The sequence below is a fragment of the Brachybacterium sp. GCM10030267 genome, assembly GCF_042666875.1.
In the GTDB taxonomy this organism is placed as follows: Bacteria; Actinomycetota; Actinomycetes; order Actinomycetales; family Dermabacteraceae; genus Brachybacterium.
Genome location: NZ_JBHTCX010000011.1, coordinates 1 through 56,416, shown reverse-complemented (window position 1 = coordinate 56,416; position 56,416 = coordinate 1). Strand labels below are relative to the sequence as shown.

Here is a 56,416-nt window from a genome sequence, read left to right as displayed (position 1 = left end):
GCCGACAGCGCGTCCGACCCTCTTCGAGGACAGATCGTGTCCTCTGCGCGACCTACCGTGAGGGCATGAGCATCGATCAGACACCGGGCACACCCGCAACTCTTGTCCTCGTCCCCGGGCACTGGCTCGGCGGCTGGGCCTGGGACGAGGTCGTCGACTCCCTCACTGACGAGCGGATCCCCGCAGAGTCCGTGACCCTGCCGGGCATGGACCCCGCCGCCCCGCGGCGGGCCTCCTCCGACCTCGAGGACCAGGCGTCCCACCTCGGCGAGGTGGTCTCCCGTCTCGCGGACTCGGCGGGCCCGGTGGTCCTCGTCGCGCACAGCGGGGCCAATCTGCCGGTGATGCGGCTGCTGGGGTGCCGGCCCGAGCTCGTGGACCACGTGGTCTGGGTGGACAGCGGCCCACAGCTCGACGGCGCGGTCGCCGCCCCCGGGCTGCCCGAGGAGGTCGCCGAGGTCCCGCTCCCACCATTCGAGGAGCTCGGGCAGCAGGCGAGCCTCGAGGGGCTCTCCTCTGCGCAGCTCGACCGGTTCCGCGAGCGCTCCGTCCCCCAGCCGGGTCCGGTGATGCGGGGCGTGCTGAGGGTGGAGGACGACCGGTGGCAGGGGATCCCGGCGACCATGATCTGCAGCTCCCTGACCTCCCAGGACGTCACGGCAATGGCGGAGTCGGGTCACCCGATGATGGCACCGGTGACCGCGGTCCAGCACCTGGACCTGGTCGATCTCCCCACCGGGCACTGGCCCTTCTGGAGCCGACCGGCCGACCTCGCCGCGCTGCTCGCCGAGCGCTCCCGCACGGTCGCGGAGGTGCGTACAGTGCGGCCATGAGCACTGATCCCGGCCCGGACTCCGAGGCTCGCCCCTGGCTGCTCGTCGTCGACGCGCAGCAGATCTTCGCCGATCCCGCCTCGGAGTGGGCCTCGCCGTTCTGGGGCGGGGCCTGGGAGCGGATCCGCGAGCTCGCTGTGGCCGTCGGGCCCGAGCGGACCGTGCTGACCCGGTGGCTGCCGACCGCCGATCGGCGCACCGCCTGGGGCGACTACTTCGCCGCCTGGCCGTTCGCCGACGTACCGGCGGAGGATCCGCTGTACGACCTGGTCGAGCAAGCACGCGGCCTCTCCGCCCACCCCACCGTCGACGAGCCGACCTTCGGGAAGTGGGGGCCGCAGCTCGCAGCGCGGATCGGCGCCGCACCCGGAACCGGCCCGCACCTGCTGGTCACCGGTGTCTCCACCGATTGCTGCGTGATCGCGACCGTGCTGGCGGCGGCCGATGCCGGCATGCGCGTCACCGTGGTCACCGATGCCGTCGCCCACTCCACCCGCGAGAACGGCGCGGCCGCCCTGCACACCATGGGCCTGTTCGAGCCGCAGGTCGATCTGCGCACCACCGGCGACGTGATCGCCGGCGCGAGGTCCTGAGCCCATGTCGTCGGTCCCGCCACCACTGCTCACCCTCGGGCACGGCCGCCTCGACCGTGCTGACCTCGCCGATCTGCTGCGCGGCGCCGGCATCGAGCGCCTGGTCGACGTACGCCGCTTCCCCGGCAGCCGCGCGAACGAGGCCGCCTCCCACGGCGCGATCGAGGAGATCTGCGAGAACATCGGCGTCGCCTACCGCTGGGACGAGCGTCTGGGCGGGCGACGTCGCCTCACCAAGGACGACGATGCCGCGTCCGCCGATCCCTGGTGGCGGGTCGCGCAGTTCCGCGCCTATGCGGCCTGGACCCGCAGCGACGAGTTCCGGGCCGGGATCGCCGAGCTCCTCGCCGACTGCGCCCGGCAGCGCACGGCGGTGATGTGCTCGGAGTCCGTGTGGTGGCGCTGCCATCGCCGCCTCATCGCCGACGTGATGCTCCTCGAGCACCAGGTGCCTGTCGAGCACCTGATGCCGTCCGGCCAGCTGCGCACCCATGAGTCGAGCGCAGGCGCCCGACTGGATGCCGACGGGCACGTGGTCTGGGACCGGATCGAGTCCGAGGACCGGGCCGAGGACAAGGACAGAACCGACCCGTAGGACCTCGGCGACTAGGCAGAAATCCGTTGCCGCCCTCCGCGCCCCCGGATAGCGTCCGGCACATGCACACACTCCCCCGCACCGCCCTGATCACCGGCGTCGGCCGCCGTCGCGGCATCGGTGCCGCCATCGCGCGGGGTCTCGCCGCCGACGGCTTCGACCTGGCCCTGAACTACTTCGAGGATTACGACCGCCGCATCTACGGCGAACCCGCCGACGTCGAACTCCTGGCCGACGAACTGCGCGCCGGCGGCCGACGGGTCGAGCTCGTACCCGGCGATCTGTCGGATCCGGAGATCCCCGAGACCCTGATCGCGTCGGCCCAGGAGTCGCTCGGCCCGATCGGCGCCCTGGTCACCTGCCACTGCGAGTCGGTCGATTCCTCGATCCTGGACACGACCGTGGAGAGCTTCGACCGCCACTATGCCGTGAACGTCCGCGCCAACTGGCTGCTGCTGAAAGCCTTCGCCGAACAGGTCGAGGCCGGCGCGGACACCCCGGGAGGCGCGATGATCGCGCTGACCAGCGACCACACCGTGCACAACCTCCCCTACGGCTCCACGAAGGCCGCATTGGACCGCCTGGTGCTGGCCGGGACCCATGAACTGGCCGACCGCGGCATCCGCACCAACCTCATCAACCCCGGCCCGATCGATACCGGCTGGATGAGCGATGAGGTGCGCGATTCGGCCGCTTCCGCGACGCCCGGCGGGCACCTCGGCGAGCCCGAGACCGTCGCGAACCTGGTGCGATTCCTGGTCTCCGAGCAGGGCGAGTGGATCCGGGGACAGCTGCTCTACTCCAATGGGGGCTTCGCCTCCCCGGCGCTCTGACTCGCGGCGCCCATTCCCCCGGAACGTGGCGATTCCGGCACGTCTCGGGGGAACGGTTGCGCGCGTCGCGGCGCGCGGGTCGCGCAGGCGCGCGGGTCGCGCAGGCGCGCGGGCGGACCGCTCAGATCCCGCGACGCAGCACGAACACGCCGCCGCGGTCGAGCACGGCCCAGGCCTTCTTGGTGCGCGGATCCACGCCGTAGGTTCCCAGCTCGTAGCCCTCGCGGTAGGGCCCCTTGACGAACTTCTTGGTCCCGGCGTGGTTCGCGTCCACGGCGTTGATCCAGGAGCCGTCCTCGCCGCGAGTGGCGAGCCCGTAGCTGCCATCGGCCCGGAACGCGCGGGCGCCGCCGCTGAGCTCGAGGACGAAGCGGTCGGCCTCATCGGTCTCGTCGGCCTCGGGCAGCTGACCGGTCAGGGACTCGTCGTTCAGCGTCAGGTTCTCGTGGATGCCCGTGAGGTGGAAGCGGGGCGAGGCGTCGCCGTCCCCGGCGTCCTGCCAGCCGGTGGCGATGTGCTTGGACAGGGCCCGCCCGGCGTAGTCGGACTTCTCGGCGGTGTTGACACCGTCGAGGATCCTCGCGGTGGTGCCCTCGAACTCGTCGCTGACCACGGTGTAGGACTCCCCCGGGCCGACGAGGAACTCCTGGCCGTTCAGGGAGCGGCCCCAGCGCTCGCGCCAGTACCAGCCGCTCTCCGGCGGGGTGACGTTCATGTACGTCGGCCCGTAGTCGGCGCCGGTGCTCATGGAGTAGAAGTCGACGTAGAGCATCGGGCCGTCGACGGTGATGAGGTAGTGGCTCAGCGTCCACAGCTCCTCGGCGAGCACAGTCTCGGACGGGCCGCCGTAGGTCTCGTCGATGGAGGGGACATCCGGCGTGTAGAACTTGGCGCTGTCCGAGCCGGCGATGAGCTGCTCGATGGAGTGCCGGCCGTCGGCGCTGGTGATCACCGAGCGCTTGTGGTGGTGATCGTGGCCGCCCCACAGGAACGCGACCCCGCCCTCGTCGCAGATCTGCAGGAACCGGTCCACCCCGTCGGGATTCTCGGAGGGATCGCTGCCGAAGAGGTTGTCGACGTGATTGCCGCCGATGAGGTTCTTGTGCGCGGCGATGATGCAGTGCATGTCCGCGCCGCGGCTCATCACGCGCTCCTCGATCCAGTCGAGCTGGTCGAGGATGTTGTCGCCGGTGGAGCCGGAGCCGTCCGGACGGGTGAACTGGTCGAGCATGATGAGGCGGACGTTCTCGACGTCGAAGGAGTAGGACAGCCCCTTCAGCAGCTCCGAGGGGGAGGAGAAGTTCGTCGCCCCGCCGAGCGGGTTCTCGCCCTCGCCCATGTGCTGGGGGAAGACCTGCGGCAGCTCCTGGCCGGCCGTCGCGGAGGACTCGTGGTTGCCCCGCAGGGTGTAGAAGCCGATGCCGGCGTCGTACAGCGGCTGGACCAGTTCGCCCTTGATCGGCAGCGTGCGCACATCGGGACGGCCGTTGTAGCTGTCCTCCTCCCGATCGACGTTGTCGCCGACCTGGACCAGGAAGGCGGCGCCCTCGTCGATCATGCGCTCATTGATCATGCGCTGGAGGCCGCCGGCGATGGAGCCGGGGTTCTCCCCGTCAGCGTCCGCGCCCCACTGGGTGTCGCTCATCAGGCCGAAGGTCCACGCGTTCTCGGACAGGGCAGAACGGGGAGCGGCCGAGGCGGCGGCGGTTCCGACTGCGCCGACGGCACCGAGGGCGCCGACGCCGATCGGGAGCTGCAGGAGGGTGCGACGGTCGATACGGCTGGGAGCGGGCATGGGCGGGTCTCCTCGGGTCAGGCGGCGGGGGCTGCTCGTGTCAGGCGGCGGGGCCTGATCGGGATCGAGCACCCGCGAGACTAGGGACCTCCTGCGACCAGGAGCTGACCTGCACACCAACGACGGATGACCGCGGGAGGTCCGGTCGGCGAAGTCGCCGCCGGCCCGGCGGCCCTCACCGCAGCGGCCCGGTCACCTCCGCGGCCGCGGCCAGCACGGACCCGTCCCGCAGCCGCGCCTCGGCCTCGGCGATGTCCGGGGCGAGGAAGCGGTCCGGGCCCGGACCCTCGACGGTGCGGCGCAGCACGTCGATCACGGCACGCGAGGCGGCCGAGGGCTCCAGCGGGGCGCGCAGGTCGATCGCGCGGGCCGCGGCGAGCAGTTCGATGGCCAGCACGCGGCGCAGGTTGTCCACGCTGGTGCGCAGCTTCCGGGCGGCGTGCCAGCCCATCGAGACGTGGTCCTCCTGCATCGCCGAGGACGGGATCGAGTCCGCACTCGCCGGTGCCGCCAGCCGTTTCATCTCCGAGACCAGACCCGCCTGGGTGTACTGGGCGATCATGAAGCCGGAGTCGACGCCCGGGTCGTCGGCCAGGAACGGCGGCAGCCCGTGGGAGCGCGACTTATCCAGCATCCGGTCGGTGCGGCGCTCCGTGATCGAGGCGAGGTCCGCGCTGACCACGGCGAGGAAGTCGAGCACGTAGGCGACCGGGGCGCCGTGGAAGTTGCCGTTGGAGGTGACGGTGCCGTCCTCGAGCACGACCGGGTTGTCGATGGCGGCCGCCAGCTCCCGGTCGGCAACGGTGCGGGCATGCTCGATGGTGTCGCGCACGCCGCCGGCGACCTGCGGGGCGCAGCGCAGGGAGTAGGCGTCCTGGACCCTGGAGCCCTCGGCGGCGACGTCGGCGATGATCGGCGAGTCCTGCAGCACGGCCAGGATGTTCGCGGCCGAGGCGGCCTGCCCGGGGTGCGGGCGCAGCGGCGTGTGCAGCTCGGGGTGGAAGACGGTGTCGCGGCCGCGCAGACCCTGCACGGTCAGGGCCGTGGTGAGGTCCGCGGCGCGCACCAGCTCGTCGAGATCGGCGAGGGCCATCAGCAGCATGCCGAGCATGCCGTCGGTGCCGTTGATCAGCGCCAGGCCCTCCTTCTCCTCGAGCAGCACGGGCTCGATGCCCGCCTCGGCGAGCAGCTCGGGGACTGGGCGCTCGACGCCGTCGCGGTCCCGGGCGCGCCCCTCCCCCATCAGCACGATCGCGCAGTGGGCCAGCGGGGCGAGGTCCCCGGAGCAGCCGAGGGAGCCGTACTCGTGGACGATCGGCGTGATCCCGGCGTTCAGCAGCGCCAGGATCGTCTCGACCACGACGGGGCGCACGCCGGTGCGGCCGGAGGCGAGGGTGCGGGCGCGCAGCAGCATCAGGGCGCGCACCACCTCGGGCTCGACCTCGCCGCCGGCGCCCGCGGCGTGGGAGCGGATCAGGGAGCGCTGCAGGGCGTGGCGCTGGCTGGGCGGGATGGAGGTGTCCGCGAGCGCCCCGAATCCGGTCGAGACGCCGTAGACGGGGGTCTCGCCGAGAGCGAGGTCCTCGATGTGGGTGCGCACGCGGGCGACTTCTTCGCGGGCGGCGGGGTCCAGACGCACCTCGGCGCCGCGGCGGGCGACGGCGAGCACGTCGGCCGCGGCCAGGCCCGACGTCGACAGGGTGATGGTGCGGTTCGCGGCGGCGGGATGCGGGGCGGTGGTCATCGGTGGTCGTCTCCTGAGGTGAGGGGGCGTCGTACTCTGTGGCGATGGGGGACGTGTGGCAGCAGGCGTGGCCGGAGCTGCTCGACGCCGGAGTGCTGGTCGTGGCGATGGCGGGCGTCGTGCTGCTGACGATCCACACGGTGCGGCGTCCGCACCGTCATCGCCGGCATCCCACGCGCCGTCGGGCCCCGCGGCTGATGGCGGTCATCGCCGTGGTGGTCTACCTGGTGGCCGCTCTGATCGCGGTGGTCGGCACGACCGAGGACGAGGACCCCGCCAACGCCAGGCAGATGCTGATCGCCGGGGCGCTGCTGTCGCTGCTGGCCCTGTTCCTGCTGTGGGTCTACGTGATCGTCTACGTCGAAGCGGGCCCGGAGGCGCTCATCCAGCGGGACATCGCCGGCCGCACGCACACCATCCGCTACGAGGACATCACCCGGATCTACGAGCGCACGGCCCGGCTGGGCTATTTCGTGGTGGTGGAGGGGCGCGACGGGACGAGGATCCAGGCGGGCCCGGGCCTGTTCGACTGGGGCCCGTACCAGCACTGGCGCCGGACACAGATGCCTCGCCGGCGCTAGCACCAGCGCTAGCGCGCGAGGGACCGCGGTGGCACGGCGAGTCTCGGTGGCACGGCGAGTCTCGGCGACACGGCGAGTCTCGGCGACGTTCAGCGCCGCGGTCGCGGGAGGAGCCGTGAGGGGCCGGCGGACCGCGGTCACAGCAGCAGGTGCGCCAGCGGCGCGGTGATCAGCATCGTGAGCATCACGCGCTGGATCCAGATGATCACCAGCCGGCCCACGCTGATCGGGATCGAGGTGGCCAGGATCGAGGGCACCAGGGCGGAGAAGAAGATGATCTGCGAGACCGCGGTGACGCCGATGGTCAGGCGCAGAACGTCCGAGGGGTGACCGGCGACGGCTGTGGCCGGCAGGAACATCTCGGCGATGCCCATCGCGGCGGCCTTGCCCGCCAGTCCCGGATCCGGCAGGCCGACGAGGTAGGCAACGGGCACGAACAGCCAGCCCACGACGTCGAAGACGGGGGTGTAGGTCGCCAGCAGCAGGCCGGCGAGGCCGATCGAGAGGATCGAGGGGACGATCGCGGAGGACATCCGCACGCCGTCGCGGAACGTCGACCAGGTCCCCCGCCCCAGGCCAGGTGCGCTGGACAGGGCGCGCATCGCCTCGGCCCAGGCGGCGGCGAACCGATTGCCGCGCGCGACCGGCTCCGGGAGGTGCGTGACGCCCTCGAAGGTGTCGGGCGCGACGGTGCGCAGCGGCGGGATCCGCACGGTGATCGCTGTGACCGCGAAGGTCACGGCGAGGGTGAGCACGAAGTACAGCGTCCAGTGGTCCATGAGGTCCAGGGTGCTGGCGACGATGACCATGAACGTCGCCGAGACGGTCGAGAAGCCGGTGGCGATGATCGCGGCCTCCCGGCCGGTGTACCGGCCCTCGCGGTAGACCTTGTCGGTGATCAGCAGGGCGAGCGAGTAGGAGCCGACGAAGGAGGCGACCGCGTCGACCGCCGCGCGTCCCGGCACCTTCCACACCGGGCGCATGATCGGCTGGACCAGCACACCGATGAACTCCATCAGTCCGTAGCCGACCAGCAGCGCGAGGAACACGGCGCCGACGGGCACGATGAGGCCGACGGGGATGGCGAGCTTCTCCCACAGGAACGGGCCGATGTCGGGGTTGGCGAGCGGCCCCGGGTAGTAGCCGGCGGCCGCGCACACGGCGACGGCGAGGCCGACGACGTTCGCGAGCGCGAAGAAGGTCCGCAGCGCCCCGTTGCGCCAGGTGCCGGTGGCGAACGGGCGGATCGTGCCCAGAGCCACGAGGGCCACCACGACCCAGGGCACCACGGGGCCGAGCACCCATTGCACGAGGCTCAGCACGTGGTCGACGAGGATCGTGGAGCTGCCGGCGATCTCGACGGTCACGAAGAACATCGCCAGGCCGATGGCGCTGTAGACCACGAAGCGCCACCGGTGCGGCGGACGGGCGCCGCTCTCGCGGCCTGGCGCAGGACCACGCTGGGGATCAGGGGCGGGGACCGGCGCAGAGGCGCGATGGGGTTCGGGTGCAGGCACGGCATCGGGCGTCGTCATCGACGTCTTCCTCAGGGCAGGGGGATCCCAGCCCGCCAGACCCGGTGGGTCAGCGGCATGCCGGGGCGGTAGGCGAGATGGATGGCGGCGGGGCCGTCGAGCACGTGGAGGTCCGCGCGGGCGCCGACGGAGAGGTGGCCGACGTCCTCGCGGTGCAGGGCCTGGGCCCCGCCGCGGGTGGCGGCGCGGATCGCTTCGGCCAGCGTCAGGCGCATCTGCAGCACGGCGGTGGCCACGCAGAAGCTCATGGAGCTGGTGTAGCTGGTGCCGGGGTTGCAGTTCGAGGCGATCGCGACGCTCGCCCCCGCGTCCAGCAGCTCCCGGGCCGGGGCGAGGGGCGCCCGGGTGGAGAGGTCGCAGGCCGGCAGCACGGTGGCCACGGTGCTCTCGCGGGCCGCAGCGAGCGCGTCGATGTCGGCGGCGCTGAGATGGTTGACGTGGTCCACGCTGGCCGCTCCCAGCTCCACGGCGAGCGCGACCCCGCCGGAGGCACCGAGCTGGTTGCCGTGCACCCGCAGGCCCAGCCCCGCGTCCGCACCGGCGCGCAGGACGCGCTCGGACTGTTCGGGGGTGAAGGCGCCGCTCTCGCAGAACACGTCGATCCAGCCGACGTACGGGGCGACGGCCTTGAGCATCTCACCCGTGACCAGGTCGACGTACCCGTCGGCGTCTCCGTCGAACTCGGAGGGTACGAGGTGGGCGCCGAGGAAGGTGACCTCATCGAGCTCCCCGTCGGCCACGAGCTGCGAGGCGAGGCGGGCGGCGCGCAGCTCCTCGGCGACGGTGAGTCCGTACCCGGTCTTGGTCTCCAGGCACGTGGTGCCGCCCCGGGCGGCCTCGGCGATGCGGGCGCGCACCAGGTCCCGCAGGCGCTCGTCGGCCGCGGCGCGGGTCGCCGAGGTGGTCACGCCGATCCCGCCGGCGGCGTAGGCCTCCCCGGCCATGCGGGCCTCGAACTCTCCCGCGCGGTCGCCGTCGAAGACGAGGTGGGTGTGGGAGTCGACCCAGCCGGGCAGGACCGCCCTGCCACCGAGGTCCTCACGCGTATCGGCCGACGGGGCCTGGGCCGACGGGCCGGTCCAGGCGATGATCCCGTCCTCGATCACCACGGCCGCGTCGCGCACGACCTGCTCGTCGGTGACCGTGCCCGGGCGCGCGGGGTCATCGCGCGCGGGGTCCAGGGTCCACAGCTCGCTGATGCTGGTGAGCACGGTGCTGGTCACAGGAATACCTCCGGATGCGGATGAGCGGGGGCGGATGGGCAGGGGCGGATGCGCGAGGGCGGATACGCAGCTGCGGCTCGGGCCGGCTCGGCGCGGCACCGCGGCGGCCCGGGGCCTCAGTCGCGGCGGGTAGGAGTCATCGGGACCCGCACGCCGCGCTCGTGGGCGACCTCGTCGGCCCGGGAGTAGCCGGCGTCGACGTGGCGGAACACGCCGGTGGCGGGGTCGTTGGTCAGCAGGCGCTCGAGCTTGCGGGCGGCCAGCTCCGTGCCGTCGGCCACCCCGACCTGGCCGGCGTGGATCGAGCGGCCGATGCCGACGCCCCCGCCGTGGTGGATCGAGACCCAGGTCGCGCCGGAGGAGGTGGCGGTCAGGGCGTTCAGCAGCGGCCAGTCGGCGATCGCGTCGGACCCGTCGAGCATGGATTCGGTCTCGCGGTACGGGGAGGCGACGGAGCCGGAGTCGAGGTGGTCGCGGCCGATGACGATGGGGGCCTTGACCTTCCCGTCGCGCACCAGGTCGTTCAGGAGCATGCCGGCGAGGTGGCGTTCGCCGTAGCCGAGCCAGCAGATGCGGGCGGGCAGGCCCTCGAACTCGACGTACTCCCCGGCGGCGTCCAGCCAGCGGTGGAGGTGCTCGTTGTCGGGGAAGAGCTCCTTCATCGCGGCGTCGGTGACGGCGATGTCCTCCGGGTCACCGGACAGCGCCACCCACCGGAACGGGCCCATGCCCTCGCAGAACAGGGGGCGCACGTAGGCGGGGACGAAGCCGGGGAAGGCGAAGGCGCGGTCGTAGCCGGCGTGGCGGGCCTCGTCGCGGATGGAGTTGCCGTAGTCGAAGACCTCGGCGCCGGCGTCCTGGAACTCGACCATGGCCTGGACCTGGCGGGCCATCGCCTCGCGGGACTTCTTGGTGAAGCCCTCCGGGTCCGCCTCCGCCTCGCGCCGCCAGTCCTCGACGGTGACCTCGGCGGGCAGGTAGGACAGCGGGTCGTGGGCGCTGGTCTGGTCGGTGACCACGTCGATGTGCACCTCGCCGGCGCGGTGGCGCTCCAAGAGCGCGGGGAAGACGTCGGCGGCGTTGCCGACGATCCCGATCGAGACGGCGCGGCGCTCGGCGCGGGCGGCGCTGGCGCGGGCGACGGCGTCCTCGAGGTCCTCGGCGATCTCGTGGAGGTAGCGCTTGGCGACGCGGCGCTCCAGGCGGCTGCGGTCGACGTCGGCGATCAGGCACACCCCGTCGTTCAGGGTGACCGCGAGGGGCTGGGCCCCGCCCATGCCGCCGCAGCCGCCGGTCAGGGTGATGGTGCCGGCCAAGGTGCCGCCGAACCGCTTGGCGGCCACGGCCGCGAAGGTCTCGAACGTGCCCTGGAGGATGCCCTGGGTGGCGATGTAGATCCAGGAGCCCGCGGTCATCTGCCCGTACATGGTCAGGCCCTCGGCCTCGAGGCGGCGGAACTCGGGCCAGGTGGCCCAGTCGCCGACGAGGTGGGAGTTGGCCAGCAGCACGCGCGGTGCCCATTCGTGGGTGCGCAGCACGCCGACGGGCTTGCCGGACTGGACCAGCAGGGTCTCGTCGTCCTCGAGGTCGCGGAGGGTCTCGGCGATCGCGTCGAAGGCCTCCCAGGAGCGGGCGGCACGGCCGGTGCCGCCGTAGACGACGAGGTCATCGGGGCGTTCGGCGACCTCGGGGTCGAGGTTGTTCATGAGCATCCGCAGCGGGGCCTCGGTCTGCCAGGACTTCGCGCTGAGGGCGGTGCCGCGCGGGGCGCGGACGGGGCGGGCTCCGGGGAGGGTCATCGTCGGTTCCTTCCGTGGCGGGGGTTCGGTCCAGCTCACCACGCCCGGGCGTCCCGGGCGAGACCTACCGGCCCGGTTATGTCCGGAATACCGGACAACTGATCGCAGGCCAGTAGCCCGGTCAGGAGACGACGGAGGTCTGGGAGCTGCCGGAGTCCTCGGCGGCACGCTCCTTCTGGACCAGCTCCCAGGTGCGGATGAGGCGCGGGAAGGCGAGCATGAGCAGCCCGCCCAGCACATTCAGCGGGATCACCCAGGCGAACCAGATCAGCCAGTCCACGTACGAGATCGCCGCTCCGGCGTGCATCGCCCCGAAGATCACCACGGCGTTCAGGGCGCCGTGGAGCATGCCGAGCCCGACCACGAGGAAGCCGGCGATCAGCGAGTTCGCCAGCGTCACCATGCCCTCGCTGGAGCCCTGGTTCATGCGGGTGATCAGGGTGATCGTGAACCCGGCCAGCAGCGCCAGGGAGACCGTCTCGCTGGTCAGGCCTTTCTCCATGTAGCCGGTCGCGGTCTCCGTCAGCACGGACTCGAAGCGGGGGAAGGCGGCGACCACGAACCACATGAACAGCCACCCGCCGATCAGGTTCATCGCCAGGGTGACCACCCACAGCCGCACCAGCTGCCACCAGGTGCCGCGACGGGCCATCACGGCGTTGATGGGCAGCAGGAAGTCCTCGGTGAACAGCTCGGAGTGCGCGAGGCGGCAGGCGAACAGGCCGATGCCGAACGCGAGCCCGCCCAGCAGTTTGGAGTCGGTGGCCTCGAGCACGGCGAGCATCGCCATCAGGCCCAGGCCTACGTCGATGCCGCCGAACAGACCGGTGATGATCTGGGCGCGCCAGGTGCGATTGAGTTTGTTCGCGCCTTCGGCGACGGTGTTCTGGAACTCCTCGACGAGCTTGTCCTCGACGGGCTCGTCGGACTCACCGAGCCGGGCACGCTCGTCGGCTTCGGAGGGCTGCTGCTCAGGAGCCATGGGTCCGTCCTCACGCTCGCACGTCGGGTCGACGAAGGATACCAACAGCCCCGTGTCCACGGACGGGACGCCAGTCGCAGCTGCCCGGTCATATGCGCAGCACCGTCGACCGACGTCCCGTCGGCGGTCAGGTCCGGCTGGGCGAGCCCGAGCCGACCGGACCGTGCAGGCGGCGGGTCAGCTCACCGGCCGCCTCGCGCACCGCCACCGCCAGCCGGGCCCGGTCCTCCTCGCTCGTGTGGTCCTCGACGAAGGTCAGCGCGACCGCGGCGGCCGGCCACCCGGTGTGATCGCGCACCACGGCGGCGAGGGAGGAGAGCGTGTCGGTGACCTCCCCGGTCTCTTCGGCGACGCCCTCGCAGCGCACGTCGGCCAGCAGCGACCGCAGCTGCTGCGGCGTCGTGGGCCCGGGGGCGGATGTGCGGGCGGTGAAGTCGGCCTCGCGGCCGTAGAGGCTGCGCAGCTGCGCCGGCGGGAGCTCGGCCAGCAGCGCCCTCCCGCTCGCGGTCAGGTGGGAGGGGATCCGTACGCCCACGTCCGTGACCAGGCTGGGCCGGTTCCGGGCACGCTCCTCGACGATGTACAGCACGTCACGGCCGTGCAGCACGGCGAGATGGCCCGACTCCCCCACCTCGTCGACCAGGTTCTCGACAACCCGTCGGCCGACGCGTGCGAGGGGCTCCTGCCGGGCGTACCCGCCGGCCAGCTCGAACGCCGCGGGACCGATGCCGTACAGCCGCTCGGAGGCGAGGTGGAGGGCGAAGCCGCGTTCGACGAGCACGCTGAGCAGGTCGTACGTGGTCGAGCGGGGCAGGTCGAGGTCGCGGGCGATCTGGATCGCGGGCACGGGGGTGCGCTGCGCGGCGAGGTACGTCGTCAGCTGCAGTGCCGCATCGGCGGCGCGAACCTTCGGTGCCATGATGGAGCCAGCATGCCACCGCATCACAGGGAGGTCGCCATGGATGCCGCTGCTGCATCCGCACGCGCATGGACGGGCCGGTTGGACGGCCACGGCACCGAGCACGCCCGCTGGCACATGATCGTGGACACCGAGGAGCCGAGCATCGCCGATGTCGCGCTGCTGGGATTCCGGTCCGACGAAGGCGTGCGCCGCAACCGGGGCCGCCCCGGCGCGGCCGACGGGCCCGGGGCCCTGCGCCGCGCGCTGGGGCCGATGGCGCTGCACGGGGAGATCGGAGCCGGGCGCCGCCGCATCGTCGACCTCGGTGATGTGGCTGTGGACGGGCAGGACCTCGAGAGCGGGCAGGAGCAGCTGGCGACCCGGCTCGGGCAGGTGCTGCGGACGACGGGCGACCGCGGCGGTCTCTCTCTCGTGCTCGGCGGCGGGCACGAGACGGCGTGGGCCTCCTATCGCGGTCTCGCGGCCTCCGGCCGACTTGACGATGGCGCCCGCTGGGGTGTGCTGAACCTCGATGCCCACTTCGATCTGCGCCGCGAGGAGCGGCCGACGTCGGGCACGCCGTTCGCGCAGATGGCCGATGCCGAGGCGGCCGCCGGGCGGGAGCTGAACTACGCCGTGCTCGGCATCGCCGAGCCCTCGAACACGGGCGTGCTGTTCGAGGAGGCCCGACGGCTCGGCGTGCGCTGGCTGACCGACGAGCAGTGTGCCGACGGCGGAGCCGAGCAGGTCACCGCGTTCGTCCAGGATTTCACTGCGGATCTGGACCTGCTGTATCTGACGATCGATCTGGACGTGCTGCCGGCCGCCGTCGCGCCCGGCGTCTCCGCTCCGGCTGCCTACGGGGTCCCCCTGCCGGTGATCGCGGCGGCCGTCCGAGCTGCGGCCGGCAGCGGGAAGCTGGCCCTGCTGGACGTGGTGGAGCTGAATCCTGCGCTGGACGTGGACTCCCGCACCGCGCGCACCGCGGCCCGACTCATCGATGACGCCGTGCGGCACGCCGTCGGCGCCCGGTAGTGAGTCGTCGGCGCCCGGTAGTGAGTCGGGTCGGACCTGGCCAACGCTCCCTCGCCCGACGCCGATGACGGCCAACGGCTGACGACTGACGGCGAGCGGCAGGCGACAGGCGACAGGCGACAGGCGGCGGACGGCTGACGGCGGGCAGCGGACGGCTGACTCTTGCCGAGCCGGCTTCTCAGAGCGGCTGGTCGCTCTCGCGCAGCCAGTCCTCGAGCGTCATGTCGTCGACCTCGGCGTCGGCAGGGATCAGTCCGCCGGTGGCGAGGCCGCGCCCGAGGTAGGGCAGCTCCGTGACCAGGCGCGGTGACCTGCCGGCGAGGCTGCCGCGGGTGGCGAGGATGCGCCGGACGAGCTCGGCGCTGGTGAGTTCCTCGGGGCCGCGGATGGCGGCGGTCCTGGTGGCGGCATCGTTGCCCGACGCGTCGCCGTCGCCACGCTCGACCGGGACACCGCTGGTGACGAGCGGGTCGTCCTCGATCTCGCGCTCGATGAAACTCGCGACACGGGCCGCGGCGACCGGGGCCATCCGCATGGTCGGCAGCACCGCGACCGGGCCCAGGCTCGCCTGGGACAGGATCGATCCGGCCAGCTCGTACCACTGGGTGGAGTGGATGATGGTGGCCGGGATGCGAGCCTCCCGGTAGAGGCGCTCCTGGGCGGCCTTCCCGCGGTAGTAGCCCATCAGGCGGTTCACGGTGGGATCGGCGGCTCCGGCGATCGAGACGCAGACGAGGCGTCGGACCCCGCCGCGCTCGGCGGCCCGGGCGACCTTCTGCGCCGTGCGGGTGAAGTACGAGACCGCGCGGTCACCGCGGATGGTGGCGATGTTCAGGGCATCGACGGCGACGTCGGCCCCGGTCAGCGCCTCCTCCAGACCGGTGCCGCGGAATGCGTCGACGCCGCTCGCCCGGCTGAGGGGGCGCACGCTGTGGCCGGCGGCTTCGAGGCGGGTGACGAGGTGGCGGCCGATGGTGCCGGTCGCTCCGAGCACGGCGATATCCATGGCCTCACAGTAGGCGCGAAGGAAAGCGCCGGGAAGCCCCGGATCACCGGTCGCGTCGCCCATGGGGTCAGCGCAACTTCTTGGTCTGGTACGCAACCTGATCGCGCTCAGGCAGGGTGACTCGGCGCTGACCGCCATATAGCTGCATCCCCTCCGGCGCGCGAGCGTTGGCGGAGGGCTGCTGGGGCAATGCGACGAACCACCGCCCCGAGCGGTTATCGCCGGGCGTCAGTGGCCGGTAGAGCCGTCACCGGGCGGCCGCCAGCGTTCGTTGACCAGCTGGAACAGACGGCAGTCCGCCCACTGGCCTCCCAATCGCAGGAAGGAGCGGGCCAGGCCGAACTCTGCGAAGCCGCAGCGCTGGAGGACCCGCACCGAGGCGTCGTTGCCGACCTGCACCTCGGCCTGCAGCCGGTGCAGGCCGAGCCCACCGAAGGCGACGGCGATGGCGGCGTGGGTGGCGATGCCGCGGCCGGTGTCTGCGTGATCCACCCAGTATCCGAGCGAGGCGAACTCGGCAGCGCCGCGGACGATGCCGGTGAAGCTCAGGCGCCCCACCAGACGGCTGCTGCCGTTCTCCTCGAGCCAGATCGTCAGCGGCAGGCCGCGGCCGGCTTCGCGATCCTCGACAGCCTGAGCGATGGCGGCGCGCTGCCCGGCCTCGGTGAACCAGTTCGCCGTCCGTTCCGGAGCGCCAACCAGCAGGTGCTCGCGGTTGCGGGATTCGAGCTCGGCCAGCGCCGGGGCGTCGGAGGGAGCCAGCAGACGCAGGGTCACCTGCTCGGCGCCGACTGGGCGCGCGGTCTGCTCCCTCATGCGGCACATCGTGCCAGAGGGATCGGGTCAGTACCCGGTGCGCCCGTCGATCCGCTCGCGCAGCAGATCCAGGTGGCCGAGGTGGCGGGCGTACTCCTCGATGAGGTGGGTGAGGATCCAGCGCAGGTTCACCGGCTCACCCTTCCGCAGCCCGCGCACCGGGCCGTCCAGATCGCTCCAGCTCGCCTGGGCGGCCCGGGCGGCCTCGACCTCCTGGCGGTAGCGCTGGACGTCGGCTTCTGCAGTGGCCGGGTCCACGTCCTCGAAGTCGCCATCGGGGTTCTGCGGCGTGCTGTAGTAGTCCGGGACGGCCTCGCCGAGGGTGACCTCGCGCAGCCAGTGCGCCTCGACCTCGGTCAGATGGCGCACGATCCCGATCGGGCTCAGGGTCGACGGGGGCGCGGAGCGCCGGCACAGCTGCTCGGCGTCGAGGCCCTCGATCTTCAGCAGGAGGGTCTGGCGGTGGAAGTCCACCCAGTGGTCGAGGGTCTCGCGCTCGGTCGCGGTCATCGGGCCGAACCGGCGGGGGTCGGGAGTGCTCATGGAGAGCGATCCTGGCACGCCGTTTGCGGAGCAACCAGGGATTATCGCGCTGCGCCGAGTAAGATCGGGCATCCCCAGCACAGGAGTCGAGATGGCGTCGTCCAACCCCGCGGACCCCACGGCCCTGCTGGATCCTGCGTCCCCCGCGATGGGCGAGCGGCTCGTCGAGGCCTGGCGCACCGGTGTGCTGGTCCTGCCCCTGCGGGACGAGTCCTCTCCGGTGCGGCTGCCGGGGCTGCACAAGTCGGTGCTTCCACCCTCGCTGTCCGGGCAGGCGCGGGTCTCGCTCGCCGGCGTCGGTGAGCACTTCGCCGCCTGGCGGCTGGTCCCGCAGGAGAACGCGCCGCTGATCGTGCGGATCCCCCACGTGCCCCTCGCCGAGATGCCGCAGGATCTCGCTCACGAGATCGCCGCGCTGACTCTGGTCCCGCCCGACGTCGGCCCGCAGCCGATCGCGTTCCACGACGAGCCGGCCGACGAGGGGTCCCCGCCCGCCGGGGCAGGTGGCCCAGCGCCCGGCGGCGACCCCGGGGACCCGGCACCCAGCCCCATCGGCCATCCCTTCGTCGTCACCTCCGAGATGCCCGGCACCGCCGCCGTGCCGGAGGCCTGGACCGCGCAGAACCTCGCCGCGCACGCCGCCCACCTCGCGCACCTGCACTCGGTGCCCGCTCCCGGGCGGGGCCCGGTGACCCTGGGACGGAACCCCTGGGCGGCGATCCCGCGCGGCACGCCGTCGCTGTTGAGCGAGGTCGAGGCCGAGGTGGAGAGCTGGCGCTCCCGGCACGGCGCCCTGATCCGGGAGCTCGCGCTCGAACCGTTCCTGGACGCGGCCCTGTCTCGCGTGGCGACGGTCGAGAGCGACATCGCCCAGCTGGACGGCTTCGTCCTCGCCCACGGCGACCTCTGCGCCACCAACATCATGTGGGACCGGCCCGTGGAGGCCGCGGAGCCACCGGCCGTCGGCTACATCGACTTCGAGTGGGCCCAGGGCGATGATCCTGCCCGCGACCTGGCGATCATCGGCGGCGCCGTGCACGGCGGACCCTGGTACGTCCCGCTGGACGAGGACCAGGTCAGCGCCTTCGTCGACGCCTATGTGCGAGCGCGCGCCGAGCACGGGCCCGTGCCTGCCTCGGTGGCCGACGTCGGCGCGCTGCGCCGGCGGATGCGAGCCTGGACGGCGTACGAGCGCACCGCGATGCTGGTCCACGTGGCCTCCCGCGCCGCGACCCGGGCCGCCCACCGCCAGGTGCTGCCGGTCCTCCGCGGCACCCTGGCCGAGGAGCTCGGGCTCGACGACGCCCACCGCTGAACTCCCACGGGTGAGAGTGCCCACGCCTGGGCGCAAGTGGTGGCGCGCCGAGCGCATCGGCATACGGTGGGGGCATGAGTGACTTCGTGAAGAACAGTTCCGGTGCCCCCGCGGGATACTTCGCCGCCGAAGCCGCCGGGCTGCGCTGGCTGGCAGAGCCGCAGGCCGTCCCCGTCGTGCCCGTCCTCGAGGAGGGCAAGGACTTCCTGCGCCTGCAGCAGCTGACGACGACCGCTCCGAGCGCCGGGGCGGCCCGCGAGTTCGGCCGCGGCCTGGCTCGTCTGCACGACGCCGGCGCACCGGACTTCGGCTGGACCCCGGCCGAGGCGGCCTGGTTCGGCCCACTGGAGAACCCCTTCACCGTCTCCACCTCCACGCACGCTGACTTCCCCGACTACTACGCCGACGACCGCCTGCGGCCGCTGGCCGACAAGGTCACCCGGACGCTCGGGGCCGACGGCCACGACACCGTGGACGAGGCGATCGACATGATCGCCGACGGGGCCTACGACGGCATCAGCGGACAGGGCTCCGAGGAGCCCGCCCGTGTCCACGGCGACCTGTGGTCCGGCAACCTCATGTGGACCGAGGACGGGGTGACGCTGATCGACCCGGCCGCCCACGGTGGCCACCGCCTCGAGGACCTCGCGATGCTGTCCCTGTTCGGCGCACCCCACCTGGACGAGATCTTCGAGGGGTACGAGGCCGAGCACCCGATGCCGGGCGACTGGCAGCAGGACCTGCCCGCCCACCTGTTCTTCGGCCTGCTCGCCCACGTCCACCTGTTCGGCGAGGCCTACGCCGACCAGGCCGTGGCCACCGCCGAGGCGATCATCGCCCGGGCGGACCAGCTGGGCTACTGACCTCCTGATCCGGCCCGAACCACGCGCGCAGGGACGCGTGCAGCTCGACCGGATCCTCGCCGGCCCACGCCACGTAGCCGTCGGGGCGCAGCAGCACAGCCGGCGCCTCGAGCTCATCGCCGACCTCGACCATGTGGTCGACGCGGTCGGCCCACCCGGCCACGGAGAGACGACCGGTCCCGCCGAGCAATAGGCCCCGTCCCTCCCGCATCAACTCGTACAGACGCCCGGTGGGCAGCTCGAGGTCGCGCAGCCGACGGCCCACCAGCTCGTGGCCGGATCCCATGTCGTAACGGATTCCGGTGCCGATGACCTTCTCGAGCAGGAACCGGTTGACCTCGTCGAACTCCGCCAGCTCTTCCAGCAGCCGGCGCACCGCCTGGGGGCCGGGCTCCGGCGAGATCAGCTGCGACTGGGCACGCGTCGTGGTCAGCACGTCATCGGCCACCGGCCGGCGTTCGCTCTCGTACGTATCCAGCAGCGTCTGCGGTGCCCAGCCCTGGACGGTCGCGGCGAGCTTCCAGCCCAGATTGAACGCGTCCTGGATGCCGAGGTTCAGTCCCTGGCCTCCCATGGGCGGGTGGACGTGCGCGGCATCGCCGGCGAGGAGCACGCGGCCGACGCGGTAGTGCTCGGCCAGGCGGGTCGCATCCGTGAACCGCGACAGGGATCGCGGCGAATGGATGCCGAAGTCGGTCCCGGCGTAGGCGCGAAACTGTTCGCGGAACTCGTCGAGCGACGGCGGGACGGCGCGGTCCTCGGCCACCGTCGCGGCGGGCACGACGGCGCGATACACACCGTCCTCCCCCGCCGGGCCGATCCCGAAGCCGCGATGGCGCGTGCGGACGTCCTCCGTGATCGCGGCGATCTCGTCGGCCGGCGTCGTGGCCTCCATCTCCCCGAGCAGCCATTCGGTCGTGGCGGCCTGCCCCGGGAAGCCGACGCCGAGCGTCTTGCGCACCAGGCTCCGGCCGCCGTCGCAGCCGACCAGCCAGCGCGAGCGCAGCCGCTCGCCCCCGGCCAGCTCGACGGTGACCCCCTTCTCGTCCTGCTCGACGCCGCTGACTGCCTCACCGCGACGGACCTGCGCCCCGAGCTCGACGGCCCGCTCGGCCAGCAGCCGGTCGGTGATCGTCTGCGGAATGCCGAGGACGTACCCGTGCGCCGTATCCATATCGTCCGGCCAGGGCCGGGAAACACCCGCGAAATCCGCAGCGCGTGGATATTTCCGGCCGTGCTCGAGGAACCGATCCAGCAGGCCCCGTTGATCCATGATCTCGATGCTGCGCACGTGCAGGCCCAATGATCGCGCCAGCCGGCCCGGCACCGCATCCTTCTCCACCACCAGGACGTCCACTCCCTGGAGCCTCAGTTCGCTCGCCAGCATCATGCCGGTCGAGCCGCCCCCGCTGATGATCACGTCGTCCATGAATGCCCCCTCCTCAGAATCGACCGCGGCTTCCGGAATCGACCGCGGCCGCATATCCTGCCGCCCGATAGGGGCCTTGCGGCAAGCCCCGGGTCCGTCTATATTCTGAAAATGCAGGGTCCGGGGCGTTGCGTCCGGGACTCGTCCCCCGGAGACGTTCGGGGACTCTCCCCTCTCAGCCCTCGCCGCTGTCAGCCCGCGTCGACAGCGAGCCCCGCCGCGTCAGTGGTGATCCTGTCGCCACCGCCGTGCGAACTCCCCCGGGGTGAGCCGCGTCGAGAACCCCGCGGGCGGACGTGCCGCCCGCGGGGCGCCCGGAGCCTTCCACGCAGTGACGCGCAGACGGCCGGCGGGCGGTGAGCCACGGACTCAGTGGTCGTGGCCCTCCTCGTCCTCATGGTCATGGCCCTCGTGGTCATGGCCCTCGTGGTCGCCGCCGGCGTCGCTGGCCTCGCCCTCGTGGTCATGACCCTCGTGATCGTGACCCTCTTCGCCCTCCCCGCCGGAGACGTCGTACTCCCCGGAGGCGGTGCCGGTCGCCACCTGGATCTCGTGCGGGACCACCGGCAGGTCGAGCTCGCGGTAGACCTCGCCGCCGGCGATGTCGACCATGGAGAGCTTCTGGGCCTCGGGGTCGACGACGAAGGCCGTGCCGTCGGCGACGGCCATCATGGGGCCGGGCTGCTGCCACTCGTCGGGCTCGGTCCACTCGCCGGTGACGGGAACCTCGTGGAGCATCTCGCCGGTCTCAGGGTCGAGGATGTTCAGCTCGCCGTCGGCGGTCAGAACCAGTGCCTCACCCTCCGGGCCGCGGTCCAGGGAGCGGAACCAGTATTCGGAGCCGAGGTCGACGGTCTGCATGGAGTCGTCACGGGTGTCGATCAGGGCGATCTCGGTGGGGCGCTCGATGCCGCCCTCGGGCTCTGCCTCGACCTTGTGATCGGCCAGCACGATCGGGGAGGACTCGACGCCCTTCTGGTTCCCCGAGCGCTGGTAGTCCGTCTCGACCGGGACCTTGTGGAACTCCCCGTCGCGATAGATCACGGGCCCGTTCTCGCAGCCCAGGGAGATGACGTCGCCGGACTCCGTGGGCTGGGCGGCGGCCTCGCCGTGCACGCCCGGGCAGTCGTCGGTCTCGGCGGTGACGTTGCCGTCCGCGTCGAGCACCTGGACGGTGCTGCGGGCGTCCTCGGTGCCCTGGGTGACGAGCATGCCTCCGTCGGACAGCGGCACGGCGACACCGTGGTGCGGATCCTCGGTGCTGGTCTCCTCGAGCACCCCGAGGTCGCCCTCGGCCAGCTGGGACGGGTCGATGACGGTGACGTCGCCGGTGCCGTCGGCGAACAGGGCCGTGCGGTCCCCGTGGGGAACCACGTGGCCCGGATGCGGGGCGTCGACCCCGAGGTCCGTCAGCAGCGGCTCCTGCTCGTAGTAGTGGAAATGGTCGCCGTGCGCCTGGGCGATCAAGCCGGTGTCGTACATCGTGATCGCGTCGGCGGCGCTGACGGCGACATGGCGACCGTCGCCCGCGGGATTCAGGCGGACGTAGCCCTCGAGCTCGGCACTGCCCAGCTCGGTGCCGTCGGTGGAGTCCAGCGTGGTGACGCCGCCGTCGTGGGCGAGGACGATGCGCGGGCTGAGCGCACCGACCTCGACCTGCTCCGGGGCGGACTCGGCAGCCCCGTCGGACGCCCCGGAGGAGCCGCCGTCCGACGCTCCGCCCGAGTCCCCGCCGCTGCAGGCGGCCAGCGCCAGCACGCCCGCTCCGGCGAGCGCCACCACCCGTCGCTTCATGATAATGCTTCTCATAGTATCCATGGGTGAGAGGTTAGCAGTAGCTGAGAATCGTTCCCAGCTGAGGGCCTGTGCCCTGAGTCACTGCGTCGCCAGGGCGCGCGGGAAACGCCGGCCGCACTGGATCAGTGCGACCGGCGTTCTCGAACGGGCTGACGAGGAGCAGGGACCGTCGGCCCCGCCGGATCAGACCACGCCGAAGGCGATCATGGCGTCGGCGACCTTGCGGAAACCGGCGATATTGGCGCCCACCGCGTAGTCCCCGGGGCGGCCGACCTCCTCCGCCGTCTCGAGGCAGGTGGTGTGGATGTCCTTCATGATCTGCGTGAGCCGCTGCTCGGTGTACTCGAAGCTCCACGCGTCACGGCTGGCGTTCTGCTGCATCTCCAGCGCGCTGGTGGCCACTCCCCCGGCGTTGGCGGCCTTGCCCGGGCCGTAGGCGACGGCGGCCTCGGCGAAGAGGTCCACGGCCTCCGGCGTGCAGGGCATGTTGGCGCCCTCGGCAACCGCCAGCACCCCGCCCTCGATGAGCCCGCGCGCCGCGTCGGCATCGAGCTCGTTCTGGGTCGCGCACGGCAGCGCGATCTCCACAGGCACGTCCCAGACCTGGCCGTCCTCGACATAGCGGGCGCGCCCGCCGCGGCGCTCGGCATACTCGGAGATCCGCCCCCGCTCGGCCTCCTTGATCTGCTGCAGCAGCGGGAGGTCGATCCCGTCCTCGTCGATGACGCAGCCCGAGGAGTCCGAGGCGGTCACCGGGATCCCGCCGAGCTGCTGGACCTTCTCGATCGCGTACAGCGCGACGTTGCCGGACCCGGACACGGCCACCCGGCGGCTCTCGACGGAGCTGCCGCGGGCGCGCAGCATCTCGTCGGCGAAGATCGCCACGCCGTACCCGGTGGCCTCCTTGCGCACCAGCGAGCCGCCCCAGTCCAGGCCCTTGCCGGTCAGCACCCCCGCTTCGTAGCGGTTCGTCAGGCGCTTGTACTGGCCGAAGAGGTAGCCGATCTCGCGGGCCCCGACGCCGATGTCCCCGGCCGGGACGTCCGTATGCTCACCCAGATGGCGGTACAGCTCCGTCATGAACGACTGGCAGAAGCGCATCACCTCCCCGTCGGAGCGGCCGCGCGGATCGAAGTCGGAGCCGCCCTTGCCGCCGCCGATCGGCAGCCCGGTCAGCGAGTTCTTGAAGATCTGCTCGAAGCCGAGGAACTTCACGATACCGAGGTTCACGCTGGAACGGAATCGCAGACCGCCCTTGTAGGGGCCCAGCGCGGAGTTGAACTCGACGCGGAATCCGCGGTTGACCTGGACGGTGCCCTGGTCATCGACCCACGGGACGCGGAAGATGATCTGCCGCTCGGGTTCGCACAGGCGCATCAGCACGTTGGCGTCCGCGTACTCGGGATGCTTGCCCTGCAGCACCTCGAGGGATTCGAAGACCTCGCGCACGGCCTGGTGGAACTCCGGTTCCCCCGGATTACGGCGAAGGACCTGGTCGAGGGTGTCCTGGAGGGGCGTGGCAGTCATGCGGTGTCCTCTCGTGGTGAAGCGCTCACCCTCCATGGTCAGGCATCTGCATGCGCCCGGGCCTCGTCGTCTCGCCGGCCGCTCTCGACCACTCGTTCCACGTCGTGCCGGGCCGGCGCGCCCGGCGTTACGCTCGCCGCGCGAGGCGACCCCTACCGACGGTGACGTGCATGGAGGTGCCGATGCTGCAGCGGATGCAGGAGAGAGCAGGTTCGCTCGGGGCAGCGGTGTACGCGGCCGTGCTGGCGCTGGTGGTCCTGGCGGCGGCCGGTGCCGTAGGTCTGATGCTGCACCAGCCATGGCTCTTCCCCAGCCTGGGGCCGACGGTCATGCTGTTCTTCGAATCGCCCCAGCAGAAAGCGTCACGGCCGCTGAACGCCCTGATCGGGCACGCAGTGGCGCTGTTGGCGGGGATCGCCGCGGTCCTCGGGCTCGGTCTGCTGGGCGCGCCGTCGGCCGCCGAGGGCGGACTGACCCCGGCCTACCTCGTCGCCGGCGCCGGCTCGCTGGCCGTGACCACGTTCGTCCTCACCGCCCTGCGCACCCCGCACCCGCCGGCCGGGGCGACGACCCTGATCGTCAGCCTCGGCGTGCTCTCGGGAGCGGCCGCGTGGGCGTCGATGGCCGGGGCCGTCGTGCTGGTCACCGCGCTGGGTTGGGGACTGAACCTCCTGCTGGGCACGCGTCCCGCCGGCGCGCCGGCTGCGGGAGGGGGCACCAGCCGGGAGGCCGACGCGAGCCACGGGGACAGCACCGGCTGAGCCCGTGCCGGCCGCCGACTGCCGCGCCGCCGCACCGCCGCACCGCCGCGCCGCCGCACCGCTGCGCCGCCGGAAGGGATGCAACTATATGGCGGCCAGCGCCGAGTCACCCCGCCTGAGCGCCATCAGGTCGCGCACCGGACCACGAAGTTGCGCGAGGCCCCGCGACCCCGGGCCCCGGGACCCCGGGACGGCCGGATCGGCAGGCGCGGCCGAGCCGCCGGGGCCGCCGGCCTACCTGCTTCCCGCCGGAACCCGTCCTCAGCTCACCAGGACCTGGGTGGAGGACTCCTTGAGCTTCCCGTTGGCCCACCGCATCTGCCGCAGGTTGTCCGGGTGGCAGCGCTTGGTCAGCGCGAGCAGTTCCGCGTGCTTGATGCCCTGCGCAGCCTGGCCGAGCATCTCCCAGTCGGCCGAGACGCCCGCGGCCATCGTGTAGGTCTCGCGCAGGTCGACCAGCAGCAGCAGGCCGACCTTGCTGTCCCGGCCCAGCAGGTCGCTGCTGCGCTCGCGCAGCTTCTGGCGCAGCGGATGCTCCCCCGCGGGCTCGGGATCCAGCTGCTGGCCGAACTGCGGGGCGATCTCGGCCAGCTCCCGCACGTGCCGCTGGGACCAGCGGGCGAGGTCCTGCCCCAGGTGGTAGATCTCGTGGTCGACCTTGTGCCGCTCCGAGATGTGCAGCAGCTTCCGTGCCAGGTTGTTCTCCGAGCGGTGCAGCTCCGCCAGTGCCAGTCCGATCTTCATCGTGCCCCCTCCGTCTCGATGCTCTCGCTCGCGGTCGCCGCCGGGCCACCGGCCGTCGGCGTCCCGGTGGTCCGGGTCCGCGTCACCGAGGCGGACGCGGTCGTCGTCGGCGCCGGGGCAGACGGGCCGGAACCGGCCGTGACCAGCTCGATCCGCGCGGCCGCGGTCTTGAAGATCGGCTGCTTGGAGGCCGGATCCCAGTCGGTGATGGTCAGCTCGTTCGCGGCGCGGCCGGCCGCGTCCGGCTCGTGCCCGGCATCGGTGTCCCAGTAGCCGTAGTGGAAGGGCAGGAACAGCACGCCGTCCCGGATCCCGGTGATGCGCACCGCGGCCTCCACCACGCCCCGCGGCGTGGTGATGCGGGCCAGATCTCCCTCGGTGAAGCCGCCCCGGTCGGCGTCGCCGACGGACATCTCGACCCAGACCTCCGGAGCCGCGGCCTGCAGCTGCGGCGCGCGTCCCGTCTTGGTGCGGGTGTGGAAGTGGTACAGGGTGCGCCCGGTGATCAGCTGCAGCGGGTACTCGGCGCTGGGCAGCTCGTGCGGAGGCATGTACGCCGCCGCCTTCAGCACCGCCTTGCCGGAGGGGTTCATGGACTTGTATTCGTCCGGCTCCAGCGGGGCACCGGTGACGAGGTCGCGGCCGTAGCTCTCGCAGTACATCGGGTCGGCCCAGAACATCCCGTCCTGGTAGATGCGCTCGGAGCCCTCGGGGTGCTCGTCGTTGCAGGGCCACTGGATGCCCGAGCCGCCGCGGAGCTTGTCGTAGGTGATGCCGGTGTAGTCGCACGGCCGCCCGCGGGTGCATTCCTTCCACGCCTCGAAGGCCTCCTCCGGTTCGGTCCACGGCACCAGCGGGCCGCCGTCCTTGTCGCGCAGGTCGAGGCGACGGGCGTAGTCGACGAAGATGTCGAGATCGGGCCTCGCCTCGCCGGGTGGATCGATCGCCTTCTCGGAGAGGTGGACGGTGCGGTCGACGTTGGTGAAGGTTCCCGTCTTCTCGCCCCAGGTGGCGGCGGGCAGGACCACGTCGGCCAGCTGGGCGGTCTCGGTCAGGAAGATGTCCTGGACCACCAGCAGCAGTCCCTCGCGCTGCAGGATCGAGCGGATGCGGGCGAGCTCGGGCAGCGAGACCGCCGGGTTGGTGCCGCTGACCCACAGCAGCTTGATCGAGCCCTCCTCCACGTAGCGCATCATCTGCATGACATGGGTGGGCGGGGAGTAGTGCGGGATGGACATCGGGTCCACGTTCCACACCTTCGCGAGGTCGGCGACGTGGGCGTCGTTGGACCAGTTGCGAAAGCCCGGCAGGTCACCGTCCCCGCCGCACTCGCGAGTGTTCTGCGCGGTGGGCTGACCGTTCATCTGCAGGATGCCGCGACCGGGGGCACCGAGCATGCCGCGGACGATGTGGATGTTGTTGACCTGCACGGCCGCAGCAGTGGCCTGGTTGGACTGGTAGAAGCCCTGGAGCACGGTCGACAGCAGCCGCTCGGCGCTGCCGAGGAGGCGGGCGGCCTCGCGGATCTGCTCGGCCGGGATGTCGCAGATCCGGGCGGCGACCTCCGGCGGGTACTCGCGCACGCGCTTGCTCAGCTCGTCGTAGCCCACCGCGTGCGCGTCGAGATAGTCGTGATCGACCCAGTCATGGGTGACGATCTCGTGCAGCAGGGCGTTCACGAGGGCGACATTGGTGCCGGGTCGCGGTGCCAGGTGCACGGTGGCGTGCTCGGCGACCTTCGTCGGCCGCGGGTCCACGCAGATCAGCTGCGGCGGATTCGGCCCCTCCAGGCGGTCCAGGATCCGCATCCACAGCACCGACTGAGTCTCCGCCATGTTGTGCCCGTACAGGGCGATCACGTCGGCGTGGTCGATGTCGGTGTACGAGCCCGGCTGGCCGTCGCAGGCGAAGGATTCCTTCAGTGCGGCCGCGGCGGTCGCGGTGCACAGCCGTGTATTGCCGTCGACGTGGTTGGTGCCGATCCCGCCGTGGGCCAGGAGTCCGAGGGTGTAGTACTCCTCCGCGAAGAGCTGGCCGGTGGTGTAGAAGCCGATCGCACTGGGCCCCTGCTCGTCCAGGAGCTCGCGGGTACGGCCAGCCACGCGGTCCATCGCCGTGTCCCAGTCGGTCTCGACCAGTTCGCCGTCCTCGCGGATCAGCGGCCGCGTGAGTCGATCCCCCGAGGCATTGGCCTGCCAGCCGTAGAGGTCCTTGACGCCGAGGCGGCCGTGGTTGACGCGGTCCTCCGCCCTGCCGCGCACGCCGACCATCCGGTCGTCCTTGACCGCGATGTCGAGGGCGTCGCCGTTGGAGTGGAGGATGGAGGCGGCCTGGACCCAGCGGTCGACGTCCGCCTCAGTCACCCCTTCGGCCAGATGCGTGTCCACGCGCACGGGCCACGTCTGACCTGGTCCGTACGGGGTGCGCTGCCCCCATGGCTCGGCGATCCTGTCCGTGTCCCTGGTCGTCATCGAGTTCCTTCCGCTCGCCGACGCCCGCACGACTGTGATCCGGACGCCGTTCGCACACGCTGTCCCTCTGCGGCGGACCCTACGCAGGAGGCGCTCGGCCGACAAGGATGACGGTGTGCCGAGCGGTCTGGCTGAGCGGTCCGGCTGAGCGGTCTGGCCGCGCGGTCCGGCTGAGCGGTCTGGCCGCGCGGTTCGGCTGAGCGGTCTGGCCGCGCGGCCGGTCCGCGCGTCCGACGGCGGTGCCGGTCGCCGCACCCGACGGCACGGCGGGCGGTCAGGGAGCGGTTGCGACGCCGGCCCCGCCGTACAGCAGCGCCCGGCCGACGCGGACGTCCACGCGGTCGCCCCGGCGCAGGCCGCGCTCCGGGACGCGTGCCTGCAGCGGCTGCCCGTGCCAGGTCAGCTGGACCTGCGCGCCGGTGCGGGTGAACAGGCTCGATTCGACGTGCCCCGCCCCCTCCGGGTCGGCGCGCAGACGGACCTCCTCGGGAAGCACGGCCAGGACGTGGCCGGTGGCGGTCCGCGCGTCGCTGCCGGAATCGTCGGCCCTCGCGCCGCCCGGGCCGTCGGCGTCCGCGCCGGCAGGAGCGTCGGCCCTCGCGCCGCCCGGACCGTCGGCGCTCATGGTCCGCACCACGTCGACGGGCACGCGGTGGCCGCCCGTGCGCAGCCGCAGTTCGCCGCCGGCGGGCACGACGTCCAGCAGGGTGGCGTCGGCCAGGAACGAGGCGACGAAGGAGGTCGCAGGATCCTCGACCAGCTCCTGAGGGGTCCCGACCTGCTGGAGGGCGCCGTGATCGAGCACGGCCACCCGGTCGGCCACGGCGAGCGCCTCCTCGCGGTCGTGCGTCACGTGCACGACGGTCAGGCCCTCCCGCTCGGCGAGCATGCGGATCTCGACCCGCATCGCGGCGCGCAGCGGCTCATCCAGCGCCGAGAGCGCCTCGTCCAGCAGCAGCACCCGGGGCCGGGCGGCCAGGGCGCGGGCGAGTGCGACCCGCTGGCGCTGCCCGCCGGAGAGGGTCGCGGGGTTGCGGTCGCGGTACTCGGCCAGGCCCACCAGCTCGAGGGCGTGCTCCGTGCGCCGGCGCCGCTCGTTCGCCGCGAGGCCGGTGCGCCGCAGCGGGTAGTCGACGTTGCGGCCGACCGACCAGTGGGGCCAGATGGCGTGCTGCTGGAAGACCATGCCCAGGCCGCGCCGCTCGGGCGGTACCCAGGCATCGGCTCCGGAGACGGTGGTCTCGCCGAGGGTGATGGTGCCGGCGTCGGGCTGGACGAACCCGGCGATGGCTCGCAGCAGGCTGGTCTTGCCGGATCCGGAGGGGCCCACCAGGGCGAGGAACTCCCCGTCGGCCGCGGCGAGCGAGACCCGGTCCAGCGCGCGGGTGCCGCCGGGGTAGGTGAGGCTGAGGTCGGTGCAGGTCAGGCTGGACATTCATTCACCTCAGGGGGCGGGACGTCCCGACCAGTGCGAGACCGGTCAGGCCCACCACGGCGACGAGGAGGGACAGGGCGGAGGCGGAGTTGTAGTCCCCGGCCTGCTGGAGGTTGAAGATGACGACCCCGAGGGTCTGCGCACCGGGGGCCAGCAGCAGGGCCGACAGGGTCAGTTCCCGCACGGCGGTCAGGGCCACCAGCAGGCCACCGGTCAGGGCCGCGGGGACGGCGAGCCGGCCGGCGACATCCACGAGGGCGCGGCCGCGGGTGGCGCCGGAGATCCGGGCGGCCTCCTCCAGCGCGGTGGGGGTGCCGGCCAGGGGGGCGCGCACGGCCTGGACCACGATGGCTGTGAACGCGGTGATGTAGGCGAGCAGGATCAGCTCACGCGTGTTGTACAGCCCGGTGTACCGGCCCAGGATCAGCCAGCCGACGGCGATGATGGTGCCGGGGATGGCTTGGGGCAGCAGGGTCGCCACCAGCATCCCGGCGTTGTCCCGGGAGCGGGTGCGGGTGGTCAGCATGCCGATGACGGTGCCGAGGACAGTCGTGGCGAGGGCGGCCCCTGCCGCGAGCAGCAGGGAGTTCAGGATGCCGCGCTGAGAGTTCGGCGAGGTCAGGGCGGTGGTGAAGTTCTCCAGGGTGGCGGTACCGGGCGTCAGGGGGATGCCGGGCGCCGGCACCAGGGCGCGCAGGGCGAGCCCGAGCAGCGGCAGGATCGTCACGGCCAGCACCGCTGCGGCGATCACCGCGGCCGCCGGCACGCGCAGGGTGCCCAGGCGCAGGATGCTGCCGCTCCCGTCACCGGTCAGCTCACTGCCGACGCGGCGCGAGGCCAGGTAGTCCGCGATGGCGCCGGCGATGCCCAGCATCATCAGCAGCAGTCCGATCTGGGCGGAGACCTGAAGCGGCGCCTCGACGGTGCCGGACTGGATGTACCGGTAGACCATCGTGGAGAGGGTGTAGAAGCGTTCGGGCAGCCCGAGCAGGGCGGGGATGCCGAAGTCGCCGAGCGCGGAGACGGCATTCAGCGTGAAGGCCGAGAGCACCGCGGGGCGCAGCAGCGGGAAGGTGACGTCGGCGAAGACCTGCCAGGGCGCGGCGCCGGAGATCCGGGCGGCCTCCTCGAGGGCCGCAGGGACCCGGTGCAGGGCGCCGGCGATGATCAGGTAGGCCAGCGGCACCGAGTGCACCGTCAGCAGGAAAGTCACCCCGTCGCCGCCGCGGATGTCCCACAGGGGCGCGCCGAACAGCTGGTTCAGTGAGCCGCCGGGGCCCAGCAGCCCGCTCCAGGCGATGGCGCCGACGAAGGGCGGCATGAGCATCGGGCTCAGCGAGAGCAGGCGGATCCAGCGCCGTCCCGGCAGGTCGGTGCGCTCCAGCGCCAGTGCGAGCACGAGGGCGATCACGACGCTGAAGGCGGCCGACAGGCCCGAGGTGACCAGGCTGTTGACCGTCGCGCGGGCGATGCCGTCGCGCAGCAGCAGGTCGGCGTGGTTGTCGCCGAGGGCGAGCGAGACCACCATCGCCAGCGGCGCGGCGACGAGGCCGGCCAGCAGCAGCCAGACGGCCAGCCGGCTGAGGGCGATCGGTCCGATACGCGGTCCGTTCGGCAGCGCCGCGACGGTGACCGCCCGATCCGGGGCGGGCGAGTGCGATGTCCGCTCGGGGGTGTTGAGCAGAGCGGGCTTCACCCGCCCATGATCCCGTTGAAGGTGTCGACGGCGGCGGCCTGCTGGTCGGTGGTGACCGCCTCGGCCTCCGGGGTCATCAGGGCGATATCGGCCATGGCCGGTGCGCCCTCGGGGGTGCCGGCGTCCTCGCGCACCGGCAGGTAGCTCTGGGCGACGGCGAGCTCCTGGCCGGTGGTGCTGACGACGAAGTCGAGGAAGGTGGCGGCGGCTTCGGGGTGCTGGGAGTCGGCGAAGATGGCGCCGGGCTGGCTGATGTAGGGCACGCCCTCGGAGGGGTAGGAGACCTCCACGGGGGAGCCCTCGGCGGCGAGGTCGCGCACGAGGTAGTCCACGACGATGCCGACGGGCTGGGCGGCTTCGGCGACCGCCTGCGAGGTGGGCCCGTTGGACTCGGCGATCACGGGATTGTTGGCGGCCAGGTCGCTGAGCCAGGCCTCGCCGAGCTGATCGTCGGCCAGCCACACAGCGGCGTTGTAGGCGGCCGCGCCGGAGACGTCGGGGTTCGGCATCACCAGCTGGTCGCGGTACTGCTCGCCGGTGAGCTCCTGCCAGCTGGTGGGCGGCTCGGTGATCTCGTTCGTGTTGACCATGATCACGGTGGGGATGATGCGGGTGCCGACGTAGTAGCCGTCGGCGTCGAGCACCTCGGGCAGCAGCGCGTCCGCCTCGGCGGGCTCGTACGGGGCGAGCAGGTCCTCGGCCTTGTAGCCCTCGAAGGTGGGGGCGTCGGCCGCGATGAGCACGTCGGCGCCGACCGCGCCGGTCTCCTTCTCGGTGTCGATGCGGGTCTTGAGGTCGCCGGTGCCGGCGCGGAACGTCTCGACGGTGATCTCGGGGTGCTCCTTGTTGAAGGCGGCGATCAGTTCGTCGATCTTGGCCTGGGGCTCCGAGGTGTACAGGGTGATGGTGGTGGACTCGCCTCCGCCGGCGTCGGAGGCCCCCGCGTCACCGGCGGCCGCGTCCGGGTCGGCCGGTTCGGAGCAGGCGGCGAGGCCGGCGGCTGCGGTGGTGGAGGCGAGGAGCGCGAGGGCGGTGCGACGAGTGGTCACGGGAGATGACCTTTCTGGGGGCTCAGGGGGTGCAGGGCTGGTTCGCTGAGCCGCCGACGGTACGGGCGCCGGGCAAGGCCGCCGTGGCGAGGCGGTGAACGCGGGACGACACCGGAATGTCGAGCCGGTACGCGCCGGCGCCGCCCCGCAACGCTCCTCAGCTGCCGCCGTCCGCCTCGTCGTCGGGATGGAAGATCTCCTCGATCGGGGCGCCGAACTCGGCGGCGATCCGGAAGGCCAGCGGCAGGGACGGGTCGTACCGGCCGTTCTCGATGGCGATCACCGTCTGGCGGGAGACGCCGAGTGCGGCGCCGAGCTCGGCCTGTGACCAGCGACGTTCGGTGCGTCGGGCTTTGATGTCGTTGCGCATCTCCGGTCCCCCTCAGCGGTAGCGGACGGCGGAGACGATGGTCCCGGCGATCCAGCCGAGCATGAGGATCGAGAAGGCGAAGATCCAGTTCAGCTCCGGCAGCAGGTAGAACTGCAGCACCCCGACGGCCAGGATCAGCGGGGTCGCGATGACGAAGGCCAGCAGGATCGCCTCGGCGATCTTGCGCTTCTCGAATTCATCGCCGCTGCGGTACATCTCGATGTTCGCCCAGGCCATGAGGCCGACGGCGGGCAGGACGAGGAGGGCTGGGAGCCAGGCGGGCACGCCGATGTCGGCGGAGAAGCCCGCGAGGACGAGGGCGAGGCCGTAGAGGACCGCCCCGGCGACGAAGCGGAGGGCGAAGGAACGGTTGGCACGGGAGCGAGCGGAGGTGGTCATGGGAACTCCTTCGGACGAGAGGTGCGGTGGACCGGGTCAGAGCAGAGCCACAGCGAGCGTGGGCAGTCCCAGCAGCAGATCCAGGCCCCAGTGGGCGAGCACGAGCGGCATCAGCCGGCGCATCCACAGCCATAGCCCGCCGAGCAGCAGTCCCGCGAACAGGGTGGTGAGAACCTTTGCCGCGATATCCGGGGCGGAGGTCAGAGCGAACCCGACATGCTGGAGCGCGAAGACGACGGCGACCATGACCAGGGCACCGATGCGTCCGAGAGCCGGCTGCAGGCGGGGCTGCGCGTAGCCCCGATAGACGGCCTCCTCGGACACCGCGATGGTCAGCGGGGCGACGAGGAATCCGACCAACCCCACCCAGAGCGGGATCGACGGAGTCGTCTGCGGGCTCGGCGGCGCGCCACCGTGAACGATGAGGTTAGCGACGACGTTCGAGGCCAGGAACCCGACCACGACGATGACCAGCAGCAACCCGCCCCAGGCGAGGTCGACCCAGCGCCACGGACCGAGGAGGTCACGCAGCCGGCGCCCCTCGGCGTGCATCGCCCGGGCCACGATCCCCAGGGCGAGCAGGTCGACGATGACGACGAGGGCGTTGGCGTAGAGCAGGGAGAGGTTCGCCGCCAGGAGCCCGAGGCCCAGGAGCAGGATCAGCACGGGTCGCACGGCGAGCACCCCGGCGATGCGCAGCCCGGGGGTCTGCTGGGCGCCGGCGTCCTGGGACGAAAAGGGGGCTGAGGTCGGATCGGCGGTCACGGGTGGGCGGAACGGCCCGGAGGCCGGAGTCGCTGTATCCATACGACGAATGTATGGGTACCTTGACATCAGAGTCAAGGGATCTTGACAACTTTTGTCAACATCCCTTGACCTACCTCGGGGCGGGTCCGCACTTGGGAACGGGTTCTCATCAGACACTGCTCCCGGGGACCGCGCAGCGCGAGGGCCTGCTTGGAGCCGCTCGGGCGCCCGGCTTCAGGACATCTCGAGCTCCCCGAGCACCCATGCCGGGTCGTCCGTGGTGATCGTGTCCACGCCGCAGGCCCGCGCCACGGCGAGCTCCTGCGGGGTGTTGATCGTCCACGGGTTCACCGCGAGGCCGGCCGCGCGAGCCGCCTCCGCCGCCCGCAGCGACAGGCCGCCGATCCACGGGCCGACACCGGCCGCGCCGAACTCCCGGGCCGTCTCGAGAGCCTGCTCGTCGACCTGACGCACCAGGTAGGAGACCGGGGTATCGGTGGCCCGGCGGATCTCGGCGAGCGCCTCGGGGTGGAAGGAGATCACCGTCGAGCGCGCAGCCGGGGACCCGGCCGGCAGGTCGCGCAGGATCGCCGCGACCGCCTGCGCGGCCGGTGCCACCTTGACCTCGATGAACACCGGCACGGTGGTCATCTCCAGGAGGTCCTCGAGCGTCGGGATCCTCTCGCCGTCGCCCAGCAGCACCCGATCCAGCTCGGCTCGGGTCAGGTCGCCGAGCGCGCCGGTGCGCAGCGGGGAGGCCGGGTCCGCGGTGCGGTCGATGCTCTCGTCGTGCATGACCATCACGTGCCCGTCGGCGCTGAGGTGCACATCGCACTCGAGCAGCTGCGCCCCGTCCTCCAGGGCCCGGCGGAACCCGGCCAGCGTGTTCTCGGGGGCATGGACGGGGGCACCGCGGTGGCCCACGATCGCTGGGCGAGCAGGAGTTCCCGCCGGGGAGGGCGCTGCCGCCGGGGAGGGTGCTGGCGGCGGGGAGGGTGCTGCCGCCGGGGAGGGTGCTGGCGGCGGGGAGGGTGCTGCCGGCGGTGCGTGATGCTCGGACATGATTCTCCTGGGTCGGGTCTGTTCTCGTCGGTGCGGTGGCGCCCTGCCGCTCAGCGGCCCAGCTGGTTCTCGACCACGCGGCGGATGCGGGCCGGGTCGTCGGCCCCGATCCACGGCGCCCCGAGATCGAGGGCCAGGGCGACCTCCTCATCGGTACGGGTACCCCACAGCGTAGGGACGATCCCGCATGCGCGGATCCGGTCAGCGTCGCCCGCGCGCAGCTGGGACGCACGCACGGCGAGGGTCGCGGCCTCGAGCTGCGCCGCCTCCTCCAGCACACTCTCGCTGAGCTCGCGAGCGAGGTATCCGCGCGGGACGGCCGGGGCGCGCTCGTGCGCTGTGCGAAGCGCCTCGGGGTGGAAGGAGATGATGCGCGCCGGCGGGACGGGACGATCCCAGGCGTCATCCCCGAACCGGTCCAGCAGGATCGCGGCGACCCGTCGGGCAGCGGCGATGGCCTTGATCTCGACCAGGACCGGTGCCGGCGCGCCCGGCCCGCGCGGAGGGGAGCCGGCGACGTCGAGCACGGCGGAGAGGGTCGGGATGTGCTCGTCCTCCCCCACCAGCACCTGGTCCAGCCGGGAGCGGGTCAGCTCGGCGACGGCGCCGGTGCGCAGGGGCGCGTCCCGCTGCGCGGTGCGGTCGACCGTGGCGTCGTGGATCACCGCGTCGAGACCGTCGCTGGACAGGTGCACGTCGCACTCGAGCATGTCGGCGCCGTCGGCGAGCCCGCGCCGGAATGCGGCCAGGGTGTTCTCGGGCGCGACGTCGGCGGCGCCGCGATGGCCGACGATCAGGGGCGCGCGGTGCGCCATCGGGGGATCCTTCCGCTCGGGAGCGACAGCGGCAGCACCTCAGCGGACGGGCACCGCCGCTGCGTCTCAACCGCTGGTGTGCTCGGCGATCAGCCGCGTCGCCCAGGCCGGGTCGTCGACGGTGATCGTGTCGCAGCCCAGCTCCAGCGCCCGGGCCAGCTCCTCCTCGGAGCGGGCGGTCCACAGGTTCAGCTGGACGCCCAGCTCCCGGGCGCGGTCGACGTCGGCCTGGCGGGCGTCGGCGATCCGCACCCCGATCTGCGCCACCTCGAGCTCCGCGGCGGTCTCGAAGAACTCCGTCGAGGTGGCCGTGGTGGTGAGCAGGCGAGGGATGCGCGGTGCCTCGGTCCTCGCCGTGCGCAGCGCCTCGGGGTGGAAGGAGATGATCTGCGCCGGGGCGGCCGACGGATCCTCCCAGTCGCCATCCTCGAAGAACTCCGTGAGGATCCGGGCGACCAGCTGCGCGGCGGCGGGTGCCTTGATCTCGACCAGCAGCGGCACACGTGTGCCGTCCTCTCGGGTCGCGGCCTCCAGCACCTGGGTGAGGGTGGGAATGTGCTCACCCTTCCCGACCAGCACCCGGTCCAGCTGGGCACGGGTCAGATCCGCCACCGCACCGGTGTGCAGCGGAGACTCCTCCTCGGCCGTGCGGTCGATGGTGGCGTCGTGGATGACCGCGTCGGCCCCGTCGCTGGAGTGGTGGACATCGCACTCCAGCAGGTCCGATCCGTCGGCGATCCCGCGGCGGAAGGAGAGCAGGGTGTTCTCGGGCTCCACCGCTGCCGCGCCGCGGTGGCCGACGATCTGCGGGATCCGAGGAGCAGCCGCCTCCGGGGCCGAGGAGACCGTGGCGGAGAGCTCCGTCGCGGCCAGCTGCGCACCCGGGGCGCTCGGGGTGGGAGCCGAACCGTCGCCGGCCGTCGTCGCCGTCACTTCCAGCCCTCGAACTCGACGGACTCCATGTCCTCGCGATTGTCGTCGAGGATCTCCTGGAGGGACGTGGCGGCGGCGTCCAGGGCCTCCTGGGCGGGGGTGTTGTCGCCGTAGACCTTGGTCTGGGCGGCGGAGATCTCGGTGACCGCGGCCTGGAACCAGTTGGTGTAGTCGGCGGTGCGGGCGATCTCGAGCTGATCCAGGGCGACGCCGTAGTTGGGATCCTTCTCCACGTTCTCCTTGACGCGATCGGTGTCCGCAGCGGCCTGGACGATCGGCACGTACCCGGTGCCGATGTGCCAGGTGGCGGACTGCTCCGGGCCTGCCAGGAAGCGGAACAGCTCAGCGCAGGCGTCCTGGCGGTCCTGGGACTCGGCGCGCACGATGGACAGGCCGGAGCCGCCGGTGGGCACGGCCGCCTCCTGACCCTCCTTGGAGAGCATGAAGCACACGCCGACCTCGAAGTCGGCGGCTTCGGTGGTGCCGGTGAGGCTTGCGGTGGAGCCGCGCTTGCCGGCGCTGACCCCGGCGCTGAAGTCCGTGCCCGGGTCCTGCGCGAGGTAGGCGTAACCGTCCTCGTGGACGAACTTGCGCTGCCACTCGAGCCACTCGACGCCGGCCTCGTCGTTGATCGTGACCTCGAAGTCCTGGTTGGAGTTCGCGCCCCCGAAGCCCCAGATGTCGGCCTGTCCGTGCCACGCGTCGTCCGAGCTGAAGGCCAGAGCGGACATCGGGCGGCCGTCGACCTCGATCTTCGCCAGCTCCGGGGCGAACTCCGCGAGATCCTCCCAGGTCTTGGGCCCCTCTTCGGGAAGCCCCGCCTCGATGTAGCGGGTCTTGTTGAAGTAGAACAACGGGGTGGAGCGCGCGAAAGGCACCAGGAACGTCTCACCGGCGGCCTTGGACTCGGGCACGAAGTTCTGGATGTAGGTGTCCAGGTTCCACTCGTCGTCGAAGTAGCCGTCCAGGGGAACCAGGGCGTCGGAGAAGTAGAACTGCAGCCACTGCATCTCGGGGAAGCAGACGATGTCCGGCACGGCGCGGGCCTGCAGAGCCGCGGTGAACTTCTGATTGAGATCCGCGTAGCCGCCGACGGACTCGGCGATCGCGACGATCTCGTCCTGGGACTCGTTGAACTCGTCGAACAGGCCCGTCAGGACGTCGAACATGCCGCCGGTCCAGGGTGCCCAGAACAGGATCGGGGTGCGACCCTCGTACCCCTCCGGGATTGTCAGATCGGCCTGCGAGAAGCCCTCGCGCAGGTTGCTCTCGGCATTGTCGCCGCCGGCCGGGGCACCACAGGCAGCGAGGCCCGCGGCGCCGGCGCCGAGTCCCAGGGCGCCGAGCATGCGGCGGCGGGAGAACTGGGACGAGGGGGTGTACAGACGGGACATGTCAATCGCTCCTTGGTGAGGGTGTGCAGCTGGCGGTCGAGGGCCGGCACGGGTGATCCGGCAGGGCAGGGTCGGAGCACAGGGCTCCGGTGGTGAGCAGGTTCGAGGGCTCCGGCGGCGGGCAGGGCCGGCGCCGAGGAATGGCGCGACGTCACTTCATGGCGCCGGCGGCGAGGCCGCCGATGATGCGTTTCTGGGCGAGGAAGAAGATGACGAGCATGGGGAGGGAGACGAACACGGCGCCGGCCATGATCACGCCCCAGTTGGAGTAGCCCTCCTGGGTGCGCAGGAACAGCAGGCCGATGGGGAGAGTGCGCATGTTGGCCGTGCTGGTGACGATCAGGGGCCACACGTATTCGTTCCATTTGCTGACCATCACGATCAGCGTGCAGGTCAGGATCATGGGGCTGGACAGCGGGACCACGATCGTGAGCATCCGGCGGATGTGGCCGGCGCCGTCGATCTCCGCGGCCTGGAGGATGTCCTTGTCGATGGTGCGCATGTACTGGTAGAGGAGGAACATCGCGAAGGCGCTGGCGACGCCGGGCAGGATGATCCCGGCGTACGAATTCAGCCAGCCCAGGTTCGCCACGGTGATGTAGTTGACGATCAGGGTGACGTGCCCCGGCAGCATCATCGAGGCGACGATCAGGGCGAAGGCGATCTTCTTGTACCGGAAGTCCACGAACACGAACGCGTAGGCGCACAGGATCGCCAGCGAGATCTCCAGGGCGGTGCCCACGCCGGTGGTGATGATCGAGTTCAGGAAGAACCGGTCGAAGGGCGCGGCGTTCCACGCGTCGAGGAAGTTCTCGAGCGTCACCTGCGTCGGGATCCACTGCAGCGGCCAGGAGTAGATCTGCTCGTGCGGCTTCAGCGACGAGGAGAACAGCCAGTACAGCGGCAGGATGAAGACTCCGATGGTCGCCACGACCGCGGCGATCAGCAGACCGGTCAGCCACGCCGGGCGGCGCGGTCCGCGACGGCGACCGGCGTTGAGGTCCGCCCGGCGGCTGGTCCCGTCGGCCGACTGCGGGATCGTGGAGGCCTGTGCCGGCTCTGTGCTCAGGGTGCTCATGAGTCGTAGTTCACCTTCTTCTCGCCGTAGCGGACCTGCACGTAGGTGATGATCAGCAGGATCACCAGCAGCACGGTGGCGGCCGCGGACGCGGTGCCGATGTCGAAGTTCTTGAAGGCCTCCTCGTAGACCATCCAGCTCAGGGTCGACGAGGAGATGCCGGGCCCACCGTTGGTCATGATCGAGATGATGTCGAAGGCCTGAGCCGCGGAGATCACGCCGGTGATCGAGAGGAAGAACGTGATCGGGCTCAGCAGCGGCAGCGTAAGGTGGCGGAACAGCTTCACCCCGTGCGCACCGTCGAGCGCGGCCGCCTCGTAGAGGTCCTTCGGCAGGTCGAGGATCGCGGTGTAGCAGATGACGGTGACGAAGCCGAGGCGCTGCCAGGTGTAGGCGATGGTGATCGCCCACAGCGACCAGTCGGAGGTGGTGGTCCAGTCCGGCGATGCCGCGCCGAACAGGGAGAACGCCCAGCGTGAGAGCCCGTAGTTGGGGTCGAACATGAACAGCCACAGGATGCCGACCGCGGCGCCGGGGAGCATGTGCGGGGCGAAGGCCATGGTCTGGGCGAAACCGGTCAGCGGCACCTTCGTGGCCAGCAGGCTGCCCAGCAGCAGGCCCCCGATGATGGAGCCGACCACGCTGACCCCGGTGAAGATCAGGGTGTTCAGCAGGATCTGGAGGAAGCTCGGGTCGCTCAGCAGGTCGCGGTAGTTCTCCAGCCCCACGAACTCGGGCGTGGGGGCGACGAAGTCCCAGTCGGCGAAGCTGAGGCCGATGTTGTACAGCGCCGGATAGTACGAGAACACGATGATCGCGATGAGGTTCGGGGCGATCAGCGCGCCGAAGAGCAGTGCGTCGCGGCGCACCCGGCGGCGGCGCTGGGGTGAGCGCCGGCGCTCCTCGCTCCTCAGCGTGGTGCCTCGCGTCCCGCTGCCGGCCGATCCCGTACCCGTGACGCCGCCCAACGTGCCGGCCCGGTCGGGAACCGACGGGTTCGACGGGTCCGACGGGGGCTGCGGTCGCACGGCGAGTGTCATGGGAGCGCTCCCACCTTCCTGTTGGGCGGAGGTGTCCGCGGGGGCGGACGTTCACGTGAGAGGTGGTCGCGGCGTGACCTGGCGGTCAGCGTGAACCAGGGACGGTGCGGCGCATCCGCCGCGCTGGTGCCATGCCCGGCACGGGATGACTGCGCTGCTGCGTCGACGGCCCTCACCGTAAAGAGCCCCCGGCCCGCGCGCCACTGCCCGTCGAGCCCGGTGAACCGCTCGTGAACGTGGACTGTCCCCGCAGGTGGGAGCGCTCCCACCAACGCGGCGCACCGGGGTCGGCGGGCCCGACGGGTGCCCGTCGGGCGGTCGGTTCCTCGGATGTTCACCCCCCGTGCACGGAAAGTTCCGCGACGGAGCGTTCTGGCCACCTGTCCGAGAACCCAGGCTTCACCGGGGCGTCATCCGCGTGCCCGGGCGGACCCTCCCGGGTGCGCTACCCTGCGCTGATACATCGCGCCCGCCGAGCGGGGCCCGACGCCGAGCTTCCCGAGTGCGCGATACGTGCTGAGCACAGGGGGAAGGCAAGGCCATGACTCGACCACCGACCATGGAGGACGTGGCCCGGGCCGCGGGCGTCTCGCGCTCGACCGTCTCCCGCGTGTTCCAGAACGCCGGGGAGCGCGTCTCCGCCGACGCGCTGATCAAGGTGCACGAGGCGGCCAAGCGCCTGGGCTACGTGCACAACCTCGTCGCCAGCGGGCTTGCGATGCGCCACGGCCGCCAGCTCGGCCTGCTGATCCGGGACGCCACCAATCCCGCCTACGGGCATCTGCACTCGGAGATGAACCGTGCCGTCGAGGCGACCGGTCGCACGCTGATCTCCGTGACCGCGTTCCGCCACGACTACGGCACTGCCGAGGTCCAGGGGCTGAACCGTCTGATGGGTCAGCGGGTCGCCGGGCTGTTCGTGGGCACCGGCGTGACCTCCGCGGAAGATCTCCTGGAGACGGTCACCTCGACGCCGATGTTGATCGTGGGCCGCCCCAACGATCATCCCCAGATCGAGTCGGTCAGCTACGACGAGCGCGCCCACGGCCGGATGGTCGCCGAGGAGGTCGCCGCCAAGGGCCACCGGCGGATCGCTGTGCTCGTCGCTCCCCTGCTGTACTCCCGGGTGTTCGACCTGCGCATGCGCAGCCTGATCGAGCACTGCCGGGAGCTCGGCGTCGAGACCGTCCCGATCGATCTGCTGCCCGTCGAGCAGGGCGTGGTGCGCGCTCTCGATGCGGCGCGCGACGAGGGCCTCAGCTGCATCGTGTGCCCGGTCGACTACGTGGCCCTGGAACTGCTGCGGGCGACCCGCGCGCGCGGCATGCGCGTCCCGGAGGACGTCAGCACCGTCGGCTTCGACGGGCTGGCCGACGGGCTCGACCTCATCGGCCTCGCCACCGTCCAGCTGCCCGTCGTCGACGTGGCCCGCACAGCAGTGGCACGCATGGAGGAGCTGCTGGTCCGCGCGCAGGAATCGCCCGAGGGCCCGCCGGGCACCGAGACCGCCGGCGCCGAGCACGCACTCAGCGCCGGCCGCTTCCAGCCCGGGCGGTCACTGGGTCCGGTTCCCGAGCACCTGCGGGCCTGAGGCGGCCGGCCACCACGCCGCCGACCCGGCCGGTCCTCGCCCCCAGGGTCCAGAAGCGGTCACCACCGGCCCCGGGCCTGAAGCGGCCACCCTCGGCACCGGCCCCGGGGGGCCCGAAGCCGCCCCCACCGACACCTACCCCGGATCCCAGCAGCCCCTCTCCCGCACCTGTCTTCCGAGGTCAGGCAAGTCTTTCCATGGCTGACAACGCGGCCGGACGGGTCTATTGTCAACGCCATGAAGCTCTCCGATGACCTTGAGAAGAAGTTCCAGGAACAGATCACGCTCGAATTCGCGGCGTCCATCTCCTACCGCCAGCTCGCCATCGAGGCGGACGAGCAGGACCTCCCCGGCATCGCCGCATGGCTGCGCCATCAGGCCGACGAGGAGATCGTCCACGCCAACAAGTTCATCCAGCACGTCTCGGACCGCGACAACCACGCGGCCATCGGCACCATCCACGCCCCCGAGGTGCGGCCCGGCCTGTCCGTGCTGGAGATCTTCGAGGCCGCGCTCGCCCACGAGCAGAAGGTCTCCGAGTCGATCCGCGAGCTGTACCGCAGCGCCGACAAGGAGGGCGACTACGACTCCCGCCCGCTGCTGAACTGGTTCGTCGACGAGCAGATCGAGGAGGAGGCCACCGTCTCCGAGATCCTCGGCCGCGTGAAGCTGATCGGCGACGACGGCTCCGGCCTGCTGCGCCTGGATCGCGAGCTGGGCGAGCGCCCCGCCCAGTCCACCGAGGCCGACGAGGACTGACTCGCCCGCGGGCTGACTCCCCGCGCGGAGCACGACACCTGTCCATGACACAGGCCCACAATCTGCGGGTCCGCGACCCGATCCCGATAGGGCGCCCACAGTGCGCAGGCCTGCGCCGCGGTCGCGATCCGGTTCCCGTAGCCCACGACCCGGCCATGAATGGCACGTCAGTCGAGTGCGGCTTGTCTTTGGCAGGGCGTCCTCGACAGACGTCCCGTTCGTGGTCAGATGTGCCGTCGATGGGCGGGCAGCCGTCGATGGTCGGGCAGCAGAATGTGTCTGACCCGAGGCCCGCCCCGAGCGTTCCTCCACAACGACCCTCCGTCCCCACGTCCGGCTGGCCTGAGGCACGGCGCCGTCACCTCGGAAAAGGTGGCGAAATGGTCACCTGTCCCGCGCACCCGAAGTCCACGTCCGAGCTCGGCGCGAACTCGAGGCTGCAGGGATTCACCGCCGCGAGATCGAGAACCTCGTTCGGGGCGGGATGCTCAGGCGGCTGGGCCCAGGTTTCTACGGAACATCGGCGACTCCTGACACTGTCGTTCATGCGCTGCGGCGCGGACATCGAGTGACGTGCGTCGACGCTCTGGAGCTCTACGGATTCTGGGTACCACCGGTACCCGGCGCCCACGAGGCACGCCGCCGCCTGGGCCCCCAGGGCTCCGATCGCGACTCCGTGGCGGGCGTCGTGCTGCATCGCCCCGTCGTGCGCGCTTGGCCGGACGACCACCCTGTTCTGCCCCTGCCGGTAGCCATCGAACACGCGTTGCACTGCTTGAGTGCCGACTTCGCGGCAGTGGTCCTCGAGTCCGGAATGAACCGAGGGCTGATCACAGCCGCGGACGCCTCCGAGGCCAGCAGGTCGCTCTCTATTCTCGATCGGCAGGCCATCTTCCCGGTGAACGCCGGCTCCGAATCCGGGACCGAGACGATTGTTCGCCGATCGCTGGAGAGGCGAGGAATCGCCACTCGGTCTCAGGTCCGGATCCCCGGGGTGGGTCGGGTCGATCTCTTGATCGGAGAGAAGCTCATCATCGAGTGCGACAGCCTGGCGTACCACGCCGATCCCGAGAAGTACCGCCAGGATCGCGAGCGAGATCTGGCTGCGAAGCGCCTTGGGTACACCGTCGTGAGGCTGACGTACGAGCAGGTCATCAATGCCTGGGACGACACACTCCGTTCCGTGCTGATGATGATTCGCCGCCACGACCATCGCGTGCCTCGCGCCAAGCGTGCGCACCTGATTCACGGCGGCCTGTTGCGGGCCGATCCGACAGCCTGACCCACTAGGTTGCGCTGCCGTTGTCCAGTGGACGTCATGGCGCGCCCCTCGAACGCGGCCGTTGCCCGACAATGGTGCCCCTCGAACGCGGCCGTTGGGCCGCGGGGACGTCATCCAGGTCTGAACCCTGACCGGCAGCGGGACGCCATTCGAGCTGCCGTGCCGATGACGCGGCAGACTCGAACGGGATCCCACTCATGGTCACGAAGACGGTGAGAGGCGCCCTGCATTCGCCCGCCTGGTCACCCTGGGCTCCGTCACGACCCCGTGCCACACTGAACACGGCCGCGCACCGCAGCGCAGGCGCCGCCCCGCCAGATGAGGCACGAGACGTCCGGGAGAGATCGCCATGGCAGCTCCGCAGTTCAGCCCCTACATCACCTTCCCCGGGAACGCCGGCGAGGCCTTCGAGTACTACCGCGAGGTGTTCGGCGGCGAGCTCCAGATCATGACCTACGACGATTTCCCGGACCTGTCGGGCTTCCCGTTCACCCCGCCGCCGGCTTCGATCGCGCACGCACAGCTGCACGGCGGTCTGGTCACCCTGGCCGGCGGCGACGCCCTCACCGCACCCGGCGAGGAGCTGCCCCCGCTGGAGTCGGACGTGTACTCGTACCTGATCGGCCTGGAGTCGGTCGGCCAGGGCCGGGCCCTGATCGAGAAGCTCACCTCGACGGGTGCCGAGCTGGTCATGCCGTTCGAGCCCGCGCCGTGGGGTGACCACTACGGACAGGTCAAGGATCGCTTCGGCGTGCTGTGGGCGATCGTGGTCGGCGAGCAGCAGGAGGGCTGAGGACCGGGCCCGCGGTCCCGACCATGACTGCCCCCACCCCCACGGGTTGTGGAACATTCAATAACCGCCTAGCGTTGGAGCCATCATGCGAGCCTTCGGATTCCTCAGCTTCGGCCACTACGGCAACGGCCCCGGTGCGGGCGGCCTCGACGCCCGCCAGATGCTCCACGACGCGATCGACATCTCCGTCGGCGCCGACGAGCTGGGCGTCAACGGTGCCTACTTCCGGGTCCACCATTTCGCCCCGCAGTCCGCCTCCCCCATGCCCCTGCTCTCGGCGGTCGCCGCCCGCACGCAGCGGATCGAGGTGGGCACCGGCGTGATCGACATGCGCTACGAGAACCCGCTGTACCTCGCCGAGGAGGCGGCGGCTCTCGACCTGATCGCCGACGGCCGGGTCGCGCTCGGCGTCTCGCGAGGCAGCCCCGAACCGGCCGACCGCGGCTGGGAGGCCTTCGGCTACACCGGGTCCACCGACCCGCGCGGTGCGGACATCGCCCGCGAGAAGTTCGACCTGTTCATGCAGGCCATCCAGGGCGAACCGATGGCCCGCGCCGCCCAGCAGCCCTATGGCGCCCCGGTCACCCCCGGCGCCGATCTGCGGCTCGAGCCCTACTCCCCGGATCTGGTCCGCCGCATCTGGTGGGGCGCCGGCTCCCGGGACAGTGCGGAGAACGTCGGCCGCCAGGGCCTGAACCTCATGAGCTCCACACTGCTGACCGAGGCCACCGGTGCCCAGTTCGCCGACCTCCAGGCCGAGCAGATCGAGCGGTTCCGCACTGCCTTCCGCGCCGCCGGCCACACTCACGCACCCCGCGTCTCCGTCTCCCGCAGCGTCTTCCCCGTCGTCACCGACCAGGACCGGCTGATGTTCGGCATGCGCCCCGGGGACGGTGCCGATCAGATCGGCATCATCGACGGGCACCGCTCCACCTTCGGCCGCACGTTCGTCGGCGAGCCGGATCAGCTGATCGAGGAGCTGAAGGCCGATGCCGCCGTGCAGTCCGCGGACACCCTGATGCTCACGATCCCCTCGCAGGCGGGCGTCGAGCTGAACCTGCACATCCTGGAGAGCTTCGCTCAGCATGTCGCCCCTGACCTGGGGTGGAAGCCGAATACGGAGGGGCCGGTGACCGGCGACCCCGTCACCTGACGCTGTCGAGGGCCCCGGCTCGCCGCCTCCACGGCCCGGCCTGGCCACACGTCCGAGCCGCACCGTCCGAGCCGCCTCGGCACGCGCCTCCGCGGCATCGTCGGCTCCCGGCCGGATCACACCGCCGACCCCTGCCGGGATGACCGTTTCTCCCGTAAGGTGAAGGTCCGCGGGTGCTGATCGGGGCGCTCGCTCAGCACCGCCTTCGGAGGACCGCGATGCCCGCGCCGCAGATCGCCGCCGTACCGGCCGCGCCTGCCGCACCCCTCCCCGCGAAGCCTCACCAGTCCGCTCCCGGCACCGAGGCCTCCCGCCATCTGCTCGCGCCGGAGACCACGCGCCCGTTGACGCTGTGGGGCTCGTCCTCGATGAGTTCCGAGCGCGGCTACGAGGGCACGCCGCTGACCGTCCGGATCCACGAGCACCTGGCGCTGGCTGCCGCGCCCGCGAGCGTCCACTGCTTCGGGGTCGGCGCCACCAGGTCCCCGCACACCCTGCTGATGCGGGGCCTGGACACCCCGCGGCTGGCCTGCGTCAGCAGCCCCGAAGCCGGGACGGGACGCGTGCGCGCCGAGCTCGATTCCGGGCTCGCCCCGGCCGGGCCGCTGCGCATCCCGGGCACGGTCGACGGCGTGCCGGGAGAGCTCGACGGCTCGAGCGGCACCTGGTTCTTCACGCCCGAGGATCCGACCTCTCCGGTCACCGATGGCGTCTTCACCTCTTCCCTCGCCGAAGTGGCCGCCGGATCCCGCCAGGTGCTGTGGATGGGCAAGAACAACATTCTCGACGTCGACGCGGTCCTCGAGGACACCCAGCGGATGTGGGACGCCGCCGACGATCCCGAGCACGACACCCTGGTGCTGGGACAGTGGCCGACGGCCTACGATCCGGTCGGCTCGGACACGGCCGAGGCGGTGCTCGCCGTCAACGAGGAGCAGCAGCGCCGCTACGGCGACCACTTCCTCGACCTCGCCACGCTCCTCACCTCGGCCGAGGGCCTGTGCTGCCCGCCGCTGGCCCCGCTGGGCCTGCTCGAGCAGGCGGGCACTCAGGGTGCGCTCGAGATGTACGTGGCCCCGCCGGAGCTCCGCGCACCCGATGGCATCCACCTCAACGGCTGGGGAAATCTCGCCGTGAGCTGGGCGATCCTGCAACGGATGCGGGAGCTGCAGTGGCTGTGAGACGACCGCCTGCCCCGCGCCTGCGGCAGGACCGGGGGCCCCGCCCGGCCCCCAGCGACGCCTCCGCCGCTGCGGCATCGACTCATGCCCCCGCCGACCTCCTGCCCGAGCCGGTCCCGACCTCTCCGCCCGCCACCATCACACCTGCGGAGTCCACGGTGGTCCGGGGCGCCGCTCCCCGCCGCGACCTGCGCCGCCGGGCCTTCCTGGTCGCCGGCACCGCGGCGGCGGCCATCGGCAGCTCGGTGACCGCCGGGGCACTGCTGAGCCGGACCGCAGGCGGAGCCACCTCGGCCTCCGCAGGCGCCGGAGCCGGCAACGCGCCGGTCACCAGCCCGTTCACCGATGTTCCCGATGACGCGCCCGGCCTGGAGGCGATGCGCTGGGCCGACGAGACCGGCGTCCAGCCCGCCGATGACAGCGGCGCCTACTCCCCCGATGCTGTGCTCACCCGCGGCGCCGTGGCCCTGGCCCTGCACCGATTCGCCGGGGCCCCGGCCGTGCCGCGGGAGACCGCGCCGGCGCTGATCACCGACCTCGGGGACGACGTCGAGATCGCCACCGCGCTGCTGTGGCTGCACGGCCGCGGCGCCGTGTGGGGCGACCCCGACCTGCGCGTCCGCCCTGAGGAGGACGCCACCCGCGATTGCGTCGCCGGGATGCTGGCGGCACTGCTGCGCCCGGCCCTGGCCGGATACGGAGCAACGTGGGATCCGTCGGCCGCGACATCGCTGCCCGAGGCGCCGGAGGCGCCGGAAGCTCCGGAATCGGCCTCGACGCTCCGCGATGTGGCCTGGCTCGAGGCAGCGGGCATGGTGCCCGCCTCTCTCGCGGAGGATGTCTGGGCGGGAGAGAAGTCCGTCAGCCGCGCCGATCTCGCGATCTCGCTGCACCGGGCCAACGGCGTCATCGCCGGCGCGCTCGGCTGAGAGCGGATCCGGCGAGATCGCCGGCGCGCTCGGCTGAGCACGCCCCTGCGCCGCCGCTCACACTTAGGCTGATGACCATGTCATCGACGCCTGCTCACGCTGCCTACCTCCGCCACCCCGATGTCCGTGGCGACACCGTCGTCTTCACCGCCGCGAACGACGTGTGGCTCGCGCCCCTGGCCGGGGGCCGCGCCTGGCGACTGACCGACGAGGGCGCCCCCGTCGCCTACCCGCGGTTCTCGCCCGACGGCGTCCACGTCGCCTACACCTCCCGCACCTCCGGCGGCCCCGAGGTCTGGGTGGTCTCGGCCGACGGATCCACCACCCCGCGCCGCCTGACCACGTGGGGCCGGCCCTCGACGAAGGTGGTCGGCTGGCTTCCCGACGGCCGCATCGTCGCCTCGAGCAGCTACAACGCCCCGGTCGCGCGGGATGCGCAGCTGTGGGCGGTCGATCTGGAGGGGCAGGCCGAGCTGCTGCCGCTGGGCCGCTCGGGCGAGGTCGCGATCCACCCGTCGGGCCCCACCGTGGTCGCCACCCCGTGGCGCCGCGATCAGGCCGGCTGGAAGCACTACCAGGGCGGGACCGCGGTGAAGCTGTGGATCTCGCACGAGGACGTGGCCCTCGGTGCGCCGGCCGCCGCGCACGCCGCACGCGCCTGGGAGCCGCTGCTGGCGGAAATCCTCGCCTCCAAGACGCGCATCGCCTGGTACGGCGACCGGCTGATCTTCGCCTCCGACACCCCCGGGCCCGGAGCGGCCCGTCACGACCGCGCCACGGCCAATCTGTGGTCCGTCGCAGCGGATGGCTCCGACCTGCAGGTCCACACCTCGCTGCAGGCCGAGGACGGCTACCTGCGCGAGCCCGCGACCGACGGCACCACCATCGTGTACTCCTCCCGCGGCCGCCTGTTCGCCCTGGACTCGCTGCAGGCCGAGCCGCGCGAGGTCGAGATCCTCGCCTCCGGGGTCGGCGCGTCCCGCGTCCCCCGGCCCGTCTCGCCGAGCGAGAACCTGCTGGCCGTGCGGCCGGTGCACGATGCCCGCTCGAGCGTGGTCGAGTGGCGCGGAAGCGCCCATGCCCTCACCCACCGCGGCGGCCCGGCACGGCTGCTCGCGGGGGCCGACGGCGTGCGTATCCGGGAGGTGCGCCCCCTCGGGCGCTCCCCCTTCGCCCTCATGGTCAGCGACGCCGAGGCGCTCTCGGACCGCGAGCACGGCGGCGTCGGCTCGGATGTGCTGGCTCTGTCCCGGCTGGACGGCGGCAGCGAGGAGATCCGCTTCGACCTGGGCGACGTGGGGCGGATCCTGCACGCCGTCCCGTCGCCCGACGGGTCCAAGATCGCGATCTCCAGCCACGACAACGTGGTGCGCCTGGTGACCCTGCGCGGTCTGGTCGACCCCGCCACGACCTCCACGGGCGCGGCGACCTCGGGTGCCACCGGTCCCGGCGGCGCGGGCGCGGGCACGAACAGCACGCGCGCGGGCGCGGGTGGCTCCGGCACGGGCGCCGTCTCCCCGTGGGAGCAGGAGAGCGAGGCGGCGCCGGCCGTGCCGCACCTGGACCATGTGCGCGAGGTGGGCCGCTCCAGCGGCGGCGAGGTCGCGGATCTGGCCTGGTCGCCGGATGGTCGCTGGCTGGTGTGGACCGAGCCGAACTCGTGGATGCTCAGCCGCCTGATGATCTCGGACACCGAGGATCCCGAGCCCACCGGCCGCGCGCTGACCTCGGGTAAGTACCAGGATTCGGCGCCTGCCTTCAGCGCGGACGGCAAGCACCTGGCGCTGCTGTCCATGCGCACCTTCGAGACCGTCTACGACGACATGGTCTTCGACCTCGGCTTCGTCAACGCCGAGCGCCCCTTCCTGATCCCGCTGGAGCGCAGCACCGCCGACCCGTTCGGGCCGCTGCCCGACGGCTGGGGCGGCGAGGAGCCCGCCGCGCAGGCCGACGGGACGGCGGCTCCGCATGCCGAGGGATCCGCCGCGGCCCGGCCCGCTCATACCCCGTCGGCCGCGGATGGCTCGCACCCGGCGACCTCGACCGCTCCGGCCGGGGCCGACGACGCGAACAGGGCACCGGTGACCCGGGTCGACCTCGACGCCGTCGAGGACCGCCTGGTGCCGTTCCCCGTCGTCTCGGGCACGTACTCGCACCTGACCGCGGTCAGCGGCGGTTTCGTGTGGCTGCGCCATCCCCAGCAGGGCGTGCTCGGCACCGCGCGCGCCGGGGTCGAGGGCGAGGAGCCCGGGCCCACGCTCGAGCACTGGAGCCTGGCCGATCGCAAGCTGACCGTGCTGGCCGAAGGGGTCGTCGATCTCGCGGTCTCCGGCGACGGCGAATCCCTGGTCATCAAGCAGGGCGAGAGCTGGGTGAAGGTCCCCTCGAACCGCAAGGTGGAGGACGAGGACCCGGCCCGCATCCCGATCGACACCGGCCGCCTGCGACTGACGGTCGACCCGGTCGCCGAGCGCCGCGGCATGCTCTGGGACAACTATCGGATCATGGCCCAGCAGTACTGGCGGGCCGACATGGACGGCATGGACTGGCACGCCATGACCTCCTGGTACGACCCGGTCATCGAGCGACTGGTCACCGAGGACGACTTCCAGGATCTGATGTGGGAGGTCCTGGGCGAGCTCGGCACGTCCCACGCCTACGTGATGGGCGGGGTCTACCAGGCGGATCCGCCGATGCTCCCGGCCTATCTCGGAGCCGATGTCGAGCAGCGCGAGGGTCGCTGGGTGATCACCTCGATCCTGCCCGGCGACTCCTCCGATCCCGAGGCCCGCTCCCCGCTGCTGGCTCCGGGCGTGGCGGCCGAGGTGGGCGATGCGATCGTGCGCGTGGACGGCCGGAAGGTGGGCCCCGACGGCGTCCAGCCCCTGCTGATCGGCTCGGCGAACCGGCCGACGGAGCTGGTGGTGGCCCGTGACGGCGCCGAGCGCCGGGTGGCGGTCCTCCCCCTGGCCGACGACTCGCAGCTGCGCTACCAGGCGTGGGTCGCATCGCGCCGCGCCCTGGTCGATGAGCTCTCCGGCGGCCGCCTCGGCTACCTCCACATCCCCGACATGGTCTCCTCCGGCTGGGCGCAGATGCACCGCGACCTGCGTGAGGCGACCACCAAGGAGGGCCTGGTCGTCGACGTGCGCTACAACAGCGGCGGGCACACCTCGCAGCTGGTCACCGATCGCCTCGCCCGTCGCGTGCTGTCCTGGGACTATCCGCGCCACCAGAGGCCGGGCACCTACCCGCAGTTCGCACCGCGCGGTGCGGTGGTGCTGGTGACCAACCAGGAGGCGGGGTCCGACGGAGACATCGTGGGCGCCGTCTCCCGAGCGATGGAGATCGGCCCGATCATCGGCACCCGCACCTGGGGCGGCGTGATCGGGATCGACGGCCGCTTCGACCTGGTCGACGGCACCGGCATCACCCAGCCCAAGTACGCCAGCTGGTTCGAGGGCGAGGGCTGGGGCATCGAGAACTACGGTGTCGAGCCCGACATCGAGGTGCCGCTGCCGCCGAACGCGTGGGTCGCCGGGGAGGACCCGCAGATCGAGCGCGGGGTCACCGAGGCTCTGGCCCGGCTCGAGCAGCACCCTGCCGCGACCGCTCCCCCGCTGCCCGCGCCCCGGTTCGGATCGGGCCCGGCGGCACAGGGCTGACCGACCGGCGCCGTCGGCGCCCGGGGCCGCGGCGCCGGTCGCGGATGCCGGCCCCGAGCGTTATCGGCGCTGGTGCCGGCGGCCGCGGTCACCGCAGGGTGGGCACGACGATCTCGGGGTGGCGCACGGCCAGCTCCTGGCGGCTGTCGGGGCCGAAGGCCGCGACCGCCCGCGTCGTCGCGTCGCGTTCGGCAGTCCGGGCGACGGGGTGCGTCTCGTCGGGGCGGAGGTCGCGGGCGATCCGTTCGTCGCCGCGGGCGATCCGCTCGGTGAGGGTCAGGGGCGCCCCGCGAGAGACGTCCGGGCCGTCGATGCCGCCGGCCAGCAGTCGGGTCACGGTGCCGAGCACCGCGGTGATCAGAGCGATGAGAAGGATGAGGCCGATGCCGATCAGTGCTGAGGTCATGCCATGATCCTCAGCCCGGCGACGGTTCAGGACAAGCGATGATTCGCACCCTACTGTTCAGTGCCGCTGAATCGCGGTACGGTCGGGGCATGCTCGATCCCGTCAAGCTCCGCGTCCTGCGGTCGGTCGTCGAGACCGGCAGCATCCGTGCCAGCGCCGAGGCGCTGGGCTACACCCCGTCGGCCATCAGCCAGCACCTCACGAGCCTGCGCCGGGAGACGGGCCTCGAACTGGTCGAGCGGTCCGGTCGCGGCATCCACGTCACGGCGCACGCGCGGCTCCTGGCCGACGTGGCCGGGCCGGCCCTGGACGCTCTCGATGCCGTCGAGCGCACCGCGAAGGACCTCCGCTCCGGTCGCATCGGCAGGCTGCGCTTCGGCTACGCCACCTCGATCGCCGGGGACTGGATCCCCGAACTCGCCCGTGACGTGCGCCGCCGGTACCCCGACCTCGGCCTCGACCTCACCATGCGCGACTGCCAGGGGGACGGCGTCCTCGAGGATTCCGGGCTGGACATCGTGGTCGGCGACGGGGAGGCACCCTCCAGGCCGTCGGCAGAATGGGAGTACCAGGAGATCCTCGAGGAGGGGTACGTGGCCCTGGTGGGGGCGGGCCATCCGCTCGCCGGGCGCCCCTCGCTGCTGCTCAAGGAGCTCGCCGAGGAAGCGTGGGTGACCGACGACCCGCTGGACTCGTACTGGTTCGACCGGATCTGCTCGGCGTGCCGCGCCGCGGGATTCTCCCCCCGCGTGGACGTCAATCCCAACGACTACTCCACCGTGCTCGGCTTCGTCGCCAGCGGCGACTACGTCAGCGTGCAGCCCTCCGTGATCGCGCGGGACATGCGCCCCGACGTGGTCGCGATCCCCCTCGATCCGCCCGCACCGCGGCGCCGGCTGCGGGTGCAGGTGCGCCGTGCGACCTCGCGCAACCCGGCCGTGCAGTACATCGTGGAGCGGATCCACGCGGTCGCCGCGATGCGCGCCGAGGAGATCCCGGGAGTCATCTACCTGGGCAGCACGTCGACCGATCGACGCGATCCGCGACCGCCGGTAGCGGCTGTCGTCCCGGACCAGCCCGCTGCGGCGTCGGCTCCCGGCGGCTGAGCCGCCCCGTCCCACACCTCGTTCCGGCACGATGCGGCGCCGCTCCCCGCGACCCAGGGGTCACGCCTTCGAGTCAGGTCGGACGCTTCGCGATTCGGGCGTCCGGGGGAGCACAATAGGACGGTGCCTCCCCCTCGCTCCCACCGGCTCCGCACCGGCCTGTCCCGCCGGACGGCTCTGCTGTCCCTCATCCCCCTCTCCGTCACCGCCGGGACGCTCGCGGCCTGCAGTGACGCGGGCGCTCCGCGCGAGGGCGAGGGCACCACCGGAGAGACCTCGGTGTCGGACTCCGGCGGAGCCGGATCCGGAACGCTCTCGGTCAACGACCCCTGGGCGAGAGCCATGCCGTCTCAGAGCGCGGTCTTCGGGACCCTCACCAACGGCACCGAGGGGGATCTGGTCCTGGTCGCGGCCTCGAGCCCGGCCGCCGGCGAGGTGCAGCTGCACGCGGGCGCGCCCGGCAGCTCCGACGGGCAGAGCATGCCGGTGAAGGAGAACGGCTTCCCGCTGCCCGCGGGAGAGGAGCTCGTGCTCGAGCCCGGCGGGAACCACCTCATGCTGACGGATCTCACCGAGCCCCTCCAGCCCGGCGATGAGGTCGAGGTCGCCCTCGCGTTCGCCGACGGCACCGAACACCAGTTCACCGCGCCGGTCGAGGACCGTTCCGGGACCGATTAGAACCCGCGGGACAGAGCGGTCTCAGCGGAACCAGCGGGACGGGACGACGCCAGTGCGACGGGCGCCCTCACGGCGGTCAGCGTGGCAACCCGTGGCCGCGCCAGCGGCCACACGCCGCCGCCACCTATCCTGGGTCCGACGCCCCTGCGCTCGGCGGTCAGTTCGCGGCATCGCGGCCCGGCTCGGCGCGGGCGATGCTTCCGACCCCGCAGGAGAGTAACCCCGTGCCTCGATTCAACGTTCCCACCGACGACGCGCAGGGCCCCCTGGTCGTCGGCCTCGACGTCGGCTCCGGCGGCTCCCGCGCCGCCGTCTACGACGCCAGCGGGCGCGAGGTCGCCAAGCGCACCCACAAGGAGGCGCACTCGTTCACGGTGCGCGACGACGGCACCAGCATCATCGACCCGGACCAGATCGTCGACGAGATCCGCACCGCCCTGCGCACCGTGCTCAAGGGCTCGCTGCCCGGCGAGATCTGCGGGATCGGCGTGGACACCTTCGCGTCCTCGCTGATCGCGGTCGGCGCCGACGGCAAGGCGCTGACCCCGTGCATCACCTACGCGGACACCCGCTGCCATGCCCAGGTCGCGACCCTCACCGACGCCCTGGACATCGAGGCCCTCCACGAGCGCACCGGCGCCCGCCTGCACTCCTCCTACACGGTCCCGCGCCTGGCCTGGCTGCGTGAGGAACACCCCGAGGTGTTCGCCCGCACCGCGCACTTCATGGCGCTCGGCGAGTACGTGGCGTTCAAGCTGCTGGGCACCCCGGCACTGGGAACCGCCTCGGCCGCGTGGTCCGGCATGATCGACCGCCGCACCGGCGAGTACGTGCCCGAGCTGCTCGAGGCCGGCGGGGTCGATGCCGAGAAGATGGGCACCCCGCTGAACCCGTCCGACGCCCTGCCGGTCGCCGGCACCCCGCTGGCCAAGGAGTTCCCGGTGCTGAAGGGAGCCGTGTGGCTGCCGGTGATCGGGGACGGTCTCGCCGCGAACATGGGCATCGGCGCCCTGGGCACCGGCATCTGGGGCATCTCCACCGCCACCTCCGGCGCCATCCGCCAGCTGCTGGACACCGAGATCCAGGCGCTGCCCAGCGGGCTGTGGGCGTACCGCGTCGATGACCGCCGCACCCTCGTCGGCTCCGCCATGAGCGACTGCGGGCGGGTGCTCGACTGGGCACGCACCCAGTTCGCCATCCCCACCGACATCACCGAGACCGACACCGAGACGCTCTTCTCCGTCCCGCCCGAGGCCGGCACCCCGCTGGTGATCCCGTTCCTCTCCGGCGAGCGCGGCACCAAGTGGCGCGGCTCCTCACGGGCGATCTTCGCGGGCATCAGCGCCTCGACCACCGCCGAGGACATGCTGCGCGGTGCGCTCGAAGGGGTGGCGCTGACCTTCCTGCGCATCGCCGACCAGCTGCGCGAGGCCAGCGGGGATCCCGAGCGGATCGTGCTGTCCGGCGGCATGACCGAGGCGGTCCCGGGCTGGCTGCATCTGCTCTCCGACGCGCTCGGCGCCCCGATCGACCACGTCGCCGTCTCCCGCTCGACCATGCGCGGCGCCGCGGTGATGGCGCTCGAGGAGGCCGCCCCCGGCACCGACATCGCCGAGGTCCCGGTGCTGCGCCGCGTCGAACCGGTCGCCGCGCACACCGACTACTACCGCGAGCGGCTCGAGCGCTTCGAGAAGCTGGCCGACCTGGCCTGAGCCGGGGGGCAGCCTCCGGAGTGACGGCGGCGCCGGAGAATGAGCGTCGCCCGGGGGTACGGAAACCGGTAGCCTGCAGGGCGCCCGATTGCCTCGTGCGCAGGCAGGGACGCAGAGGAGCATCACCATGGCATGGGAAGGCCAGCACCCGTGATCATCGCCGGCCTGATGACAGGCACCTCCGCCGACGCCCTGGACGTGGCCCTCGTCGATCTCCACCTCTCCGACGGGCGCCCGGACGACCTGGCGATGGAACTGCTCGCCTCCCGCGAGGTCCCCTTCGCCGACGGCCTGCGCGCGGACATCCTGCGCCTGCTGGCACCGTCGGACGTGCCGCTGTCGCTGGTCAGCAGCGTCGATGCCCGGCTGGGCGAGATGTGCGCCGGGGCCGTCGAGGAGCTGTGCGCGAGCACCGGCCTGACCTGCGACCTCGTCGTCTCCCACGGCCAGACCGTCCGCCACGACGTCGCCGACGGTCGCGTCAGCGCGACGCTCCAGCTCGGCCAGCCCGCCTGGATCGCCGAGCGCATCGGCGCGCCGGTGCTCAGCGACGTGCGCTCCCGGGATGTCGCCGCGGGCGGGCAGGGCGCGCCGCTGGTGAGCATCCTCGACCATCTGCTGCTGGCCGGGACCGAGGAGCCGACGGCCCTGCTGAACCTGGGCGGGATCGCCAACCTCACCGTGGTGGCCGACCGTCGCGAGACGATCGCGTTCGACACCGGCCCCGCCAATGCCCTGATCGATCTCATGGCCTCGCGCCTGAGCGAGGGCCGCCTGGACTGCGACGCCGACGGTGCTCTCGCGGCCCAGGGCACCGTGGACCGGGACCTGCTGAGCCGCTTCCTCGCCGACCCCTACTACGCCCGGCCCGCGCCGAAGTCGACCGGCAAGGAGCAGCTGAACGCCGACTACCTCGATGAGCGCCTGCGCGCCCATCCGCACGTGAACGGGCTCGATGTGATGGCGACACTGACCGCCCTGACCGCCCGCACCGTGGCCGACGCCTGCCGCCAGCACAGCGTCACCGCGGTGGTCGCCTCGGGTGGCGGGACCCGCAATCCCGTGCTGATGGACGCCCTGCGCACCGAACTGGGCGAGAGCGTCTCGCTGGCCACCACCGACGAGGCGTTCGGCCTGCCCGAGGGTGCGAAGGAAGCCTGCCTGATGGCGCTGCTGGGCTGGCTGACCTGGCACGGCCTGCCCGGCACCCTCCCCTCGGCCACGGGCGCCTCTCACGCCACCATCGCCGGCCGCCTCAGCCCCGGCGCGAGGCCCCTGCAGCTGCCCGACCCGCTGCCACGGTCGCCCCGGCGCCTGCGCGTCGTCGGCTCCGCTCCCGCGGCCGGCGCCGGCGCCGGCCGTGACCCCGCTTCCTCCCCCGGCGCCGCCCCGGCCCCCTCCCCCACGTCCCCGACCCCTCAG

General features: G+C 72.0%; 49 protein-coding genes. 21 read left to right on the top strand and 28 right to left on the bottom strand.

The window, feature by feature from the left end; translation table 11 throughout:
* Window positions 1-65 precede the first annotated feature (65 nt).
* The 4 genes from ACFQS2_RS09505 (at window position 66) to ACFQS2_RS09490 (ending at window position 2,854) form a co-directional block, all read left to right on the top strand.
* On the top strand, window positions 66-833 hold the full coding sequence (locus tag ACFQS2_RS09505; protein WP_377793510.1) for an alpha/beta fold hydrolase: 768 nt from the start codon (window positions 66-68) through the stop codon (window positions 831-833).
* Window positions 830-1,426: a cysteine hydrolase family protein gene (locus ACFQS2_RS09500; protein WP_377017630.1), complete on the top strand. Its 597-nt coding sequence runs from the start codon at window positions 830-832 to the stop codon at window positions 1,424-1,426. Before ACFQS2_RS09505 ends, ACFQS2_RS09500 begins: the two co-directional genes overlap by 4 nt.
* Before the next feature lie 4 nt (window positions 1,427-1,430).
* Window positions 1,431-2,021 (top strand): DUF488 family protein, encoded by a 591-nt coding sequence (locus tag ACFQS2_RS09495; RefSeq protein WP_377793509.1) that lies wholly within the window; start codon window positions 1,431-1,433, stop codon window positions 2,019-2,021.
* 62 nt (window positions 2,022-2,083) lie between these two features.
* A complete protein-coding gene (locus ACFQS2_RS09490) occupies window positions 2,084-2,854 on the top strand; it encodes an SDR family oxidoreductase (RefSeq protein ID WP_377793508.1) in 771 nt (256 codons plus the stop codon).
* Between the two features lie 121 nt (window positions 2,855-2,975).
* On the opposite strand, the gene ACFQS2_RS09485 is transcribed toward ACFQS2_RS09490, so the two are convergent.
* On the bottom strand, window positions 2,976-4,649 hold the full coding sequence (locus ACFQS2_RS09485) for a metallophosphoesterase family protein (protein ID WP_377793507.1): 1,674 nt from the start codon (window positions 4,647-4,649) through the stop codon (window positions 2,976-2,978).
* 175 nt (window positions 4,650-4,824) lie between these two features.
* On the bottom strand, window positions 4,825-6,393 hold the full coding sequence (gene hutH / locus ACFQS2_RS09480) for a histidine ammonia-lyase (RefSeq protein WP_377793506.1): 1,569 nt from the start codon (window positions 6,391-6,393) through the stop codon (window positions 4,825-4,827).
* Between the two features lie 44 nt (window positions 6,394-6,437).
* On the opposite strand from hutH, the gene ACFQS2_RS09475 reads away from it, so the two are divergent.
* Window positions 6,438-6,974, top strand: a complete 537-nt coding sequence (locus ACFQS2_RS09475) for a hypothetical protein (RefSeq protein ID WP_377793505.1) — start codon at window positions 6,438-6,440, stop codon at window positions 6,972-6,974.
* Between the two features lie 137 nt (window positions 6,975-7,111).
* On the opposite strand, the gene ACFQS2_RS09470 is transcribed toward ACFQS2_RS09475, so the two are convergent.
* The 5 genes from ACFQS2_RS09470 to ACFQS2_RS09450 all read right to left on the bottom strand — a co-directional run bounded on the left by ACFQS2_RS09470 (window position 7,112) and on the right by ACFQS2_RS09450 (window position 13,432).
* Window positions 7,112-8,509 (bottom strand): YjiH family protein, encoded by a 1,398-nt coding sequence (locus ACFQS2_RS09470; RefSeq protein WP_377793504.1) that lies wholly within the window; start codon window positions 8,507-8,509, stop codon window positions 7,112-7,114.
* Between the two features lie 11 nt (window positions 8,510-8,520).
* Window positions 8,521-9,732, bottom strand: coding sequence for an imidazolonepropionase (gene hutI / locus ACFQS2_RS09465; protein WP_377793503.1), 1,212 nt, complete (start codon window positions 9,730-9,732; stop codon window positions 8,521-8,523).
* A gap of 116 nt (window positions 9,733-9,848) precedes the next feature.
* Window positions 9,849-11,531 (bottom strand): urocanate hydratase, encoded by a 1,683-nt coding sequence (gene hutU, locus ACFQS2_RS09460; RefSeq protein WP_377793502.1) that lies wholly within the window; start codon window positions 11,529-11,531, stop codon window positions 9,849-9,851.
* 121 nt (window positions 11,532-11,652) lie between these two features.
* Window positions 11,653-12,513: a formate/nitrite transporter family protein gene (locus ACFQS2_RS09455; protein ID WP_377793501.1), complete on the bottom strand. Its 861-nt coding sequence runs from the start codon at window positions 12,511-12,513 to the stop codon at window positions 11,653-11,655.
* A 127-nt stretch (window positions 12,514-12,640) separates the two neighbouring features.
* Complete coding sequence (locus ACFQS2_RS09450; RefSeq protein ID WP_377793500.1) at window positions 12,641-13,432, bottom strand: IclR family transcriptional regulator; 792 nt, start codon at window positions 13,430-13,432, stop codon at window positions 12,641-12,643.
* A gap of 12 nt (window positions 13,433-13,444) precedes the next feature.
* Between ACFQS2_RS09450 and hutG the strand changes: the two genes are divergently transcribed.
* Window positions 13,445-14,449, top strand: a complete 1,005-nt coding sequence (gene hutG, locus ACFQS2_RS09445; protein WP_377793499.1) for a formimidoylglutamase — start codon at window positions 13,445-13,447, stop codon at window positions 14,447-14,449.
* A gap of 178 nt (window positions 14,450-14,627) precedes the next feature.
* Here hutG and ACFQS2_RS09440 read toward each other — a convergent pair whose 3' ends face one another.
* From ACFQS2_RS09440 to ACFQS2_RS09430, 3 genes are all read right to left on the bottom strand, one after another.
* Window positions 14,628-15,455, bottom strand: coding sequence for an SDR family oxidoreductase (locus ACFQS2_RS09440; protein ID WP_377793498.1), 828 nt, complete (start codon window positions 15,453-15,455; stop codon window positions 14,628-14,630).
* A gap of 228 nt (window positions 15,456-15,683) precedes the next feature.
* Window positions 15,684-16,271, bottom strand: coding sequence for a GNAT family N-acetyltransferase (locus ACFQS2_RS09435; RefSeq protein WP_377793497.1), 588 nt, complete (start codon window positions 16,269-16,271; stop codon window positions 15,684-15,686).
* 27 nt (window positions 16,272-16,298) lie between these two features.
* Complete coding sequence (locus ACFQS2_RS09430) at window positions 16,299-16,814, bottom strand: DinB family protein (protein ID WP_377793496.1); 516 nt, start codon at window positions 16,812-16,814, stop codon at window positions 16,299-16,301.
* A gap of 91 nt (window positions 16,815-16,905) precedes the next feature.
* Between ACFQS2_RS09430 and ACFQS2_RS09425 the strand changes: the two genes are divergently transcribed.
* Window positions 16,906-18,129, top strand: a complete 1,224-nt coding sequence (locus tag ACFQS2_RS09425; protein ID WP_377793495.1) for a phosphotransferase — start codon at window positions 16,906-16,908, stop codon at window positions 18,127-18,129.
* A 74-nt stretch (window positions 18,130-18,203) separates the two neighbouring features.
* Window positions 18,204-18,992, top strand: a complete 789-nt coding sequence (locus ACFQS2_RS09420) for a fructosamine kinase family protein (protein ID WP_377017662.1) — start codon at window positions 18,204-18,206, stop codon at window positions 18,990-18,992.
* Here ACFQS2_RS09420 and rox read toward each other — a convergent pair.
* The 3 genes from rox to gdhA form a co-directional block, all read right to left on the bottom strand.
* Window positions 18,961-20,421: a rifampin monooxygenase gene (gene rox, locus ACFQS2_RS09415; RefSeq protein WP_377793494.1), complete on the bottom strand. Its 1,461-nt coding sequence runs from the start codon at window positions 20,419-20,421 to the stop codon at window positions 18,961-18,963. The genes ACFQS2_RS09420 and rox overlap by 32 nt on opposite strands.
* 369 nt (window positions 20,422-20,790) lie before the next feature.
* Window positions 20,791-22,215, bottom strand: a complete 1,425-nt coding sequence (locus tag ACFQS2_RS09410; protein ID WP_377793493.1) for a hypothetical protein — start codon at window positions 22,213-22,215, stop codon at window positions 20,791-20,793.
* Window positions 22,216-22,401: 186 nt separating this feature from the next.
* Window positions 22,402-23,745, bottom strand: coding sequence for an NADP-specific glutamate dehydrogenase (gdhA, locus tag ACFQS2_RS09405; protein WP_377017669.1), 1,344 nt, complete (start codon window positions 23,743-23,745; stop codon window positions 22,402-22,404).
* A gap of 182 nt (window positions 23,746-23,927) precedes the next feature.
* Between gdhA and ACFQS2_RS09400 the strand changes: the two genes are divergently transcribed.
* Window positions 23,928-24,506, top strand: coding sequence for an HPP family protein (locus ACFQS2_RS09400; RefSeq protein ID WP_377793492.1), 579 nt, complete (start codon window positions 23,928-23,930; stop codon window positions 24,504-24,506).
* 261 nt (window positions 24,507-24,767) lie between these two features.
* Here ACFQS2_RS09400 and ACFQS2_RS09395 read toward each other — a convergent pair whose 3' ends face one another.
* From ACFQS2_RS09395 to ACFQS2_RS09330, 14 genes are all read right to left on the bottom strand, one after another.
* A complete protein-coding gene (locus ACFQS2_RS09395) occupies window positions 24,768-25,250 on the bottom strand; it encodes a hypothetical protein (protein WP_377017673.1) in 483 nt (160 codons plus the stop codon).
* Window positions 25,247-27,721 (bottom strand): molybdopterin oxidoreductase family protein, encoded by a 2,475-nt coding sequence (locus tag ACFQS2_RS09390; RefSeq protein ID WP_377793491.1) that lies wholly within the window; start codon window positions 27,719-27,721, stop codon window positions 25,247-25,249. The genes ACFQS2_RS09395 and ACFQS2_RS09390 overlap by 4 nt, the downstream gene beginning before the upstream one ends.
* Window positions 27,722-27,995: 274 nt before the next feature.
* Window positions 27,996-29,156 carry an ABC transporter ATP-binding protein gene (locus tag ACFQS2_RS09385; RefSeq protein ID WP_377793490.1) on the bottom strand — a complete coding sequence of 387 codons (1,161 nt, stop codon included), beginning with the start codon at window positions 29,154-29,156 and terminating at the stop codon, window positions 27,996-27,998.
* A 4-nt stretch (window positions 29,157-29,160) separates the two neighbouring features.
* A complete protein-coding gene (locus ACFQS2_RS09380) occupies window positions 29,161-30,852 on the bottom strand; it encodes an ABC transporter permease (protein WP_377793489.1) in 1,692 nt (563 codons plus the stop codon).
* The gene (locus ACFQS2_RS09375; RefSeq protein ID WP_377793488.1) at window positions 30,849-31,901 is read right to left on the bottom strand and encodes an ABC transporter substrate-binding protein; all 1,053 of its coding nucleotides are present in this window, start codon (window positions 31,899-31,901) and stop codon (window positions 30,849-30,851) included. The genes ACFQS2_RS09380 and ACFQS2_RS09375 overlap by 4 nt, the downstream gene beginning before the upstream one ends.
* A 157-nt stretch (window positions 31,902-32,058) precedes the next feature.
* The gene (locus tag ACFQS2_RS09370) at window positions 32,059-32,271 is read right to left on the bottom strand and encodes a helix-turn-helix transcriptional regulator (protein WP_377017683.1); all 213 of its coding nucleotides are present in this window, start codon (window positions 32,269-32,271) and stop codon (window positions 32,059-32,061) included.
* Window positions 32,272-32,283: 12 nt separating this feature from the next.
* Window positions 32,284-32,670 (bottom strand): hypothetical protein, encoded by a 387-nt coding sequence (locus ACFQS2_RS09365; RefSeq protein ID WP_377793487.1) that lies wholly within the window; start codon window positions 32,668-32,670, stop codon window positions 32,284-32,286.
* 36 nt (window positions 32,671-32,706) lie between these two features.
* Window positions 32,707-33,477: a CPBP family intramembrane glutamic endopeptidase gene (locus ACFQS2_RS09360; RefSeq protein WP_377793486.1), complete on the bottom strand. Its 771-nt coding sequence runs from the start codon at window positions 33,475-33,477 to the stop codon at window positions 32,707-32,709.
* Window positions 33,478-33,651: 174 nt separating this feature from the next.
* Window positions 33,652-34,341 carry a glycerophosphodiester phosphodiesterase gene (locus ACFQS2_RS09355; RefSeq protein WP_377793485.1) on the bottom strand — a complete coding sequence of 230 codons (690 nt, stop codon included), beginning with the start codon at window positions 34,339-34,341 and terminating at the stop codon, window positions 33,652-33,654.
* A gap of 188 nt (window positions 34,342-34,529) precedes the next feature.
* Complete coding sequence (locus ACFQS2_RS09350; protein ID WP_377793484.1) at window positions 34,530-35,294, bottom strand: glycerophosphodiester phosphodiesterase; 765 nt, start codon at window positions 35,292-35,294, stop codon at window positions 34,530-34,532.
* A gap of 66 nt (window positions 35,295-35,360) precedes the next feature.
* Window positions 35,361-36,227: a glycerophosphodiester phosphodiesterase gene (locus ACFQS2_RS09345; RefSeq protein ID WP_377793483.1), complete on the bottom strand. Its 867-nt coding sequence runs from the start codon at window positions 36,225-36,227 to the stop codon at window positions 35,361-35,363.
* Window positions 36,224-37,621 carry an ABC transporter substrate-binding protein gene (locus ACFQS2_RS09340; protein ID WP_377793482.1) on the bottom strand — a complete coding sequence of 466 codons (1,398 nt, stop codon included), beginning with the start codon at window positions 37,619-37,621 and terminating at the stop codon, window positions 36,224-36,226. The genes ACFQS2_RS09345 and ACFQS2_RS09340 overlap by 4 nt, the downstream gene beginning before the upstream one ends.
* Before the next feature lie 151 nt (window positions 37,622-37,772).
* Window positions 37,773-38,699, bottom strand: a complete 927-nt coding sequence (locus ACFQS2_RS09335; protein ID WP_377793481.1) for a carbohydrate ABC transporter permease — start codon at window positions 38,697-38,699, stop codon at window positions 37,773-37,775.
* Window positions 38,696-39,739, bottom strand: a complete 1,044-nt coding sequence (locus ACFQS2_RS09330) for a carbohydrate ABC transporter permease (RefSeq protein WP_377793480.1) — start codon at window positions 39,737-39,739, stop codon at window positions 38,696-38,698. The genes ACFQS2_RS09335 and ACFQS2_RS09330 overlap by 4 nt, the downstream gene beginning before the upstream one ends.
* Window positions 39,740-40,280: 541 nt before the next feature.
* Between ACFQS2_RS09330 and ACFQS2_RS09325 the strand changes: the two genes are divergently transcribed.
* The 8 genes from ACFQS2_RS09325 (at window position 40,281) to ACFQS2_RS09290 (ending at window position 51,092) form a co-directional block, all read left to right on the top strand.
* A complete protein-coding gene (locus ACFQS2_RS09325; protein ID WP_377793479.1) occupies window positions 40,281-41,330 on the top strand; it encodes a LacI family DNA-binding transcriptional regulator in 1,050 nt (349 codons plus the stop codon).
* A gap of 237 nt (window positions 41,331-41,567) precedes the next feature.
* Window positions 41,568-42,089 carry a ferritin gene (locus ACFQS2_RS09320; protein WP_377793478.1) on the top strand — a complete coding sequence of 174 codons (522 nt, stop codon included), beginning with the start codon at window positions 41,568-41,570 and terminating at the stop codon, window positions 42,087-42,089.
* Window positions 42,090-42,765: 676 nt separating this feature from the next.
* Complete coding sequence (locus tag ACFQS2_RS09315) at window positions 42,766-43,371, top strand: endonuclease domain-containing protein (RefSeq protein WP_377793477.1); 606 nt, start codon at window positions 42,766-42,768, stop codon at window positions 43,369-43,371.
* 349 nt (window positions 43,372-43,720) lie between these two features.
* Complete coding sequence (locus ACFQS2_RS09310) at window positions 43,721-44,164, top strand: VOC family protein (protein WP_377793476.1); 444 nt, start codon at window positions 43,721-43,723, stop codon at window positions 44,162-44,164.
* An 85-nt stretch (window positions 44,165-44,249) separates the two neighbouring features.
* Window positions 44,250-45,317, top strand: a complete 1,068-nt coding sequence (locus ACFQS2_RS09305) for an LLM class flavin-dependent oxidoreductase (RefSeq protein WP_377017712.1) — start codon at window positions 44,250-44,252, stop codon at window positions 45,315-45,317.
* A gap of 218 nt (window positions 45,318-45,535) precedes the next feature.
* Complete coding sequence (locus ACFQS2_RS09300) at window positions 45,536-46,498, top strand: hypothetical protein (RefSeq protein ID WP_377793475.1); 963 nt, start codon at window positions 45,536-45,538, stop codon at window positions 46,496-46,498.
* Entirely contained in the window at window positions 46,495-47,427 is a 933-nt protein-coding gene (locus tag ACFQS2_RS09295) for a hypothetical protein (RefSeq protein WP_377793474.1), read from the top strand. Before ACFQS2_RS09300 ends, ACFQS2_RS09295 begins: the two co-directional genes overlap by 4 nt.
* A 77-nt stretch (window positions 47,428-47,504) precedes the next feature.
* Window positions 47,505-51,092: a S41 family peptidase gene (locus ACFQS2_RS09290; RefSeq protein ID WP_377793813.1), complete on the top strand. Its 3,588-nt coding sequence runs from the start codon at window positions 47,505-47,507 to the stop codon at window positions 51,090-51,092.
* A gap of 88 nt (window positions 51,093-51,180) precedes the next feature.
* Here ACFQS2_RS09290 and ACFQS2_RS09285 read toward each other — a convergent pair whose 3' ends face one another.
* Window positions 51,181-51,498 carry a hypothetical protein gene (locus ACFQS2_RS09285; protein WP_377793473.1) on the bottom strand — a complete coding sequence of 106 codons (318 nt, stop codon included), beginning with the start codon at window positions 51,496-51,498 and terminating at the stop codon, window positions 51,181-51,183.
* Window positions 51,499-51,587: 89 nt separating this feature from the next.
* Here ACFQS2_RS09285 and ACFQS2_RS09280 point away from each other — a divergent pair, with 89 nt between their 5' ends.
* The 4 genes from ACFQS2_RS09280 to ACFQS2_RS09265 form a co-directional block, all read left to right on the top strand.
* Complete coding sequence (locus ACFQS2_RS09280) at window positions 51,588-52,604, top strand: LysR family transcriptional regulator (protein WP_377793472.1); 1,017 nt, start codon at window positions 51,588-51,590, stop codon at window positions 52,602-52,604.
* A gap of 123 nt (window positions 52,605-52,727) precedes the next feature.
* Window positions 52,728-53,282, top strand: coding sequence for a copper chaperone PCu(A)C (locus ACFQS2_RS09275; protein ID WP_377793471.1), 555 nt, complete (start codon window positions 52,728-52,730; stop codon window positions 53,280-53,282).
* Window positions 53,283-53,506: 224 nt separating this feature from the next.
* Complete coding sequence (locus ACFQS2_RS09270; protein ID WP_377793470.1) at window positions 53,507-54,994, top strand: gluconokinase; 1,488 nt, start codon at window positions 53,507-53,509, stop codon at window positions 54,992-54,994.
* A 132-nt stretch (window positions 54,995-55,126) separates the two neighbouring features.
* A partial coding sequence (locus tag ACFQS2_RS09265; protein ID WP_377793469.1) for an anhydro-N-acetylmuramic acid kinase occupies window positions 55,127-56,416 on the top strand: 1,290 nt, incomplete at its 3' end.

What these genes read in the sequence shown, in the direction of transcription:
- ACFQS2_RS09450 (WP_377793500.1), bottom strand. Translation starts at nt 13,432, where the DNA reads ATGGCACCGAAGGTTCGCGCCGCCGATGCGGCACTGCAGCTGACGACG.
- ACFQS2_RS09490 (WP_377793508.1), top strand. Translation starts at nt 2,084, where the DNA reads ATGCACACACTCCCCCGCACCGCCCTGATCACCGGCGTCGGCCGCCGT.
- ACFQS2_RS09290 (WP_377793813.1), top strand. Translation starts at nt 47,505, where the DNA reads ATGTCATCGACGCCTGCTCACGCTGCCTACCTCCGCCACCCCGATGTC.
- ACFQS2_RS09495 (WP_377793509.1), top strand. Translation starts at nt 1,431, where the DNA reads ATGTCGTCGGTCCCGCCACCACTGCTCACCCTCGGGCACGGCCGCCTC.
- hutH (WP_377793506.1), bottom strand. Translation starts at nt 6,393, where the DNA reads ATGACCACCGCCCCGCATCCCGCCGCCGCGAACCGCACCATCACCCTG.
- ACFQS2_RS09420 (WP_377017662.1), top strand. Translation starts at nt 18,204, where the DNA reads ATGAGTGACTTCGTGAAGAACAGTTCCGGTGCCCCCGCGGGATACTTC.
- ACFQS2_RS09400 (WP_377793492.1), top strand. Translation starts at nt 23,928, where the DNA reads ATGCTGCAGCGGATGCAGGAGAGAGCAGGTTCGCTCGGGGCAGCGGTG.
- gdhA (WP_377017669.1), bottom strand. Translation starts at nt 23,745, where the DNA reads ATGACTGCCACGCCCCTCCAGGACACCCTCGACCAGGTCCTTCGCCGT.
- ACFQS2_RS09325 (WP_377793479.1), top strand. Translation starts at nt 40,281, where the DNA reads ATGACTCGACCACCGACCATGGAGGACGTGGCCCGGGCCGCGGGCGTC.
- ACFQS2_RS09395 (WP_377017673.1), bottom strand. Translation starts at nt 25,250, where the DNA reads ATGAAGATCGGACTGGCACTGGCGGAGCTGCACCGCTCGGAGAACAAC.
- ACFQS2_RS09320 (WP_377793478.1), top strand. Translation starts at nt 41,568, where the DNA reads ATGAAGCTCTCCGATGACCTTGAGAAGAAGTTCCAGGAACAGATCACG.
- ACFQS2_RS09410 (WP_377793493.1), bottom strand. Translation starts at nt 22,215, where the DNA reads ATGAAGCGACGGGTGGTGGCGCTCGCCGGAGCGGGCGTGCTGGCGCTG.
- ACFQS2_RS09330 (WP_377793480.1), bottom strand. Translation starts at nt 39,739, where the DNA reads ATGACACTCGCCGTGCGACCGCAGCCCCCGTCGGACCCGTCGAACCCG.
- ACFQS2_RS09440 (WP_377793498.1), bottom strand. Translation starts at nt 15,455, where the DNA reads ATGGATATCGCCGTGCTCGGAGCGACCGGCACCATCGGCCGCCACCTC.
- ACFQS2_RS09305 (WP_377017712.1), top strand. Translation starts at nt 44,250, where the DNA reads ATGCGAGCCTTCGGATTCCTCAGCTTCGGCCACTACGGCAACGGCCCC.
- ACFQS2_RS09500 (WP_377017630.1), top strand. Translation starts at nt 830, where the DNA reads ATGAGCACTGATCCCGGCCCGGACTCCGAGGCTCGCCCCTGGCTGCTC.
- ACFQS2_RS09370 (WP_377017683.1), bottom strand. Translation starts at nt 32,271, where the DNA reads ATGCGCAACGACATCAAAGCCCGACGCACCGAACGTCGCTGGTCACAG.
- hutU (WP_377793502.1), bottom strand. Translation starts at nt 11,531, where the DNA reads ATGACCCTCCCCGGAGCCCGCCCCGTCCGCGCCCCGCGCGGCACCGCC.
- ACFQS2_RS09385 (WP_377793490.1), bottom strand. Translation starts at nt 29,156, where the DNA reads ATGTCCAGCCTGACCTGCACCGACCTCAGCCTCACCTACCCCGGCGGC.
- ACFQS2_RS09280 (WP_377793472.1), top strand. Translation starts at nt 51,588, where the DNA reads ATGCTCGATCCCGTCAAGCTCCGCGTCCTGCGGTCGGTCGTCGAGACC.
- ACFQS2_RS09430 (WP_377793496.1), bottom strand. Translation starts at nt 16,814, where the DNA reads ATGAGCACTCCCGACCCCCGCCGGTTCGGCCCGATGACCGCGACCGAG.
- ACFQS2_RS09300 (WP_377793475.1), top strand. Translation starts at nt 45,536, where the DNA reads ATGCCCGCGCCGCAGATCGCCGCCGTACCGGCCGCGCCTGCCGCACCC.
- ACFQS2_RS09390 (WP_377793491.1), bottom strand. Translation starts at nt 27,721, where the DNA reads ATGACGACCAGGGACACGGACAGGATCGCCGAGCCATGGGGGCAGCGC.
- ACFQS2_RS09485 (WP_377793507.1), bottom strand. Translation starts at nt 4,649, where the DNA reads ATGCCCGCTCCCAGCCGTATCGACCGTCGCACCCTCCTGCAGCTCCCG.
- hutG (WP_377793499.1), top strand. Translation starts at nt 13,445, where the DNA reads ATGCCACCGCATCACAGGGAGGTCGCCATGGATGCCGCTGCTGCATCC.
- ACFQS2_RS09505 (WP_377793510.1), top strand. Translation starts at nt 66, where the DNA reads ATGAGCATCGATCAGACACCGGGCACACCCGCAACTCTTGTCCTCGTC.
- ACFQS2_RS09475 (WP_377793505.1), top strand. Translation starts at nt 6,438, where the DNA reads ATGGGGGACGTGTGGCAGCAGGCGTGGCCGGAGCTGCTCGACGCCGGA.
- ACFQS2_RS09335 (WP_377793481.1), bottom strand. Translation starts at nt 38,699, where the DNA reads ATGAGCACCCTGAGCACAGAGCCGGCACAGGCCTCCACGATCCCGCAG.
- ACFQS2_RS09435 (WP_377793497.1), bottom strand. Translation starts at nt 16,271, where the DNA reads ATGAGGGAGCAGACCGCGCGCCCAGTCGGCGCCGAGCAGGTGACCCTG.
- ACFQS2_RS09350 (WP_377793484.1), bottom strand. Translation starts at nt 35,294, where the DNA reads ATGGCGCACCGCGCGCCCCTGATCGTCGGCCATCGCGGCGCCGCCGAC.
- ACFQS2_RS09360 (WP_377793486.1), bottom strand. Translation starts at nt 33,477, where the DNA reads ATGGATACAGCGACTCCGGCCTCCGGGCCGTTCCGCCCACCCGTGACC.
- ACFQS2_RS09285 (WP_377793473.1), bottom strand. Translation starts at nt 51,498, where the DNA reads ATGACCTCAGCACTGATCGGCATCGGCCTCATCCTTCTCATCGCTCTG.
- ACFQS2_RS09340 (WP_377793482.1), bottom strand. Translation starts at nt 37,621, where the DNA reads ATGTCCCGTCTGTACACCCCCTCGTCCCAGTTCTCCCGCCGCCGCATG.
- ACFQS2_RS09455 (WP_377793501.1), bottom strand. Translation starts at nt 12,513, where the DNA reads ATGGCTCCTGAGCAGCAGCCCTCCGAAGCCGACGAGCGTGCCCGGCTC.
- ACFQS2_RS09310 (WP_377793476.1), top strand. Translation starts at nt 43,721, where the DNA reads ATGGCAGCTCCGCAGTTCAGCCCCTACATCACCTTCCCCGGGAACGCC.
- rox (WP_377793494.1), bottom strand. Translation starts at nt 20,421, where the DNA reads ATGGACGACGTGATCATCAGCGGGGGCGGCTCGACCGGCATGATGCTG.
- ACFQS2_RS09365 (WP_377793487.1), bottom strand. Translation starts at nt 32,670, where the DNA reads ATGACCACCTCCGCTCGCTCCCGTGCCAACCGTTCCTTCGCCCTCCGC.
- ACFQS2_RS09425 (WP_377793495.1), top strand. Translation starts at nt 16,906, where the DNA reads ATGGCGTCGTCCAACCCCGCGGACCCCACGGCCCTGCTGGATCCTGCG.
- ACFQS2_RS09470 (WP_377793504.1), bottom strand. Translation starts at nt 8,509, where the DNA reads ATGACGACGCCCGATGCCGTGCCTGCACCCGAACCCCATCGCGCCTCT.